51 protein-coding genes (1 of these 51 running past the window's edge) are annotated in these 56,922 nt (G+C 61.1%); 25 read left to right on the top strand and 26 right to left on the bottom strand.

What is annotated here, in order from left to right; genetic code table 11:
* Positions 1-104 precede the first annotated feature (104 nt).
* The 8 genes from rimP (at position 105) to ACIGHL_RS17815 (ending at position 9,416) form a co-directional block, all read left to right on the top strand.
* Complete coding sequence (gene rimP, locus ACIGHL_RS17850; protein ID WP_128120981.1) at positions 105-563, top strand: ribosome maturation factor RimP; 459 nt, start codon at positions 105-107, stop codon at positions 561-563.
* Positions 564-611: 48 nt separating this feature from the next.
* On the top strand, positions 612-2,093 hold the full coding sequence (nusA, locus tag ACIGHL_RS17845) for a transcription termination factor NusA (protein WP_046162830.1): 1,482 nt from the start codon (positions 612-614) through the stop codon (positions 2,091-2,093).
* A 28-nt stretch (positions 2,094-2,121) separates the two neighbouring features.
* Complete coding sequence (gene infB, locus ACIGHL_RS17840) at positions 2,122-4,620, top strand: translation initiation factor IF-2 (protein ID WP_128120982.1); 2,499 nt, start codon at positions 2,122-2,124, stop codon at positions 4,618-4,620.
* A gap of 117 nt (positions 4,621-4,737) precedes the next feature.
* Entirely contained in the window at positions 4,738-5,127 is a 390-nt protein-coding gene (gene rbfA, locus ACIGHL_RS17835) for a 30S ribosome-binding factor RbfA (RefSeq protein ID WP_019342081.1), read from the top strand.
* A 3-nt stretch (positions 5,128-5,130) separates the two neighbouring features.
* On the top strand, positions 5,131-6,048 hold the full coding sequence (gene truB, locus ACIGHL_RS17830; protein WP_128120983.1) for a tRNA pseudouridine(55) synthase TruB: 918 nt from the start codon (positions 5,131-5,133) through the stop codon (positions 6,046-6,048).
* A gap of 116 nt (positions 6,049-6,164) precedes the next feature.
* On the top strand, positions 6,165-6,434 hold the full coding sequence (rpsO, locus tag ACIGHL_RS17825; RefSeq protein WP_045429687.1) for a 30S ribosomal protein S15: 270 nt from the start codon (positions 6,165-6,167) through the stop codon (positions 6,432-6,434).
* A gap of 206 nt (positions 6,435-6,640) precedes the next feature.
* Positions 6,641-8,746, top strand: a complete 2,106-nt coding sequence (gene pnp / locus ACIGHL_RS17820) for a polyribonucleotide nucleotidyltransferase (protein WP_128120984.1) — start codon at positions 6,641-6,643, stop codon at positions 8,744-8,746.
* Between the two features lie 274 nt (positions 8,747-9,020).
* Entirely contained in the window at positions 9,021-9,416 is a 396-nt protein-coding gene (locus tag ACIGHL_RS17815) for a BON domain-containing protein (RefSeq protein ID WP_128120985.1), read from the top strand.
* Positions 9,417-9,470: 54 nt separating this feature from the next.
* On the opposite strand, the gene ACIGHL_RS17810 is transcribed toward ACIGHL_RS17815, so the two are convergent.
* From ACIGHL_RS17810 to dksA, 17 genes are all read right to left on the bottom strand, one after another.
* Entirely contained in the window at positions 9,471-9,776 is a 306-nt protein-coding gene (locus tag ACIGHL_RS17810) for a DUF2845 domain-containing protein (protein ID WP_128120986.1), read from the bottom strand.
* 13 nt (positions 9,777-9,789) lie between these two features.
* Positions 9,790-10,098 (bottom strand): DUF2845 domain-containing protein, encoded by a 309-nt coding sequence (locus ACIGHL_RS17805; protein WP_128120987.1) that lies wholly within the window; start codon positions 10,096-10,098, stop codon positions 9,790-9,792.
* Entirely contained in the window at positions 10,095-13,040 is a 2,946-nt protein-coding gene (locus ACIGHL_RS17800; RefSeq protein WP_128120988.1) for a DUF748 domain-containing protein, read from the bottom strand. Before ACIGHL_RS17800 ends, ACIGHL_RS17805 begins: the two co-directional genes overlap by 4 nt.
* An 82-nt stretch (positions 13,041-13,122) precedes the next feature.
* Entirely contained in the window at positions 13,123-14,139 is a 1,017-nt protein-coding gene (locus tag ACIGHL_RS17795) for a class I SAM-dependent rRNA methyltransferase (RefSeq protein ID WP_128120989.1), read from the bottom strand.
* A 75-nt stretch (positions 14,140-14,214) separates the two neighbouring features.
* Positions 14,215-15,393: an acetyl-CoA C-acetyltransferase gene (locus ACIGHL_RS17790; protein ID WP_128120990.1), complete on the bottom strand. Its 1,179-nt coding sequence runs from the start codon at positions 15,391-15,393 to the stop codon at positions 14,215-14,217.
* Positions 15,394-15,486: 93 nt separating this feature from the next.
* Positions 15,487-16,362: an oxygenase MpaB family protein gene (locus ACIGHL_RS17785; RefSeq protein WP_216706964.1), complete on the bottom strand. Its 876-nt coding sequence runs from the start codon at positions 16,360-16,362 to the stop codon at positions 15,487-15,489.
* Positions 16,363-16,519: 157 nt separating this feature from the next.
* On the bottom strand, positions 16,520-18,184 hold the full coding sequence (pgi, locus tag ACIGHL_RS17780; RefSeq protein WP_128120991.1) for a glucose-6-phosphate isomerase: 1,665 nt from the start codon (positions 18,182-18,184) through the stop codon (positions 16,520-16,522).
* 333 nt (positions 18,185-18,517) lie between these two features.
* Positions 18,518-18,898 (bottom strand): aspartate 1-decarboxylase, encoded by a 381-nt coding sequence (gene panD / locus ACIGHL_RS17775; protein ID WP_019342093.1) that lies wholly within the window; start codon positions 18,896-18,898, stop codon positions 18,518-18,520.
* A 102-nt stretch (positions 18,899-19,000) separates the two neighbouring features.
* Positions 19,001-19,864 carry a pantoate--beta-alanine ligase gene (gene panC, locus ACIGHL_RS17770; RefSeq protein ID WP_128120992.1) on the bottom strand — a complete coding sequence of 288 codons (864 nt, stop codon included), beginning with the start codon at positions 19,862-19,864 and terminating at the stop codon, positions 19,001-19,003.
* On the bottom strand, positions 19,861-20,661 hold the full coding sequence (gene panB / locus ACIGHL_RS17765) for a 3-methyl-2-oxobutanoate hydroxymethyltransferase (RefSeq protein WP_128120993.1): 801 nt from the start codon (positions 20,659-20,661) through the stop codon (positions 19,861-19,863). Before panB ends, panC begins: the two co-directional genes overlap by 4 nt.
* Positions 20,662-20,822: 161 nt before the next feature.
* Positions 20,823-21,317 (bottom strand): 2-amino-4-hydroxy-6-hydroxymethyldihydropteridine diphosphokinase, encoded by a 495-nt coding sequence (gene folK, locus ACIGHL_RS17760; protein WP_128120994.1) that lies wholly within the window; start codon positions 21,315-21,317, stop codon positions 20,823-20,825.
* A 1-nt stretch (position 21,318) separates the two neighbouring features.
* A complete protein-coding gene (locus ACIGHL_RS17755) occupies positions 21,319-22,716 on the bottom strand; it encodes a polynucleotide adenylyltransferase PcnB (RefSeq protein WP_128120995.1) in 1,398 nt (465 codons plus the stop codon).
* Positions 22,717-23,373: 657 nt separating this feature from the next.
* The gene (locus ACIGHL_RS17750) at positions 23,374-24,798 is read right to left on the bottom strand and encodes a sigma-54-dependent transcriptional regulator (RefSeq protein WP_128120996.1); all 1,425 of its coding nucleotides are present in this window, start codon (positions 24,796-24,798) and stop codon (positions 23,374-23,376) included.
* Between the two features lie 200 nt (positions 24,799-24,998).
* A complete protein-coding gene (locus ACIGHL_RS17745) occupies positions 24,999-27,953 on the bottom strand; it encodes a sensor histidine kinase (RefSeq protein WP_128120997.1) in 2,955 nt (984 codons plus the stop codon).
* On the bottom strand, positions 27,937-28,113 hold the full coding sequence (locus tag ACIGHL_RS17740; RefSeq protein ID WP_003095129.1) for a hypothetical protein: 177 nt from the start codon (positions 28,111-28,113) through the stop codon (positions 27,937-27,939). The genes ACIGHL_RS17745 and ACIGHL_RS17740 overlap by 17 nt, the downstream gene beginning before the upstream one ends.
* 120 nt (positions 28,114-28,233) lie before the next feature.
* Positions 28,234-29,124 carry a tRNA glutamyl-Q(34) synthetase GluQRS gene (gene gluQRS / locus ACIGHL_RS17735; RefSeq protein ID WP_128120998.1) on the bottom strand — a complete coding sequence of 297 codons (891 nt, stop codon included), beginning with the start codon at positions 29,122-29,124 and terminating at the stop codon, positions 28,234-28,236.
* 92 nt (positions 29,125-29,216) lie between these two features.
* A complete protein-coding gene (gene dksA, locus ACIGHL_RS17730; protein WP_019342101.1) occupies positions 29,217-29,660 on the bottom strand; it encodes an RNA polymerase-binding protein DksA in 444 nt (147 codons plus the stop codon).
* A gap of 192 nt (positions 29,661-29,852) precedes the next feature.
* Between dksA and ACIGHL_RS17725 the strand changes: the two genes are divergently transcribed.
* Positions 29,853-31,025, top strand: a complete 1,173-nt coding sequence (locus ACIGHL_RS17725; protein ID WP_128120999.1) for a pyridoxal phosphate-dependent aminotransferase — start codon at positions 29,853-29,855, stop codon at positions 31,023-31,025.
* Complete coding sequence (sfsA, locus tag ACIGHL_RS17720) at positions 31,025-31,732, top strand: DNA/RNA nuclease SfsA (protein WP_128121000.1); 708 nt, start codon at positions 31,025-31,027, stop codon at positions 31,730-31,732. Before ACIGHL_RS17725 ends, sfsA begins: the two co-directional genes overlap by 1 nt.
* A gap of 46 nt (positions 31,733-31,778) precedes the next feature.
* Here sfsA and ACIGHL_RS17715 read toward each other — a convergent pair whose 3' ends face one another.
* The 6 genes from ACIGHL_RS17715 to ACIGHL_RS17690 all read right to left on the bottom strand — a co-directional run bounded on the left by ACIGHL_RS17715 (position 31,779) and on the right by ACIGHL_RS17690 (position 38,661).
* The gene (locus ACIGHL_RS17715) at positions 31,779-33,098 is read right to left on the bottom strand and encodes a PQQ-dependent sugar dehydrogenase (protein WP_128121001.1); all 1,320 of its coding nucleotides are present in this window, start codon (positions 33,096-33,098) and stop codon (positions 31,779-31,781) included.
* Positions 33,099-33,130: 32 nt separating this feature from the next.
* Positions 33,131-33,658 (bottom strand): MgtC/SapB family protein, encoded by a 528-nt coding sequence (locus tag ACIGHL_RS17710; protein ID WP_128121002.1) that lies wholly within the window; start codon positions 33,656-33,658, stop codon positions 33,131-33,133.
* 64 nt (positions 33,659-33,722) lie between these two features.
* Complete coding sequence (locus tag ACIGHL_RS17705) at positions 33,723-34,745, bottom strand: DUF5924 family protein (RefSeq protein ID WP_128121003.1); 1,023 nt, start codon at positions 34,743-34,745, stop codon at positions 33,723-33,725.
* A 134-nt stretch (positions 34,746-34,879) separates the two neighbouring features.
* Positions 34,880-35,374, bottom strand: coding sequence for a DUF2726 domain-containing protein (locus tag ACIGHL_RS17700; protein ID WP_128121066.1), 495 nt, complete (start codon positions 35,372-35,374; stop codon positions 34,880-34,882).
* 1,278 nt (positions 35,375-36,652) lie between these two features.
* Positions 36,653-37,303, bottom strand: a complete 651-nt coding sequence (locus ACIGHL_RS17695; RefSeq protein WP_128121004.1) for a response regulator — start codon at positions 37,301-37,303, stop codon at positions 36,653-36,655.
* Positions 37,300-38,661: a PAS domain-containing sensor histidine kinase gene (locus ACIGHL_RS17690; protein ID WP_181690022.1), complete on the bottom strand. Its 1,362-nt coding sequence runs from the start codon at positions 38,659-38,661 to the stop codon at positions 37,300-37,302. The genes ACIGHL_RS17695 and ACIGHL_RS17690 overlap by 4 nt, the downstream gene beginning before the upstream one ends.
* Before the next feature lie 659 nt (positions 38,662-39,320).
* On the opposite strand from ACIGHL_RS17690, the gene ACIGHL_RS17685 reads away from it, so the two are divergent.
* The 11 genes from ACIGHL_RS17685 to ACIGHL_RS17635 all read left to right on the top strand — a co-directional run bounded on the left by ACIGHL_RS17685 (position 39,321) and on the right by ACIGHL_RS17635 (position 49,630).
* Positions 39,321-40,046, top strand: coding sequence for a methyl-accepting chemotaxis protein (locus tag ACIGHL_RS17685; protein WP_499176419.1), 726 nt, complete (start codon positions 39,321-39,323; stop codon positions 40,044-40,046).
* 21 nt (positions 40,047-40,067) lie between these two features.
* On the top strand, positions 40,068-40,433 hold the full coding sequence (locus ACIGHL_RS17680) for a response regulator (RefSeq protein ID WP_021205875.1): 366 nt from the start codon (positions 40,068-40,070) through the stop codon (positions 40,431-40,433).
* Between the two features lies 1 nt (position 40,434).
* Positions 40,435-40,758, top strand: coding sequence for an STAS domain-containing protein (locus ACIGHL_RS17675; protein ID WP_128121007.1), 324 nt, complete (start codon positions 40,435-40,437; stop codon positions 40,756-40,758).
* Between the two features lie 12 nt (positions 40,759-40,770).
* Positions 40,771-42,999: a chemotaxis protein CheA gene (locus tag ACIGHL_RS17670; RefSeq protein ID WP_128121008.1), complete on the top strand. Its 2,229-nt coding sequence runs from the start codon at positions 40,771-40,773 to the stop codon at positions 42,997-42,999.
* A 12-nt stretch (positions 43,000-43,011) separates the two neighbouring features.
* Positions 43,012-44,661, top strand: coding sequence for a methyl-accepting chemotaxis protein (locus tag ACIGHL_RS17665; RefSeq protein WP_128121009.1), 1,650 nt, complete (start codon positions 43,012-43,014; stop codon positions 44,659-44,661).
* Positions 44,662-44,671: 10 nt separating this feature from the next.
* Complete coding sequence (locus tag ACIGHL_RS17660) at positions 44,672-45,187, top strand: chemotaxis protein CheW (RefSeq protein WP_128121010.1); 516 nt, start codon at positions 44,672-44,674, stop codon at positions 45,185-45,187.
* A gap of 2 nt (positions 45,188-45,189) precedes the next feature.
* Positions 45,190-45,996, top strand: a complete 807-nt coding sequence (locus tag ACIGHL_RS17655) for a CheR family methyltransferase (RefSeq protein ID WP_128121011.1) — start codon at positions 45,190-45,192, stop codon at positions 45,994-45,996.
* Positions 45,993-46,472: a chemotaxis protein CheD gene (locus ACIGHL_RS17650; RefSeq protein ID WP_128121012.1), complete on the top strand. Its 480-nt coding sequence runs from the start codon at positions 45,993-45,995 to the stop codon at positions 46,470-46,472. The genes ACIGHL_RS17655 and ACIGHL_RS17650 overlap by 4 nt, the downstream gene beginning before the upstream one ends.
* Positions 46,469-47,524: a protein-glutamate methylesterase/protein-glutamine glutaminase gene (locus tag ACIGHL_RS17645; RefSeq protein WP_128121013.1), complete on the top strand. Its 1,056-nt coding sequence runs from the start codon at positions 46,469-46,471 to the stop codon at positions 47,522-47,524. The genes ACIGHL_RS17650 and ACIGHL_RS17645 overlap by 4 nt, the downstream gene beginning before the upstream one ends.
* A 109-nt stretch (positions 47,525-47,633) precedes the next feature.
* On the top strand, positions 47,634-48,584 hold the full coding sequence (locus ACIGHL_RS17640; RefSeq protein WP_128121014.1) for an alpha/beta fold hydrolase: 951 nt from the start codon (positions 47,634-47,636) through the stop codon (positions 48,582-48,584).
* 134 nt (positions 48,585-48,718) lie between these two features.
* On the top strand, positions 48,719-49,630 hold the full coding sequence (locus tag ACIGHL_RS17635) for an SDR family oxidoreductase (protein ID WP_128121015.1): 912 nt from the start codon (positions 48,719-48,721) through the stop codon (positions 49,628-49,630).
* Between the two features lie 75 nt (positions 49,631-49,705).
* On the opposite strand, the gene dauA is transcribed toward ACIGHL_RS17635, so the two are convergent.
* Positions 49,706-51,439, bottom strand: coding sequence for a C4-dicarboxylic acid transporter DauA (gene dauA, locus ACIGHL_RS17630; RefSeq protein WP_128121016.1), 1,734 nt, complete (start codon positions 51,437-51,439; stop codon positions 49,706-49,708).
* A gap of 194 nt (positions 51,440-51,633) precedes the next feature.
* Here dauA and ACIGHL_RS17625 point away from each other — a divergent pair, with 194 nt between their 5' ends.
* Complete coding sequence (locus ACIGHL_RS17625; protein ID WP_128121017.1) at positions 51,634-51,921, top strand: PA4642 family protein; 288 nt, start codon at positions 51,634-51,636, stop codon at positions 51,919-51,921.
* Positions 51,922-52,220: 299 nt separating this feature from the next.
* On the top strand, positions 52,221-53,726 hold the full coding sequence (gene mqo / locus ACIGHL_RS17620; protein WP_499176421.1) for a malate dehydrogenase (quinone): 1,506 nt from the start codon (positions 52,221-52,223) through the stop codon (positions 53,724-53,726).
* A 55-nt stretch (positions 53,727-53,781) separates the two neighbouring features.
* Here the strand turns inward: mqo and ACIGHL_RS17615 are convergent, their stop codons facing one another.
* Complete coding sequence (locus ACIGHL_RS17615; RefSeq protein ID WP_128121019.1) at positions 53,782-53,994, bottom strand: hypothetical protein; 213 nt, start codon at positions 53,992-53,994, stop codon at positions 53,782-53,784.
* A 162-nt stretch (positions 53,995-54,156) separates the two neighbouring features.
* On the opposite strand from ACIGHL_RS17615, the gene ACIGHL_RS17610 reads away from it, so the two are divergent.
* Positions 54,157-54,741 carry a YajG family lipoprotein gene (locus ACIGHL_RS17610; RefSeq protein WP_045429625.1) on the top strand — a complete coding sequence of 195 codons (585 nt, stop codon included), beginning with the start codon at positions 54,157-54,159 and terminating at the stop codon, positions 54,739-54,741.
* A 287-nt stretch (positions 54,742-55,028) separates the two neighbouring features.
* On the opposite strand, the gene ACIGHL_RS17605 is transcribed toward ACIGHL_RS17610, so the two are convergent.
* Positions 55,029-56,405 carry a DUF1329 domain-containing protein gene (locus ACIGHL_RS17605; RefSeq protein ID WP_128121020.1) on the bottom strand — a complete coding sequence of 459 codons (1,377 nt, stop codon included), beginning with the start codon at positions 56,403-56,405 and terminating at the stop codon, positions 55,029-55,031.
* A 429-nt stretch (positions 56,406-56,834) separates the two neighbouring features.
* Between ACIGHL_RS17605 and ACIGHL_RS17600 the strand changes: the two genes are divergently transcribed.
* Positions 56,835-56,922, top strand: partial view of a hypothetical protein gene (locus ACIGHL_RS17600; RefSeq protein ID WP_446697706.1) — the start only. Its footprint extends 191 nt past the window's final position; 88 of the gene's 279 nt are visible here — the first part of the coding sequence; it begins with the start codon at positions 56,835-56,837; the stop codon falls past the right edge of the window.

The following is a 56,922-nucleotide window of genomic DNA, read 5'->3' as shown; positions in this document are numbered from 1 at the left end:
GGCTTTTTATTAGCTTCAAGCCAGGTCGCCGGCATTTACAGGCGATCATCATGGATGGGCGTTTCGCCCATTTTTCATTTGTACGGCATGCACGAGGGACTTCGATGTCGAGCAAGCTAGAACAGTTGCAGGCCTTGTTGGCCCCAGTGGTAGAGGCCCTCGGCTATCAATGCTGGGGCATCGAATTCATTTCACAGGGCCGGCATTCTCTGTTGCGCGTCTATATCGATAAGCCCAACGGGATACTTGTCGATGACTGCGAAAAGGTTAGCCGTCAACTGAGTGGTGTGCTCGACGTTGAAGACCCGATCAGCTCCGATTACACACTTGAAGTGTCTTCACCTGGTATGGATCGGCCGCTGTTCACACTTGAGCAGTACAAGGCGCACGTCGGCGAACAGGTCAAAATAAAGCTGCGCTCGCCCTTCGAGGGTCGGCGCAATTTCCAAGGTCTTTTGCGCGGGATCGAGGCACAGGATGTGGTGGTGCTGGTCGACGATCACGAATATCTGCTGCCAATCGATATGATCGACAAGGCCAACATAATTCCCCGTTTTGAGTGAATCGCGGATCCCGCGGACCCCAATGGATTGCGATAGGCGAGGCGTACGATGAGCAAAGAAGTACTGCTGGTTGTGGAGTCGGTATCCAACGAAAAAGGCGTACCGGCCAGTGTGATCTTCGAAGCGTTGGAGCTGGCTCTGGCCACTGCTACCAAGAAGCGCTTCGAAGATGAAGTTGACCTGCGGGTCGAGATTAATCGGCAGAACGGTAGCTATGAAACCTTCCGCCGCTGGACAGTGGTTGAGGAAGAGGATTTCGACGATCCGGCCCATCAGCTGACCACTGACATGAAGCAGGCACAAGAAGCCAACGCCAAGGTTGGTGATGTGCTCGAAGAAAAGATCGACTCCATTGAGTTTGGTCGGATCGCGGCTCAGACCGCCAAGCAAGTCATCGTGCAGAAAGTCCGCGAGGCTGAGCGCGCCCAGGTCGTCGAAGCTTATCGCGATCGGCTCGGCGAGATCATTTCCGGCACTGTGAAGAAAGTGACCCGTGACAGCGTGATCGTTGATCTGGGTAACAATGCCGAAGCACTGCTGGCTCGGGAAGATATCATCGCTCGCGAAACCTTCCGCGTTGGTGCCCGAGTGCGTGCGCTGCTCAAAGAAATTCGCACCGAGAACCGCGGGCCGCAGTTGATTCTTTCGCGTACGGCGCCGCAGATGCTCATCGAGCTTTTCCGCATTGAAGTGCCAGAAATTGCGGAAGGCCTGATCGAGGTGATGGCCGCTTCACGTGATCCGGGCTCTCGCGCCAAGATCGCAGTGCGCTCGAAAGACAAGCGGATCGATCCGCAGGGCGCCTGTATTGGTATGCGCGGTTCGCGCGTACAGGCCGTCTCTGGGGAAATTGGCGGTGAGCGTGTCGACATCGTGCTGTGGGACGAGAACCCTGCGCAATTCGTCATCAATGCAATGGCCCCGGCTGAAGTGGCTGCCATCATCGTCGACGAAGATGCGCACGCCATGGATATCGCGGTTGGCGAAGACAACTTGGCTCAAGCCATCGGTCGTGGTGGTCAGAACGTTCGCCTCGCCAGTCAATTGACCGGCTGGACGCTGAATGTAATGACCGAGGCTGACATCCAGAGCAAGCAGCAAGAAGAAACCGGCGACATTCTGCGTAACTTCATCGAAGAGCTGGACGTCGATGAAGAGCTGGCACAAGTACTGGTCGAGGAAGGTTTCACTTCGCTCGAAGAGATCGCCTACGTTCCAATGGAGGAAATGCTCGGCATTGAAGGCTTCGACGAAGATATCGTCAATGAGCTGAGAACCCGCGCTAAAGATCGTTTACTGACTAAAGCGATCGCAACGGAAGAAAAACTGGCAGACGCCCAGCCAGCCGAGGATTTGCTCGCGTTGGAAGGCATGGACAAGACACTGGCGGTCGAGTTGGCAATGCGAGGTGTTATCACCCGCGAAGACCTGGCCGAGCAGTCGATTGACGACCTGCTCGACATAGACGGCATAGATCAAGAGCGTGCCGGCAAGCTGATCATGGCCGCCCGAGCCCATTGGTTCGAGTAAGTAATTAGCGGCCTGAGGAGAGAGATGCATGACGCAAGTCACGGTGAAAGAACTGGCCCAGGTGGTCGACACACCGGTCGAGCGACTGCTACAGCAGATGCGTGAGGCAGGACTGTCGCACACCAGCGCCGAGCAAGTAGTGACCGATAACGAAAAGCAAGCCCTGTTGGCGCACCTCAAGAGCAGCCATGGGGCCAAAGTGGCCGAGCCAAGCAAGATTACCTTGCAGCGCAAGACCACGACCAAGTTGAAAGTGAGTAACAGCAAGACCATCAGCGTTGAAGTGCGCAAGAAGAAAACCTTCGTCAAGCGCAGCCCTGATGAGATCGAAGCTGAGAAGCAGCGCGAGCTCGAAGAGCAGCGCGCCGCCGAGGAAGCTGCTCGTCAAAAGGCGGCAGAAGAAGCACGGCAGCGGGCCGAGGAAGAAGCGCGCCGTCAGGCTGAGTCTTCCAAGACTGGAACGCCAGTAGCTCCAGCTGCAGAACCGGTCGCAGCTGTAGCAGCTGAACCCGCCCCGGTCGCGCCCGTCGCTCCTCCGGTCGATGAGCGCAAGAAGGATGAGCCGCGTCGTCCCGATAAGGCTCGTAGTGAAGACGACGAGCGTCGTGATCGCAAGCAGGCTCAACATCGTCCTTCGTTGAAAGCAAAGGCGCCGCTGTCGCGTACTGCGCGTAGTGGCGAAGACGACGCTGACGGCTTCCGTCGCGGTGGGCGTGGCAAATCGAAGCTGAAGAAGCGCAACGCGCATGGCTTCCAGAGCCCGACCGGCCCGGTCATTCGTGAAGTCGCCATTGGTGAAACCATCACTGTTGGCGATTTGGCGCAGCAGATGTCGGTCAAGGCCGCCGAAGTCATCAAGTTCATGTTCAAGATGGGCACCCCGGTGACCATCAATCAGGTGCTTGATCAGGAAACCGCACAGCTGATCGCAGAAGAGCTCGGCCACAAGGTCAAGCTGGTCAGCGACAACGCGCTTGAAGAGCAGCTGGCTGAGCTGTTGAAATTCGAAGGTGAGGCGATTACACGTGCTCCGGTTGTGACCGTTATGGGTCACGTCGACCACGGTAAGACGTCGCTGCTCGACTACATTCGTCGCGCCAAGGTGGCTGCTGGCGAAGCGGGCGGTATCACGCAGCACATCGGTGCCTACCATGTGGAAACGGATCGCGGCATGGTCACCTTCCTTGACACCCCTGGCCACGCCGCGTTTACCGCAATGCGTGCCCGTGGTGCTCAGGCTACCGATATCGTCATCCTGGTAGTCGCGGCCGACGATGGCGTGATGCCGCAGACCATTGAGGCTGTGCAGCACGCCAGCGCTGCAGGTGTCCCGCTGGTCGTTGCAGTGAACAAGATCGATAAGCCGGGGGCTGATCTGGACCGCATCCGGAGCGAGCTGTCAGCGCACGGCGTTACTTCCGAAGAGTGGGGCGGCGACACCCCGTTCGTATCGGTATCCGCGAAAATGGGTACCGGCGTTGACGACCTGCTCGAAGCGGTGTTGCTGCAAGCTGAGGTTCTCGAACTCAAGGCAACTCCGTCCGCCCCAGGGCGCGGCGTTGTGGTTGAATCGCGTCTCGATAAGGGGCGTGGACCGGTGGCAACGGTCCTGGTTCAGGATGGCACCTTGCGTCAAGGCGACATGGTGTTGGTTGGCTCCAATTACGGTCGCATCCGCGCCATGCTTGACGAGAATGGCAAGTCGATCAAAGAAGCCGGGCCGTCGATCCCTGTCGAGATTCTCGGCCTCGATGGTACGCCGGACGCGGGCGACGAGCTCAGCGTGCTGACTGACGAGAAGAAGGCGCGGGAAGTGGCCTTGTTCCGTCAGGGTAAGTTCCGCGAAGTGAAGCTGGCCCGTGCGCATGCCGGTAAGCTGGAAAATATCTTTGAGAACATGGGGCAGGAAGAGAAGAAGACGCTGAACATCGTCCTCAAATCCGACGTCCGCGGTTCGCTGGAAGCGCTACAGGGCTCGCTCAGTGGTTTGGGTAACGATGAGGTGCAGGTGCGCGTCATCGGCGGCGGTGTCGGTGGTATCACCGAGAGCGATGCCAACCTTGCGCTGGCTTCCAACGCCGTGCTGTTCGGCTTCAACGTGCGTGCCGACGCCGGTGCGCGCAAGATCGTCGAACAGGAAGGTCTGGATCTGCGTTACTACAACGTTATCTACGACATCATAGAAGACGTCAAAAAGGCCCTGACCGGCATGCTGGGCAGCGATGTTCGCGAGAACATTCTCGGTATCGCAGAGGTTCGGGACGTGTTCCGCTCCCCGAAGTTTGGTGCCGTGGCTGGTTGCATGGTCATCGAAGGCATGGTGCACCGCAATCGCCCGATCCGCGTCCTGCGCGACGATGTGGTCATCTTCGAAGGCGAGCTGGAATCCCTGCGTCGCTTCAAGGACGACGTTGCGGAAGTGCGTGCCGGCATGGAGTGCGGTATCGCGGTGAAGAGTTATAACGACGTCAAAGCTGGCGACAAGATCGAAGTGTTCGAGAAAGTCGAAGTGGCGCGTTCGCTCTAACAGCAGCTGTTAGGCAAATCGGCGGCAAGCTTTCAGGAGAGATCCGGGAAGCTTGCCGTTTGCCTTTGCAGCACGACGTTTTTTTAGGTTAGCAGCTTGCTGCTCAAGGCAGATTTTATGGCCAAAGAATTCAGCCGTACCCAGCGTATTGGCGATCAGATGCAGCGCGAGTTGGCGCAGCTCATCCAGCGTGAAGTTAAGGATCCCCGTCTGGGTCTGATAACCATCACGGCAGTCGAGGTCAGTCGTGACCTGTCCCATGCCAAGATTTTCATCACGGTCATGGGCAAGGATGACGATGAAGATGCGGTCAAGGGTAATCTCCGGATTCTCAACGATGCTAGCGGTTTCCTGCGAATGCAGCTGGGCAAGGCGATGAAGCTTCGGACCGTGCCCCAGTTGCATTTCAACTATGACGCCAGCGTGCGTCGTGGCGTCGAATTGACGTCGCTCATCGAGCGAGCGGTAGCGGAAGACCGCAAGCACAGCGACGATCTTGGAGAGTAAGGTTTGGCCCAGGTAAAACGCATCCGCCGCGCCGTCAGCGGCATGATTCTTCTCGATAAACCTCGTGGTTTCACTTCGAACGCCGCCTTGCAGAAGGTTCGCTGGTTGCTCAACGCCGAGAAGGCCGGGCATACCGGTAGTCTCGATCCGTTGGCGACTGGCGTGCTGCCGTTGTGTTTTGGTGAGGCGACCAAGTTTTCGCAGTATCTGCTCGACGCTGACAAGGGCTACGAAACTGTCGCTCAGCTGGGCGTTACGACGACTACCGCTGACGCCGAGGGTGAGGTGATCGAGCGCAAGCCGGTCGCCGTCAGCCAAGCGCAGCTAGAGGCGCTTTTGCCGCAGTTTCGCGGTAATCTGCAGCAAGTGCCGCCGATGTATTCGGCACTCAAACGCGATGGCCAGCCGCTGTATAAGCTGGCGCGAGCTGGAGAGGTAGTGGAGCGCGAGCCGCGTTCTGTTACCATTGCGCGCTTGGATTTGCTGTCGCTTGAAGATGACCGTGCGCGATTGGCGGTTGCCTGTAGCAAAGGTACCTATATCCGGACGTTGGTCGAGGATATCGGGCATGCGCTGGGTTGTGGTGCGCACGTCGCCGAACTGCGTAGAACTCAAGCTGGGCCATTCGATCTCAGCCAGACGGTCAGTCTTGAAGAGCTGGAGCGGGTTCACGCCGAAGGCGGGGCAGAGGCAGTAGACGCTTTCCTGAAACCGGTCGATAGCGGTCTTGAACACTGGCCGCTGCTGCAGTTTTCCGAGCACAGCTCCTTTTATTGGCTGCATGGTCAGCCGGTACGTGCGCCGGAGGCGCCGAAGTTCGGCATGGTGCGAGTGCAGGATCACAATGGGCGCTTCATCGGTATCGGTGAGGTGAGCGAAGACGGGCGTATTGCGCCGCGTCGACTGGTTCGGTCGGAATGACCGATTCGTGGTGCACCGTGACGGTGTGCTACGTACGAGGATGGCTGTTGGCAGGCACGGTCACACCTCTTTTAAAACACGGGTTTATCCCGGCCTGTTCATAGAAGGAGCCCATCATGGCACTTAGCGTTGAAGAAAAAGCTCAGATCGTTAGCGAGTACCAGCAAGCTGAAGGTGATACCGGTTCGCCGGAAGTGCAGGTTGCCCTGCTGACCACCAACATCAACAAGCTGCAAGGTCACTTCAAGGCCAACGGCAAAGATCACCACTCGCGTCGTGGTCTGATCCGTATGGTTAACCAGCGTCGTAAGCTGCTGGATTACCTGAAGGGCAAGGACACTACTCGTTACAGCACCCTGATCGGTCGTCTGGGTCTGCGTCGCTAAGCGATGCTTGTGCGAAGCTGAATGCCAAAGCTGGAAGTGGGGTTTTCCCTGCTTCCAGCTTTTGCCTTTCAGAAGAGCGCGTTTCGGACAGCGGGAGGGACGACTCCCACCACTGCCCAAAGATTTGAGTGACAGATCCCGCGCGAGGCCATGCCCGCGGGAATGTGAGAACGTTTCCCCCAAGGCAACATAGAGAAGGAACCACCGTGAACCCGGTAATCAAGAAATTTCAATTCGGTCAATCGACCGTAACTCTCGAGACTGGCCGTATCGCCCGTCAAGCCAGCGGCGCCGTACTGGTCACCGTTGATGACGACGTGACCGTGCTGGTTGCCGTCACTGGCGCTAAAACTGCAGACCCGAGCAAGGGCTTTTTCCCGCTCTCGGTTCACTACCAAGAAAAAACCTACGCGGCCGGCAAGATTCCCGGCGGTTTCTTCAAGCGTGAAGCGCGTCCTTCCGAAAAGGAAACCCTGACCTCGCGCCTGATCGACCGACCGATCCGTCCGCTGTTTCCCGAAGGCTTCCAGAACGAAGTCCAGGTGATCTGTACTGTCGTTTCGACCAGCAAGAAGACTGATCCGGACATCGCTGCGATGATCGGTACTTCGGCTGCGCTGGCGATTTCCGGCATTCCGTTCAACGGTCCGATCGGCGCTGCTCGCGTCGCCTTCCACCCGGAAACCGGCTACCTGCTGAATCCGACCTACGAGCAGCTCAAGGCCTCGAGCCTGGATATGGTCGTTGCCGGTACCAAAGATGCCGTACTGATGGTCGAGTCGGAAGCCAAAGAGCTGACCGAAGACCAGATGCTGGGCGCGGTGCTCTTTGCCCACGACGAGTTCCAGGCCGTAGTGCAGGCCGTTACCGAGTTGGCAGCCGAAGCGGGCAAGCCGACCTGGGATTGGCAGCCAAAGGCTGAAAATACTCAGCTGCTCAATGCCATTCGCAGCGAATTCGGCGAGGCGATCTCGCAGGCGTACACCATCACCATCAAGCAGGACCGCTACGCGCGCCTGGGTGAGCTGAAAGATCAGGTCGTTGCCAAGTTCTCTGGTGAGGAAGGCCAGCCGTCCGCCGGCGAAGTCAAAGAAGCCTTCGGTGAAATCGAATACCGCACCGTTCGCGAGAACATCGTAAACGGCAAGCCGCGTATCGATGGTCGTGACACCCGCACTGTGCGCGGTCTGAACATCGAAGTCGGAGTACTCGACAAGACCCACGGCTCGGCACTGTTCACCCGTGGCGAAACCCAGGCGCTGGTCGTGGCCACCCTCGGCACTGCCCGTGACGCGCAGCTGCTGGACACCCTTGAAGGCGAGAAGAAAGATCCCTTCATGCTGCACTACAACTTCCCTCCGTACTCGGTGGGCGAGTGTGGCCGCATGGGCGCTACCGGTCGCCGTGAAATCGGTCACGGCCGTCTGGCTCGCCGTTCGGTCGCGGCCATGCTGCCGAGCGCTGATGAGTTCCCGTACACCATTCGCGTGGTTTCGGAGATCACTGAGTCCAACGGTTCCAGCTCCATGGCCTCGGTCTGCGGTGCTTCGCTCGCGCTGATGGACGCCGGTGTGCCGATGAAGGCTCCGGTGGCCGGTATCGCCATGGGTCTGGTGAAGGAAGGCGAAAAGTTCGCGGTTCTGACCGACATTCTGGGTGACGAAGATCACCTGGGTGACATGGACTTCAAGGTGGCCGGTACCGCTAAGGGCGTGACCGCGCTGCAGATGGATATCAAGATCCAGGGCATCACCGAAGAGATCATGGAGATCGCGCTGGGTCAGGCGCTTGAAGCGCGTCTGAACATTCTTGGCCAGATGAACCAGGTCATCGGTCAGTCGCGTACCGAGCTGTCGGCCAACGCGCCGACCATGATTGCGATGAAGATCGACCAAGACAAGATCCGCGACGTTATCGGCAAGGGTGGCGCGACCATTCGCAGCATCTGCGAAGAGACCAAAGCCTCGATCGACATCGAAGACGACGGTTCGATCAAGATCTTCGGCGAAACCAAGGAGGCAGCAGAGGCTGCCAAGCAGCGCGTTCTCGGGATCACCGCTGAGGCCGAGATCGGCAAGATCTACGTTGGCAAGGTTGAGCGAATCGTCGATTTCGGTGCCTTCGTCAACATCTTGCCGGGCAAGGATGGCCTGGTGCATATCTCAATGCTGAGCGATCAGCGCGTCGAGAAGGTTACCGATGTGCTCAAGGAAGGCCAGGAAGTGAAGGTTCTGGTGCTGGACGTCGACAACCGCGGCCGTATTAAGCTGTCGATCAAGGATGTGGCTGCTGCCGAAGCATCCGGCGCATAAAGCATCCCAGTGACAAGAAGAGCCCCTCGGGGCTCTTTTTTTTTGCGGTGGCGAAATGCCGCTCAAAAGGTTGCTCGCATTGAGCGTATTGCAGTCTGCACGCTTCGCTTGATCGAAACATGCAGAGTGCTAGTGGCAGAGCGGCACTACTAAGTCTTATGTGATTGAATATTAAGGGTATTTATAAAATTGAAGCTTGGCACGTAGCTTGCGGTCTATTAGGTGAATCTGCGGAGACATACCGCAGTCACTATGAGAAACAGGAGTGCCACTCATGAACAAGATCCAGACCTCTATTACTGCTGCCACCATTGCGACTGCCTTGAGCTTGCCCCTGGCAGGGGCTGCGTTCGCCGACACCACGCCTGTATTTGACGAGGCCCAACCAATGATGTTGGCTGCCAGCGACACTATGGACGCCGCTGAGCACACCGCAGACGAAGCGGGCGAGGCGATGTCTGACACCTGGATCACCACCAAAGTTAAATCTGCTCTGCTTGCTGGCGACTCGACTCCAGGCATGGAGATTGAAGTCGAAACCAACAACGGCGTGGTTTCGCTGTCAGGTACTGTGGCCACCGAAGCACAGCGTGAGATGGCGATCGACAAGGCCAAGACGATCGAAGGCGTCAAAGACGTTTCTGCAGACGGTCTGAAAGCGGTCGACTAACGGGTCAGGTAACACTGGAACCCGCTGCTTGCAGCGGGTTTCTTTTTTTGCCGGTCAGCCTCGTTCGCTATCGATGTTGCTGAGGCGGTTACCCTCGAAGCGCAGAAAATGGTACATGCCATTAGTGGGGCCATAGGTCCACTCTTCAATTTGCACCTCCTGACGAAAACCGTATTCGTCGACCAGCTCCTTATACCCGGTCGGTGCACGGCTGGTGGGCTCACCGCACTTGGCTTGTACTTCGGCTGTCGAGGCTCGCAGGCTTACCAGGTTGCTTCCGCAACGAAAGGTCGAGGAGGCCTGGGCATGTAGCGTACAGAACGTGATGGTAAGCGCAGCCAGTACGGCACTTTTTTGCATGGTGACTCCCTGATCAATTAGCTCGGCTGGTTTCGATCCGTACCAGTCGGTTTCCCTCGAATGTGAGGATGTTGAATACCCCATTGTCGGGGCCGTATACCCATTCCTCGCGCATCATTTCCCGGCGTTGGTTTGGGCCCAGTGTGTAGCCCACCAGATCACGCTGAACAGGTTGGCCACATTTACGCTCGACCTCAAAGGTGCGGTCGCCTGTGTTGATCAGGTTGCTTCCACAGCGGAGGGTGTCTGCGCCGGCTATTGAACTCGCCAAGCTGGCCGCGAACAGGACGACCACCTTCCAATGACGCCCGATTGTTCTCATTCCGCCTCCAGATGCAGCACCGTTGGGACGCCACCGTCCTGGACAGTCTGGGTGATGCCGGTATCGAGCAGGTACACCCTGTCCGCAGCCAGCCCTGCGTTGTCTACCAGATAGTCCTTGATGCTGGCGGCCCGTGCACGGCTCAGGCGCCGCAGGAGTGCCGTGCTGGTTTCACGGCTGCTTAGAATCGCTTGCCGAAGCTGCCGCGTGCGGGCTTCAGGGTCGAGACTTTGCCACTCGGCGGGTGGTTGTTGCTGCAGGCGGCTGCGATAGATTCCTTCCAACATGGCGGCCTTTTCTTCTTCACCGATTTCGAGCATGGATGGATCGGCGGGAACGGTATCACCACGTCGCTGCAAAACTTTATACCAGGTCTGCTGATATTCACGCTCGAGCCACTGTTCGGCGAGCAGTGCGCCATCAACTGCCGGAGCACTCATGCCTTCGACCTCCAGGCGGAGTACGGGGCGCTCTTTCAGTGCGCTGGCCAGCGTGTCGAGCTTACTGCGCGCTCTGCTGTCCAGTTCGCTACTACCGGGCGGGAATAGAATCTGGCTAAGATCCGCCTGTTCACGACCGACGAGTCCTCCAAGGAATTTGAAGGGTGACTTGGCTGCCCGTACTACCAGATTGCGTAACGTCTGCCAGATGATGGGCACCACGTCGAACTGCGGATTCTTGAGATCTCCCTGTACGGGAATCTTGAGCGCAATGGTGCCGCTACTGTCTTTCAATAGCGCCACCGCAAGGCGCACCGGCAGATCTACGGCCTGCTCGCTGTCGACTTTCTCGCCCAGCTGCAGCTCTTCCAGCACCACTTCGTTTTCAGCGTTCAGCTGCCCTTGTTGAATACGGTAATGCAAATCCAGGTTGAGCCGTCCCTTGCGAATGCGATAGCCCGCGAACTTGGCCGAATAGGGTGAGAGCGTGGTCAGCTCGACCTGCCTGAAGCGGGTGGTGATGTCGAGGCTCTGGAGCGGCTCGAAAGGCGTCAGGCTGCCCTCGATGCTCACGGGTGCGTAACGATCAACTTTGCCCTCTATATCAACGCTGGCAGCATTGTGCTGACGATTATCGAGGGTGCCGATGCTACCGCCGAGATCTTGGATGGCAGTGATGAAGGGCGGGCGCAGACTGAGGTCGGCGAAGTTGGCTGAGCCTTCAGCTATCTGAATACCGCCAATCCGCAACGCGAAGGGCACGTCTGGCTCGTCTGGGGAGGCAGGTGCTTCGGAGGGCGGAGTCTCTTGGCTGGGCGAAGCTGAGGGCTTGTCTACCAGCAGGTCATTGATGTTGGTCGTCAGGTCCGGGTTGATAATGAAGCGTGCATAGGGCTGGTTCAGGTCGATCTTTTCGATCTGCAGCGCGTTCGGATAGCTATAGTCCAGACCGCTGACTTGCAACGACTGCCATTTCACCAAGTCACGGTCCTGGATCGTGTCGAGCGTATGAAGCTGGGTAATCTCGGCGGAACCGCCTATATGAAATGCTAGCGGCTCGACGCCCGTCAGCTCGACCGCAAGCTGGCTCGCCAGCAGTCCGCTGCGTAACTCCAAGTGAACGAACGGCGACAAATAGGGCTGCGCCAAGCGCAAGTCGATGCCTGCCAGCGTGACGTCGAAGCTCCCCTGCATTGGGGTCAATGTCAGCTGGCCTTCGGCAAGTAGCGAACCTTGTTTACCGACCTCGGTGGTCAGCTTGAGCTCCATTGGAGCTGTGCCGCGGCTGTCGAAGTTACGCACGTCCAGATCGAGGGGCCCGAGTTCCAGTTCGACGTTCGGCTCAGGAACCTTATCAGCCAGATGCAGCTGATAGTTACGCAGTTCAGCGTCACGTAGAACTATCCGCCAAGGCTGATCAGATGTATCACCTTTCTGCGTTGGCTGAGGCTCGTCCTGCGCCGGTCGCTCCTCTGTGTCGGCTGGCTGCGGTTGCGGTTCCGCCTTGCTGGCAAGCAAGCGCTGCCAATTGAGTTGGCCGTCAGGCTCACGAATCAGCCAGCTCTCCAGTGCCTGGCTGCGCAGCTGGCCAAGGGTGAGTTGTCGTTTCGGCAAGTCCAAGGAAGCTTGGGCGATCTCTGCCTGTTCCAAACGGAGTAGAGGCTGGCCTTGGAGGCTATCGATACTCAGCGATGCCAGAGTAGCGCTCGCGTCGCTCAATTGAAGTGAAGTGCCCTTGCTGAGGTCGAGCTGGTACTCGGTCTTTAGGCTCAGCTGCCCTTCGTTAAGGGCGAGCGGTGCCATGTCGCGGACATAGGGCCAGAAGGTATTAAGTGCCAGCCCATTTATTTCAAGCTGGCCGGTGGACGTGACGGGGGAGAGGTTGAGCTGACCTTTCCATTTGATGCGTGATCCGTCCGGGCCTCTGGCAACTAGGACGGCATCCGCGGCGTCGTCCGAGCGGGTCGCAAAGTTGAGGAGCTCAAAGTCCAGCGAGTCGAGCAGGAAGTCGATCGGCTCCTGCGTTCGCTGATCAGCGAAATGCACCCGTCCGCCGGCCAGTTGCAGGCGATCGATGCGCAGGGCAAGGGGCTCTTTATCCTCTGCGGGCGTATCTTCTTTGCTGGGCAGCTCGAACAGCTCGGCCAGGTTCAGCTTGCCGTCAATATCAAACAGAACTTCGGCGTTCGGCCCGATGAGCTCGATATCCGAAAAGTGCAGGGAGCGGCTCCACAGGCTGTCCCAATCGAGGTCAACGAATAACCGCTCGAACGCCAGTTGCTCGGCATCGGGCTCGCCCATGTGCAGGTTGTGGAGTTTCAAGTTCAAGGTGAACGGATTGAACTCGATCCGCTCAAGACGAGCCGGTACCGTCGCGTATTTTGCCAGCTGTTGGTTGACGACACGCTCCGCCACTCCGGGCAGGATCAGAAAACCGAGCAGGCAATAAAGGATCAGGGCGGTCATCACGCCGATGAGCGCGTGCTTCATTCCGTTGGGCATGCGGACCTACTTTCCAGGCGATGAACTGCCTTGGAGTATGGCATGGCACGCGGGTTCCTCCTGCGCGCGCGGGCGCGTTACCTCACAACTGGAGCATCAGCACCTTGAGCGGCGGTTTGCCGTCCGTTGAAGGGAAGTCGGCGGCCGGCGGCAGTACTTGGCAGTCCTGAGCCGGCCGACCAGCCTTGGTTGCGCAGCGCAGGACCTGATCTCGCCAGTCGTCGAGATCGACCTTTGCCAGGTTGTTGCAGCAGATGAGGACGCCGTTCTCGGCGGTCGCGAGTAGTGCAGGTTTGAGCAGGCTCTGGTAGTCGCGCAGCAGGTCGACGGTTCCGAACGCGCTCTTCGACCAGGCGGGAGGATCGAGCAACACCAGATCGAACTGCTTCGGTGACAGACGCGGGTAGTCTGGCAGTGGACGGTTGCGTCGCTGCGGGATCGGCATGTCGGCGAGCTGACGGATCGCGGGAAAGTAATCCGATTGAATGAACTGCATCGGGGCCAGCTCGGGATTCAGCGCGCCGTTCTCGCGGCCGACCGCGAGGTTGCTTTCGGCGAAGTCCAGATTGCAAACCTCACGAGCGCCGCCAGCGGCAGCGCAAAGACCGACCCCGCAGGTGTAGGCGAAGAGGTTAAGCACAGACTTGCCGGCACTGTTGGCCTTGACCCAGCCGCGCACATTGCGCAAGTCCAGGAACAGCAGCGGGTCCTGGCCGCTATGGCGTGCACGGACGCGGTAGTTCAGGCCCCACTCGTGACCGATCACGTCCTCCAGTGCTGAAGGTGCTGCGCGATATACCGGATCGTTGCGGTCGATACGCGAGTTGCCTTGGGAGCGATCGTTGTAGACGAGTGCCAAGGGCAGGTCGAGATCGGTGCATATCTGCTCATGCAGGGTCAGCAGGGCGTCACGTTCAAGCGGCTGATGGAAGCTTTGTACCAGGAGCAGCGGGCCGTAACGGTCGACGGTGAGCCCTGGTGAGCCCTCCTGACTGCCGTGGAACAACCGATAGCAGTCGGTGGCCTGATGGTGCAGTTCGGAGAGCAGTGCTTCGCGATTGTGGTAGGCGGCGCGCAGCGCCTGTTCGAGAGAGCGCATGCGCGGCGACTCGGAAAAGAGGGCCGCGCAGTTTATCGGAAATTGCCGGCAATGGGCCGGCAGGCTGCCTGTCGGTCAGCGTTCGATTGCCAGCGCGACGCCCTGACCGCCGCCGATGCAGAGCGTCGCCAGTCCTTTATGGACGTCGCGGCGGATCATCTCATGCAATAGGGTCACCAGGATGCGGCAGCCCGACGCACCAATCGGGTGGCCGATGGCGATAGCGCCGCCGTTGACGTTGACCTTCTGCTGATCCCAGCCCAGCTCTTGGCCGACCGATAGCGCTTGTGCCGCAAAGGCTTCGTTGGCTTCGATCAGGTCCAGCTCATCGAGCGTCCAGCCGGCCTTTTCCAGGCAGCGGCGCGTGGCCGATACCGGGCCGATGCCCATGATCGCTGGATCGACGCCAGCGTTGGCATAGCTGGCGATGCGAGCCAGCACTGCCAGGCCAAGCGCCTTGGCCTTCTCGGCGCTCATCAGCAACACGGCTGCGGCCCCGTCGTTGAGGCTGGAGGCGTTACCGGCCGTTACGCTGCCGTCCTTCCTGAACGCTGGTTTGAGTTTGGCCAGGCTCTCTGCCGTGGTGCCCGCCCGTGGCTGCTCGTCTGTATCGAAAACCAGCGGCTCGCCCTTGCGCTGCGGAATCTCGACCGGGGTAATCTCGTCGCGCAGACGCCCAGCTTCGATGGCGGCAATTGCCTTTTGCTGTGAGGAGGCAGCGAATGCATCCTGCGCTTCGCGCGTGACGCCGTACTTTTCCACCAGATTTTCGGCTGTGATGCCCATGTGGTAGTCGTTGAACGCGTCCCAAAGGCCGTCCTGAATCATGCTGTCGACCAGCTTGCCGTGGCCCATGCGCAAGCCCGTGCGTGCGGCGGGCATGACGTACGGCGCCAGGCTCATGTTTTCCATGCCGCCGGCAATCACCACTTCGGCGTCGCCACAGCGGATCGCCTGTGCCGCCAGGTGCAGCGCTTTAAGGCCGGAGCCGCAGACTTTGTTCAGGGTCATCGCCGGTACTGCATGGGGCAGCCCTGCGTTCATGGCCGCCTGTCTCGCCGGGTTCTGCCCCGCACCAGCAGTCAGAACCTGGCCGAAGATGACTTCATCGACCTCGGCGGCATCGATTCCGGTCTGCTTGAGAAGTTGACGAATCACCGCGGCGCCCAGGTCGACGGCAGGGATGTTGGCCAGCGCGCCCTGAAAGCTGCCGACAGCAGTGCGAGTGGCGGCGACGATGACGACGTCTTGCATGATCTTGAACCTCAAGAAGGTGCGGGCTCCCGCGGGGCGCTCATGTTGGCACAGGCCTGAAGGCGGCTCCAGGTGCGGAACCTGCCGGTCACGCTAGCGTATGGGCAGGCCCATACGGCGTCGCGCTCGGTGTACCGAACCGCTGCGCACGGCCCAGCGCAAAACCGGTGCGGTTCGCCGGACAGCGATGCGGATCAGCTGTCTCTCGCGTTCGGTCTGTTGCAGATCAAGCATGCCGCTAGCCCAGTGAGGCAGCAGGTCGACGCCGGCGCGCATCATCAGCGCGCCGAAGGGTTTGGCGAGGCGACTCGGGGCGGGCGCCTCGAACAGGATGCGCACGACTTCCCGTGAACGCTCATCGCAGCGCAGCTCTGGGCGGACCGCCTCGAAGTAATCTTCCACTTCCTGTCGCGAGCGCGGCACATTGCGAGCGCCGAGCGCTTCGGCAATCCGCGCCACCTCGGTGTAGTAGCGGTCCTGTTCCTGACCTGGCAACGCCGGGTTGAGGTAACGCAGGTGCGCCTTGAGAAAGCTGCTGACTTCGGCGACATGCACCCAGGTCAGCAGGTCCGGGTCGTACGCGGCGTACGGGCGGCCGTCGGGTGCGTGGCCGGTAACCTTCAGGTGAATGGCTCGGACCCGTTCAATCAACCGCTGCGCATCGGCCTGGCTACCAAAGGTGGTCGCCGAGATGAACTGGCCGGTGCGACGCAGTCGGCCGAGCAGATCGTCGCGGAAATTCGAGTGATCCCAGACGCCGGCGAGCGCAAGCGGATGCAGGGCTTGGAGCAGCAGTGCAGAAATGCCGCCGATTAGCATCGAGGTAAAGTCGCCGTGCACGCGCCAGCAGACCGAATCCGGGCCGAACAGACCGGGGTCGCCTGGTGGGTTTTCGTAGTCGACACCGCCGATGGCCAGCCCGGTGAGGCTGAGCACCTGCGATTCGATATGACGGCGGATCATTTCCAAAAGGGCGACATCTGGCTGGGCTGGAAGTCGAATCTTACTCGATGTCCAGGCGTTACCCAGGCCCAGTCGATCAGCGTGGTGCCGAAGGCGTATCTGTGAAGCAGCGGAGGAAGGAGCACCGGACAGCGGTCAAGCGCTGTCCGGTGTTGCACATCGATCAGCCGCGATGGCGGCCGCGGAAGAAGTCGATCAACCCCTGGGTCGAGGCGTCTTCGGCGGGTTGCGCATCGAAGCTGGTCATCTGGCCGTAGACGGCTTTGCCCAGGTCCTTGCCGAGCTCCACGCCCCACTGGTCGAAGGAGTTGATTCCCCAGATCACGCCCTGGACAAACACCTTGTGCTCATAGAGCGCGATCAGCGCACCGAGGCGGCCAGGGCTGATGGTTTCCATGACCACAGTATTGCTTGGCCGGTTACCCGGAATGACCTTGTGCGGCGCCAGGCGTTCGACTTCGGCTTCGCTCATGCCTTTTGCTCGCAGCTCGGCTTCGGCCTCTTCGCGCGTCTTGCCGCGCATCAGCGCCTGGCTCTGTGACAGGCAGTTGGCGTAGAGCCACTCATGGTGATCGGCAACCGGATTGTGACTGACCACTGGCACGATGAAATCTGCCGGAATCAGCGGCGTGCCCTGGTGCAGCAGCTGGTGGTAAGCGTGCTGGCCATTGGCGCCGACGCCGCCCCAAATCACCGGTCCGGTGGTGCAGGACACTGGGGTGCCGTCCTGACGCACGCTCTTGCCGTTGGATTCCATGTCCATCTGCTGCAGGTGTTTGACGAAGTTGCGCAGATAGTGGTCATAGGGCAGGAAGGCGTAGCTCTGCGCGTCCCAGAAGTTGTGATACCAGATGCCCAACATCGCCAGCAGAATCGGCATGTTGCTTTCGAACGGCTCGTTGAGGAAGTGCTGGTCCATGCTGTACGCGCCGGAGAGCAAGTCCTTGAAGTTGGACATGCCGATGGCCAGTGCGATCGGCAGACCGATGGCCGACCATAGCGAGTAGCGGCCGCCAACCCAGTCCCACATCGGGAAGATATTCTTCTCGCGGATACCGAACTCAACGGCGGCTTTCTTGTTGCTTGTGACAGCGATGAAATGCCGGTAGAGCTTTTCTTCGGTGCCGCCTTTGCCTAGGTACCAAGTGCGTGCAGCTTGGGCGTTCTTCAGCGTTTCGAGGGTGCCGAAGGTCTTGCTGGAAATGATGAACAGCGTCGTCTCGACGTTCAGTTTGGCGGTCACCTCGCGGAACTCGCTACCGTCGATATTCGCCAGGTAATGAGTGCGCACGCCGTGCTGAGTAAAGGGCAGGAGCGCTTCGGAGACCAGCTGTGGACCGAGGAAGGATCCGCCGATGCCGATGTTGACCACGTCGGTGATGGTCTTGTCGCTGAAGCCGCGCCAAAGGTTGTTATGAATACGGGTGACGATGTCAGTCATCTGCGCCAGGGCGGCATGCACGTCACGCATGATGTTCTGCCCGTCGACCATCACCGATTCGCCCATGGGTCGTCGCAACGCGGTGTGCAGCACCGGACGATTCTCTGAGCCGTTGATTCGCTCGCCTTCGAACATGGCGCGAGCCGCTTGCTCGACGCCAGCCTCGCGGGCCAGGTTCACCAGCAGAGCGCGAGTCTCGGGGGTGATCAGGTTCTTCGAATAATCGAGAAACAGGCCGCAACAGGATACCGACAGGTCATCGAAGCGCGTCGGATCGGCCTTGAATGCCTCGCGCATGCTGAAGTTTTGCATGGTCAGGCGGTGTTCTTTCAAAGCCTTCCAGGATGGCAGGCCGGTGGCATCGAGAGGGTGCTGGTAGTAACTCATGGTTGTGCGGCTTCCTTTGCTTTGGCGGACTGTCTGCGGCTCTGCGATTCGTTCGGACAGTCATTCGATCATGCTGGCACGCTGGCATTCGTCCTGAATGTGACAGGCGCGTTCCGCTGCGGCTGGACCGCAACGGCGGCGGCGCATCCTGCACCGTCGAGACTGGTCTGACTGGCAAAAACGCGCGGCGTTCCGAAGCGTTGCGCACAGGGTACGGATAGCGGCCAGAACAGGGCGACCATTGCAGATTTCCGCCGCCAGGGGAAACCCTTTGCACACAAAAAAGCCCGCGTCACGCTTGGCGATGCGGGCTTTCGAACAACCGATGGTAAATCAGGCGACCTGAACTGGAATCGCGTTGCTGGTGTGACTGAGATCCCCATCAGCGCCCATATAGAGAACGTGTGGTTTGAAGCTGGCCAGTTCGGCTTCGCTGTAGTGGGCGTAGGCACAGATAATCACCCGATGACCAACGCCAGCCTTGTGTGCGGCGGCGCCGTTGACGGAAATGATCTTCGAGCCTTCTTCGCCACGGATGGCATAGGTCGTGAAGCGCTCGCCGTTGTCGACGTTGTAGATCTGGATCTGCTCGTATTCGCGGATGCCGGCGAGGTCCAGCCAGTCACCGTCGATGGCGCAGGAGCCTTCGTAATCCAGCACCGAATGGGTCACCTGGGCGCGGTGCAGTTTAGCCTTGAGCATGATGGCGTGCATGGCGGGGTCCTCCGGAGGCGCAAGCGGCGCAGAGTGTGCCCGAACCCTCAGGCCGGTTCAAGACCGAGGGCCGAGCTGGGTTATGCCGATGATCGGCCGTTATCAGTCCACTGGCGGAGTGATGTCGACCAACAGGTTATCCAGCAACCGAGTCTTACCCAGGAACGCTGCGGCGAGGATCACAACTTCGTGGCTGTCTGGCTTGACCGGTTGCAGGTCCGCGGCGTTGCGGATCTCCAAGTAGTCGGGCCGCAAGCCGGCAGCCTGCAGTGCCTGATGGCCGGATTCGAGCAGCGCGGGGTAGTCACGTTCTCCGTTGCGCAGGGCGTCCGCCAGCTGTTGCAGCGTACGGTGAAGTACGGGCGCGGTTGCGCGCTCGTCGGCGCTGAGGTAACCGTTGCGCGAAGACAGTGCGAGGCCGTCGTCAGCCCGCACGATGGGTTCGCCAATGATCTGCACGGGCATGTTCAGGTCGCGGACCATGGTGCGGATAACCGCCAGTTGCTGGAAATCCTTCTGGCCGAAGACCGCAAGGTCCGGCAGCACCATGTTAAACAGCTTGCTCACCACGGTCGAAACGCCGTCGAAGTGCCCTGGGCGGCTGCCGCCACAGAGTCCCTCGGACACGCCCGGTACCCGAACGATGGTCTGCAGCGCCTGGCCGTGCGGGTACATTTCCTCGACGCTGGGCGCGAACAGCAAGTGGCAGCCGGCCTCGAACAGCTTGTCCTGATCGGCCGCGAGCGTACGTGGGTAGCTGGCGAGGTCTTCGTTGGGGCCGAACTGCAGCGGATTGACGAAGATGCTGGCAACCACGAAGTCGGCACGCTGGCCGGCCTTCTTGACCAGTGCGATATGGCCGGCATGCAGGTTGCCCATGGTCGGCACGAAGCCGATGCGCTTGCCTTCGCCCCGGGCGCGGGCCACCGCGGCGCGCAGATCAGCAATGGTTTTCACCACGTTCATGCGGAGAACCCATGTTCGGCTGCAGGAAACTCAACGGACTTGACCGCCTGGACGTAAGCGGCAATGGCCGTCGGTATATCGCCATGCTCACGCATGAAGTTCTTGACGAACTTTGGCGCTCGGCCGGTCAGCGACAGGCCAAGCATGTCGTGCAGAACCAGTACCTGGCCGTCCGTGTCGCTGCCCGCACCGATACCGATTACCGGAACCGTAACCGCCTGTGTGATCCGCGCAGCCAGCTCGCTCGGGACACATTCGAGCAGCAGCATGACCGCGCCAGCATCCTCAAGCGCCTTGGCGTCGGCAATCATCTGTTGTGCCTGCGCTTCTTCGCGCCCCTGCACCTTGTACCCCCCGAAGATGTTGACCGCCTGAGGGGTGAGGCCCATGTGTGCGCAAACCGGGATCCCGCGCTCGGCCAGCAGGCGAATGGACTCGGCCAGCCAGGCCGCGCCCTCGACCTTGACCATGTGGGCGCCGGCCTTCATCAAGGTCGATGAGTTGTTCAGCGTCTGCTCGACGGTCGCGTTGGCCATGAACGGCAGATCAGCGACGATCATGGCGCCGCGGTTGCCGCGTTTGACACAGGCCGTGTGGTACGCCATCTCGTCAACCGATACCGGCAGCGTGCTGTCGTGACCTTGCAAGACCATGCCCAGGGAGTCGCCGATCAGCAGCATCTCGACACCAGCCTCGCAGGCTGTCTTGGCGAAGGTTGCGTCATAGCAGGTCAGCATGACGATCTTCTCGCCTTTTTGCTTGAGGCCTTGCAGGGTGGTCAGGGTTACGTCTGGCATGAAAGCCGTCCTCCTAAAGCCTCTCGGGGATCACGGTTGCAGGCGGAGCGTCAGGGTTGCCCCGTTTCGATGCATGCCGGCAGAGGGCGCTTATAGTCCTGATGGCGGGGAGCTAAGTCAATCGCGAGTGTTACCCGCAGGTTACATCTGTTACCCAGTGGTTACAGCGGGTCGCCGAGCCGCTCGAGGCCTTCAAATGGGCAGGCAGCGAGCAACTCATTAAGCGTGCGGCCATCGGCGAGCTTGAGTTCGGCGGGGGCAATCTCGGCCAGCGGGTAGAGCACAAAGGCCCGCGCATGCATGTGGTAATGCGGAACCGTCAGGCGGGGCTCGCTGATCAGCCGATTACCGAACAGCAGAATATCGAGATCCAGTGTGCGAGGCCCCCAGCGCTCGGCTTTGCGCTCACGACCTTGAGCGAGCTCGATCGCTTGCAGCGCGCCAAGCAGAGCAAGCGGTGACAGCGAAGTATCCAGTGCCGCCACGGCATTGTTGTATCGGGGCTGGTCAGCAGGACCGAGCGGGTCGCTGAGATAAAGCGAGGAGACGACTGCCAACTGCGAGTCGGGAATGCTTGTCAAAGCGTCCAGGGCACCGCGCAGCTGCCGGCGCGGCTCGGCCAGATTGCTGCCGAGGCCGATGTACACACGTTCCATATCAGTCCGCTGATGCCGGTGCGCTTTCGTTCGGGCCCCGCTTGCGGCGGTTACTTCGCCGACGTTTGCGCGGCGCACCGTTACCCTCGTCTTTGCTGCTGAGGCCGCGGATCATGTTACGGCGATCACTGTCGCTGGCTTCCTGGTAGTCGGTCCACCATTCGCCAAGACCATCGGTTTCCTCGCCGGCGCTCTCTCGCAACAGCAGGAAGTCGTAGCCGGCGCGGAAGCGTGGATTCTCCAGTAGCTGGTCTGCACGACGTCCTTGTCGGCGTGGCAAGCGTTCCTGCATGTCCCAGATCTCGCGCATGGGCATGGTGAAACGCTTGGGAATGGCCGTGCGCTGGCACTGTTCCCATATGAGGTCATGTGCGGCTTCCTGCATCGCCGGTATTGGCGGTAGGCCGCGCGCCTGGACCTCGGCAACGCGCGCCGGCAAGGCAGGCCAGAGCAGGGCCGCAAACAGGAATGCCGGGGTGACGGGCTTGCCTTGGGCGATGCGCAGGTCGGTATTGGTCAGGGCGTTGCGGATCAGCGTCCCGGCATACTCAGGGTTGTCTTCCAGCGCATCGGCGCTGGCCGGGAATAGCGGTGCGAACAGGTCGTACTCAAGCAGCAAATCGAAGGTGCGTTCGGCTTTGCCGCTAAGGAATAGCTTGATGATCTCGTCGAACAGGCGCGCAGACGGCACGTCGTTCAACAGGTCGGCCAGGTCGGCAATAGGCTCCGCGCTATGCTTTTCGATCTCGAAGTCGAGCTTGGCGGCGAAGCGGACCGCTCTCAGCATGCGTACCGGATCTTCCTGGTACCGCTGCTCTGGGTCGCCAATCAGGCGGATCAGCCTGTTGCGAATGTCGTGAACCCCGTGGGTGTGGTCGAGGATCCGCTCGCTGGAAGGATCGTAATACAGAGCGTTAATGGTGAAATCGCGTCGCTGCGCATCGTCTTCTAGGGTGCCATAGATGTTGTCACGCAGAATCCGCCCGCTCTCGTTGCGCGAAGCCAGGTGGTTGGGTTCATCATCGTCTTCTTCGGGATGATTGGCGCGGAAGGTTGCGACCTCGATGATCTCGCGGCCGAAGTGCACGTGAACCAGCTTGAAGCGACGACCGATAACGCGTGCATTACGAAACTCGGCGCGCACCTGCTCGGGCGTGGCACTGGTAGCCACGTCGTAGTCCTTTGGCTCCAGATCGAGCAGCAGGTCGCGGACGCATCCACCCACGACATACGCCTCGTAGCCGGCATGCTGGAGCCGCTCGACGACACTGACGGCGTGCCGGCTGAGATCGTTGCGGTGCAGCGAATGCTGCCGGCTGGACAGTATTTCGGGGGTGCGACGAGGATGCGGGAGTCGGCGCAGGGGAAGACGAAAAGACTGGAACAGCTTTTTCAGCATGAGAGGCACTGTGTGGCGAAATGACAAGGTGGCGACGTGAATAGCCACGAAACAGGCGTGGATTCTAGCACCGGGAGCAGGGATGGTGAACGAAGCGCAGAGAGGTGTCAAAACCCGGCCGAGGCCGGAAAGCACTAGGGGGAGCCGAAGCTCCCCCTTTAAATGATGTCGCGTGCTTTGTTGTTATTAGTATTTCGGGCGTGTTGTTTTTGTTTGCGTCACCCGTTCCCTTCAGCTATCGCATCCAGGAATCGCTCCTACGTTGGGAGCAAAGAGCAAACGGATTTCTTTGGTCGCTGATTTACCATCGATCATTCGATCCAACCAGTTCAGGCGCTGCTTATGCAGTTTTTGTTGTTCTCAGCCTGGTCGCGGGGCAAAACCCCATTTGGCATTTCCTCTCCAAAAGAATCAGTTAGCTACGCCTCTGCCTTATTGTCTTTATTTTGCTAGAGCCGGTACGTCTTGTTCTTATTGTGGGTCTGCTTGTTATTGTTGTTGTGCCAGATATAAAGCATTCGCCGTGCCAGTTTTTGAAAACGCTTTTAAATCAACGGTTTGAGGATTCTGTTGCTGCGGATGGTCCAAATGTCGGCAGGTGTTCGTTACCGATGAACCCGCATTTTGTTACGTCTAGGTAGTGACGGTAACAGCGCACTACCCAGCTGCGGTCGATTTGCGCCGCGGGATGCCCAGCCGCTGACGACGCTCCCAAAGGCACTTGCGGCTGATGCCCAGCTTGCGTGCCAGTTCGGTCTCAGTCATGTGGTCCTGGTGCTCAAGTACGAAATGCTGAAAGTAGTCTTCCAGCGACAGATCCTCGGTCGGCTCGTTGCTTGTGGAAACAGCGGAACCTAGCAGGGCGCCGGGTTCATCAAAATCCTCGTCGAGGGGGTCGAGCTCGATGTCGATACCCAGCAGCTCAGCACTGATTTCCTCGCTCTCACTGAGAATCGCCGCCCGCTCGATGGCATTCTCCAGTTCGCGCACGTTCCCCGGCCAGGTGTATTGCCGTACGGCCTGCTCGGCCTCTCGGGAGAAGTGCAACCCCTCGGTTGCCATGCGCGCACTCTGGCGCGCCAGGAAGGCTTTGGCGATTTCCAGCACGTCGGCGCCGCGCTCGCGTAGGGGGGGCAGTTTCAGGGCGATGACATGCAGCCGGTAGTAGAGGTCCTCACGAAATTGCCCATTCTTGGCCAACGTTTTCAGGTCACGGTGGGTCGCGGCGACCAGGCGCACATCGACTTTTTGCGACTGGGTAGAGCCTACCCGCCGGATCTCGCCTTCCTGCAGTACGCGTAACAGCCGCGCCTGTGCTTCCAGAGGCAGCTCACCGATTTCGTCTAGGAACAGTGTGCCGCCATCTGCGGCCTCGACCAAGCCGGCGCGGCCGGCGCTGGCGCCAGTAAAGGCCCCTTTCTCGTGACCGAAGAGTTCGGATTCGATCAGGGTTTCCGGAATGGCGGCGCAGTTGACTGAAATCATCGGCGCCTTGGCGCGACGGGAGAGGTTATGCAGGGCGCGGGCAACAAGCTCTTTACCCGTACCCGATTCGCCTTGGATCAGTACATTGGAGTCGGTCGGGGCGACCTTGCGGATCTTGCCGAACAAATCCTGCATCGGGCCGCAGCGTCCGATAATGCCAATCTCACCATTGATCGAGTCGTCTGCCTTTGCGCCAGCAACGGGCGTGGCGCTGCGCGACGCCTCAGTCGGCGCCGAGGTGGCCTGCTGCCGATCATGAAGAATACGCGCCACGGTTTGCAGCATCTCGTCGTGGTCAAAGGGCTTGGCGATGTAGTCCACTGCCCCCATTTTCATCGAGTCCACTGCCGAGCGTAGGCTGGCGTAGCTGGTCATGATGAGCACGGGGGTGCCTTCGGCCAGCTTGATCAGTTCGGTGCCGGGCGTGCCTGGCAGACGCAGATCGCTGACGATGAGATCAAAGGAGGGAATGCTGAAGCGCTCTTGTGCCTCCTGCACCGAGCCGGCTTCACTCACCTCGTACTGGTTGCGCTCGAGCAGTCGGCGCAGGGCGGAGCGGATAATGGTTTCGTCTTCGACGATCAGAATATGGGACATCAGTACTCTCTCGACGGTCTGAAGGCGGCTACACGGTGGTGGGAGCGGCGCCTAAGAGGGCTCGTTCCCGAACCTGTGCTAGTTGCCGCGCTGCGGCTTGGTGCGGGGTGCCAGTGTCATCTTCATCCAGGACGCGGTGGGGCCAGCTATACGCTGGGCCGCCCATGGTCGAGACCTGGCAGAAAACGGCCGATGCCTCGTCATTCACCGGAATCTGCGGCCTCGACATGACGCGGCAAAGTAATGCGGAAACGCGTGCCGCGTTTGGTTTCCGGGTCGGTCGGGCTGTCAATATTGATCTGTCCATAATGCTCTTCCACGATCGAATAGACCAGTGCGAGGCCCAGCCCTGTCCCTTCACCTGGATCCTTGGTGGTGAAGAACGGCTCGAAAAGCCGATCCTGAATCGCCTGCGGAATGCCGCTGCCTTCGTCTTCGACGATGAGGTAGACGGTCTGTTCGGACACTTCGCTGCGTACTCGGATCGCGCCGCCGGGCTCCGACGCGTCGCGGGCGTTGGACAGCAGGTTGATCAGCACCTGAGCGAGGCGCTGCGGGTCGCCTTCTGCCAGATGATCCGGGTCGCAGAGGTTGAAGAATCTCACCTCGGTTCCCCTCCGGTTGAGTGAGAGCAGGGCAATCGCATCTTGCGCCACCTCGGCCAGGCTCACGGGGTACCGGTCCTGTTGTCTTCCGCCGGCATGGGCGAAGCTCATCAGTGATTGGACGATGCGTGAGACGCGTTTGGTCTGCTCGACGATCTGGTTGCTGATCTCGATGATCTCGCGGTCTGCCTCGCGCTCCTCGCGCAGATTCTGTGCCAGGCAGGCGATGCCGGTGATCGGGTTGCCAATTTCGTGAGCGACCCCCGCCGCCAACCGACCAATGCTGGCCAGGCGTTCGGAGTGAACGAGGCGGTCCTCCAGCTGTTGGGTTTCGGTGAGGTCTTCGACCAGCAGTACCAGACCGCTACTGCCGGGCGCCAGCGGCTCGGCGATCGCGGCCTTGTGCAGGTTCAGGCAGCGGCTATGGCCGTCCAGCTGCAAGCGTTGTTTATGCAGGTGCTCCTCGCGCTGCCGAGTAAAATCGCTTAGCAGGCTCTGCCAGGGCTCGGCGATGGTCGACAGACGAGAGCCCACCACCTGCAGTGCGGGAATTTCGGTGAGCTCTTCCAGAGCTTTGTTCCACATCAGGATTTCCTGGTCCTTGGCCAGCGAGCAGACGCCCATCGGCAGCTCCTGCAGGGTCTGCCGGTGGTAACGGCGCAGGGCATCGAGTTCGGCAGCCAGGCCGGTAAGGCGTGAGTGATAGTCCTCCAGGCGACTCTCGATAAAATGGATGTCTTCGGTCACATAGCTGTCTGCACCGTTCTTGTAGGAGAGAAAATTCTCCACGATGTCCTGGGCGACGCTCGGCCCCATCAGGCCGGACAGGTTTGCCTCGATGCGATCGCGTAGCCGGCGCAATGCATAAGGGCGATGCTCATCGAAGGGCAGTTGAAGATCCCGCAGCGCCTGTTCCACCTCCCGCTGCGCAGTCTTGGCGCCCAGCGGCTTGGCGAGCTGAGTGGCGAATTCCTGCGGCGAGGCGGCTGCCAGCTCACGACGTTGAGGTCGGCGCACGTTTTCCACCGCGCAGGCTTCTGCAGCGGCCTGCTCCTCGGCGCTGGTCTCGGTGAACAGCGAGAACAGCGAAAACGCCAGCACGTTGACCGCCAGCGAGGCGATTGCCGCCAGGTGCCAGCTGGTGTCGTCCAGCACGTAGACCACGTTGAGCAGAGGGATGTAGAAGCCATCGAGGTTGCCGACCAGCGGCAGCAGCATGGTCACAACCCAGACTGCAATACCGGCGAGCAGCCCAACGATGTAGCCACGACGGTTGGCGGTCGGCCAATAGAGCACAGAAAGCACGCCGGGCAGGAACTGCAGGGTCGCCACAAAGGCGACGATGCCCAGGTTTGACAGGTCCTGCTCGGCGCCCAGCATCAGATAAAAGCCGTAGCCGGCCATGATGATGGCGAGGATCAGGCTGCGCCGGGTCCATTTCAACCAGCGATAGATGTTGCCCTCGGTAGGGGGTTGGTAAAGCGGTAACACGAGATGGTTGAGTGCCATACCCGACAGGGCCAGGGTGCTGACAATGATCAGACCGCTCGACGCTGAAAGTCCGCCGACGAAGGCCAGCAGCGTCAATGCCTCGCTCTGCGCCGTAATACCGAGGCCGAGGGTGAAATATTCGGGGTTGGTGCTGACGCCAAGTTTGAGCCCGGCCCATAGAATCAGCGGCACGGCCAGGCTCATCAGCAGCAGATACAGCGGCAGGCCCCAGCTGGCGCTGACCAGCGCGCGCGGGTTGAGGTTTTCGGTAAAGGTCATGTGATACATGTGCGGCATGACAATCGCCGATGCGAAGAACACCAGCAGCAGGGTGCGCCATGGCCCTTCCTGCAGCGGCGTATGCAACGCCTGCAAGGCCGACTGGTTCTGCAGTAGCCAGATTTCCAGCTGATGCGGCCCACCGAACACGACAAACAGCGCGTACAAACCGATGGCGCCGAAGGTCAACAGCTTGACCACCGATTCGAACGCGATGGCGAAGACCAGCCCTTCGTGCTTCTCCCGTGTGGCGATATGCCGGGCGCCGAAGAGAATGGTGAAGAGCATGATCATCACGCAATAACCCAGCGCGACCCGTTCCTGCAGGGGTTCAAGGGTGAGAATCCCGATGGCATCGGCGACTGCCTGAATCTGCAAGGCGAGCAGCGGCAGCATGCCAATCAGCATGACCACCGTGGTCAGCGCGCCGCTCCAGGTGCTGCGGAAACGGAAGGCGAACAGATCCGCCAGTGAAGCCAGCTGGTAGGTTCGGGTGATACGTAGTATCGGATAGAGCAGGACCGGCGCCAGCAGAAACGCGCCGCACACGCCCAGGTAGGTGGCGAGGAACCCGTACCCATACTGATAGGCCAGACCCACCGTGCCATAAAACGCCCAGGCACTGGCGTAGACGCCGAGGGACAGGGTGTAGGTGAGCGGGTGTCGAATGACCCAGCGCGGGATCAGTCCTCGCTCGCTGATCCAGGCCACCCCGAACAGCACCAGCAGATAGGCGACACTGATCAGAATCAGGTGGCTGAGGCTAAAGCTCGTCTGCATCGCGTTGACTCTGAAGGATGAAGGTCACCACGATGAGGATCAGCCACAACAGATAAGGCCGGTACCACGCGCCGTTGGGGTCAATCCACCAGTCCATGATTGCAGGGGAAAACAGATAGATCCCCACCACCAGGAGCAGCACCAGTCGGTAGATGTACATGCTGGAACTCGTGTCGAAAGTAGGCGGATGGTAAAGGAAGCGGCAAGCGGCAAGCCACAGGCTGGCGGAAAAGAGTGTCGCGCGTCGGTTTTACCCATATTAAGAGGCACAGATGCCGCCTCAGCGAAGCTGCGACTCGGCCAGGGTTCGACAGCGCGGGATGCGCTCGGCATTCCAGTGGCCTGTCGCCCAAGTCAGCACCTCGGCGGGCAGTGCGTCGTTCAGCTCGCCCGGCGTGGATTGGCCGAGCGCGCGCAGCGCACGCAGTAACAGCGGTGTGGCTTCAGCCGGTTGCAACGGCGGTGAGCGGTAACGTTTTCCCAATTTATGGCCATCGGGCTGAATGATCAGAGGGACGTGCAGGTAGCGCGGGTGTGGCAGGCCAAGCAGGTCCTGCAGAAAGAGTTGCCGCGGGGTCGAGTCGAGCAGGTCGGCACCGCGGACGACGTCGGTCACGCCCTGCCAGGCATCATCGAGCACCACCGCCAGCTGATAAGCAATCAGCCCGTCTCTGCGGCGGATCACGAAGTCGCCCACTTCGCGGGCCAAGTCCTGGCTGTACTGGCCCTGGACGCGATCGCTGAAACTGTAGTTCCGATCCGGCACGCGCAGGCGGATGGCGGCGTCAGTGGTGTCGCGGGCGGCTTCACGGCAGAAACCCGGGTAGAGTCCGGCGAACGCCTGCAATTGCTTGCGCGAGCAGGTGCAGGCATAGGCATGGCCGTCCTGCCTGAGGTGATCGATCACCTCGTTATAGACGTCAAGCCGTTCGCTTTGGCGGACCATCTGCCCGTCCCACTGGAAACCGTAGGCTTCCAATGCCTGCAGAATCGAGGTCTGCGCCCCCGGCATTTCTCGCGGCGGATCGAGGTTTTCCATGCGCAACAGCCAACGGCCGCCAACGGCACGGGCATCGAGATAGGAGGCGAGGGCGGCGATCAACGAGCCGAAGTGCAGATAGCCGCTGGGTGTCGGCGCGAAGCGACCTATATAGGAAGAGGGTACGGACATGGGCCGGCTCGGGTAAGAGGCGTCGAGGCGGGGTGAAGCAAAGGCGCGGGAGGCCGAAAATGAAGCGGGGCGCCGTAGCGCCCCGTTCGGGATCAGGAACCGATCTGCTTTTCCTTGATCTCCGCCAGCGTCTTGCAGTCGATGCACAGCGTAGCGGTCGGACGGGCTTCCAGACGGCGAATGCCGATCTCGACGCCGCACGAATCACACCAGCCATACTCATTGTCTTCGATCAGCTGCAGCGTCTCGTCGATCTTCTTGATCAACTTGCGCTCGCGATCACGGGCGCGTAGTTCCAGGCTGAATTCTTCTTCCTGGCTGGCGCGATCGGCCGGATCGGGGAAGTTGGCCGCTTCGTCCTGCATGTGATGCACGGTACGGTCGACTTCCTCCATCAGCTCCAGCTTCCACTTATTGAGGATGCCGGTGAAATGAGCGCGCATGTTGTCGCTCATGTATTCCTCGCCTTTGGACTCCTTATAGGGAACGAAGGCGCGGATCAGTTGGTTGCTGGGTGTCGTTTTAGTAATGGGCATGGATGAACGCCTCTCGCTATGTCCATTGCGCAGGATAGTGAATCCCTCTGCCGGCCCGTGCCGGCCCTGCGGCTGCAAGCGGGCGAACTTACCAGATCGTATCGGGGTGCGCTACTCCCGAATATCACGGTGGCTGCGGTGTCAGAGGGACCTTCGGTAGAATTCACGTTTTGTACTCGTTAGGAAGGTCAGATGACCTCGTCATATAGCGCGCGTAGCCGTGCAATCGAACCCTTTCACGTCATGGCATTGCTGGCCCGGGCCAACCAATTGCAGGCGTCTGGACATGATGTCATTCACCTGGAGATCGGGGAGCCGGACTTCACCACCGCCGAGCCCATTGTCGCGGCCGGTCAGGCTGCCCTCGCGGCTGGTCATACCCGCTACACCGCTGCCCGAGGGCTGCCGCAGCTGCGCGAGGCGATTGCCGGTTTCTACAAGCAGCGCTATCAACTGTCTATTGACCCCGAACGCGTGCTGATTACTCCCGGCGGGTCCGGTGCGCTGCTGCTGGCCAGCAGTTTGCTGGTCGACCCGGGCAAGCATTGGCTGTTGGCCGACCCGGGGTATCCCTGCAACCGGCACTTTCTGCGCCTGATCGAAGGTGCCGCGCAACTAGTGCCGGTCGGTCCGGATGTGCGTTATCAGCTGACGGCCGATCTGGTCGAGCGTTACTGGGACAAGGACAGCGTGGGCGCCCTGGTGGCTTCGCCGGCCAATCCCACCGGTACCTTGCTGACACGGGACGATCTGGCGGGCCTGTCCGCTGCGTTGAAAAGCCGCGGCGGGCATCTGGTGGTGGACGAGATCTACCACGGCCTTACCTATGGCACCGATGCGGCCAGTGTGTTGGAAGTCGACGACTCGGCATTCGTGCTCAACAGCTTCTCCAAGTATTTCGGCATGACCGGTTGGCGCCTCGGCTGGCTGGTGGCGCCACCTCAGGCTGTCAGCGAACTGGAAAAGCTGGCGCAGAACCTCTACATCAGTGCGCCCACCATGGCCCAGCATGCCGCCCTGGCCTGCTTCGAGCCGGCCACCCTGGAAATCCTCGAAGCGCGTCGCGGCGAATTTGCCAAGCGCCGTGATTTTCTGCTGCCCGCATTGCGCGAGTTGGGCTTCGGCATTGCGGTGGAGCCGGAAGGGGCTTTCTATCTCTACGCCGACATCAGCGCCATCGGCGGTGACGCTTACACGTTCTGCCAGCACATGCTGGAAACCGAGTTTGTCGCCATTACGCCGGGGTTGGATTTCGGGCGGCACCAGGCCGGTCACCATGTGCGTTTCGCCTATACGCAGAATCTGCCCCGGCTGGAGCTGGCGGTCGAGCGCATTGCGCGTGGCCTGCAGAGCTGGAAAGGCTGATGCAGTTCACAACGCCTCTGGAACAGGGTCGGCTGGTTCGGCGCTACAAGCGATTCCTCGCCGATGTCATTACCGACGCCGGCGAGCACCTGTGCATCCACTGTCCGAATACCGGCTCGATGCTCAATTGCATGGGTGAGGGCGCGCGCGTCTGGTTTCAGCGCAACAGCGATCCCAAGCGCAAGCTGCCGGGCACCTGGGAACTGGTTGAAACCCCGCAAGGGCGGCTGGCCTGCGTCAACACGGCACGGGCCAATCGACTGGTCGAAGAGGCGCTGCTGGCCGGAGTGATTGGGGAATTGAGCGGCTTCACCGTGCTCAAGCGTGAGGTGGCCTACGGTATTGAGAACAGCCGCGTGGATTTCCGCCTGGACTATCCCGCAGGCCCCGCGTTCGTTGAAGTCAAAAGCGTGACCCTGGGCTTCGCTGATACGGCTGTTGCGGCCTTTCCCGATGCGGTGACGGACCGTGGCGCTCGCCATTTGCGCGAACTGGCGGTGCTGGCCCGTCAGGGCGTACGGGCGGTACAACTGTATTGCGTCAACCTTACTGGAGTCGAGGCCGTGCGCCCTGCTGGCGAGATCGACCCGCGCTATGCCGCCGCGCTGCGGGATGCGGTGGAGGCGGGCGTCGAAGTGCTGGCCTATGGCGTCGAACTGTCGCCGAAAGAGATTCGGTTGGTGCGTCCCTTGCCGGTCATTCTGTAAGCAGACCTGTAGCGACCGGTTGGGGCCCGGTCGCGATCCTCTCCATTCACCGGCCGCTGGGTGTCACGCGCCAGATCACGTTACCGACGTCATCGGCCACCAATAGCGCGCCGGCCTTGTCCACTGCGACACCCACCGGGCGACCCATGGCCTGCTCATCCTCGTTGAGAAAGCCGGTCAGCACGTCTTCGGCTGTGCCGTTCGGCTCGCCATCCTTGAAGGGCACGAAAACCACTTTGTAGCCACTGCGTGGCTTGCGGTTCCAGGAGCCATGCTGGCCGATGAACGCGCCGTGACGGTAGCGCTCGGGCAGCAGCGAGCCGTCGTAGAAGGCCAGCCCGAGCGACGCCGTGTGTGCGCCAAGCGCGTAGTCGGGCACGATGGCTTTGGCTACCAGATCCGGCCGTTGCGGCTTCACGCGCTCGTCGACGTGCTGACCGTAATAGCTGTAGGGCCAGCCGTAGAAGCCACCGTCCTGTACAGAAGTCATGTAGTCCGGCACCAGGTCGCTGCCGATTTCGTCGCGCTCGTTGACGGTGGTCCATAGCTCGCCGCTGTCTGGTTGCCAGGCCAAACCATTGGGGTTGCGCAGGCCCGAGGCGAACAACCGCATCGTCTTATCGTGCGGGTCAATCTCAAGAATGGCCGCGCGGTTCTCCTCGGCCTCCATGCCGTTTTCACCTACGTTGCTGTTGGAGCCGCTGGTGACGTACAGCCGTGATCCATCGGGGCTGGCGATGACGTTCTTGGTCCAATGGTGGTTGATCGGCCCGGCTGGAAGATCGACCACTTTCTCACCCGCCGAGTCGATCCTGGTCGCACCTTGCTTGTAGGGGAAGCGCACCAGTGCATCGGTGTTGGCGACGTACAGCTGATCGCCAATGAGTGCCATGCCGAAGGGAGAGTTCAACCCTTCGAGGAATACCGAGCGGTCCTCCAGCGTGCCATCGCCATCACTGTCACGCAGCAGCGTGATGCGGTTGGCGCTCTTGCCGCCGGAGCCCGCCCGCGCCATGACCTTCTTCATGATCCAGCCACGTAGGCCTTGGCCGCCCTCCGGTTTGGCTGGCGCATTGCTTTCGGCCACGAGCACGTCGCCATTGGGCAGCACGTAGAGCCAACGCGGGTGATCGAGGTCGCCGGCGAACGCCTGAACCTGTAGACCGGGAGCTGCTTGCGGCGAGCGATCCGCGGGCCACCCGGTGGCTTCGGCGATGTTGACGGTCGGGATCAGCGACTTGTCCGGCTCGGGTAGCGCCGGGGCCGGGCCGTAGCCCGCTTCGACCGGCAGTGTTGCAGTGTCGCCGCATCCGGCCAGGCCAAGCATAAGCGCCCCGGTTGTCAGGTAAGCGTAACGGCTAGGCATGGTCTACTCCTGTGTGATGATCGCAGCTGGAGTCATGGGGCATTGTCCTGATCACGCCCCCTCTTGTTGGTACTGGCCGATCGATGCGCTGCATGTTGTTCCAGGCGAGGCATCAGCAGAAAGATGACCAATGCGAAGGCCGTTGTCATCACTGCGGTGGACTCATGACCCAGCCCCGTGGCGACGCCGATGGCCGCGGTCAGCCAGATTCCTGCCGCCGTGGTAAGGCCTTTGACGTCCTCCACCGAACTGCCCTTGAGAATAGTGCCGGCGCCCAGAAAGCCAATGCCGGTGATGATGCCTTGCATGACCCTAGACAAGTCTTCGATCGGCATCCCCGCTTCCAGTGGCACTAGAACGAAGAGCGCAGCACCCAGCGATACCAGCATATGGGTGCGCAGGCCGGCGGCCTTGCCCTTGTATTCACGTTCGTAGCCGAGCACGCCACCCAAAAACGCGGCCAGGACGAGCCGTACGGAGACGCGAATCGCATGCTCGAAGTCGGGGATGTCGGAAAACTCCGAGGCGACGGTGCGGGTCAAGATGTCCCACCATTCCATGCATTCCTCCCTTGGGCTTTAGCGGACGTGCTCTTCCGTTCGAGTACCGCCTGGTTTCAGCGGTTCATTCCACGACCTCGAAGCGCAGCATGCCGATCATCTGTCCTGCCTCGGTCATCACCCGCACGCGCCACTTACCTTCGGCCTGGTTTGGAAAGTTGCGCTTGTGGGTCCAGGCACGATAGCCGGCCTCCCGGCCACCGCTGATGTCCAGCGGGATGCGGTCGACCCGCTTACCGTTGTGCGTCCATTCATGGTAGATGCGTTCTTTCAGGCCGCGTGGCGCATTGATTGCGGTAAATGCGTAGAGGCCATTGCTGTGCAGCTGTTGGTTGGAAATTTCACGCAGACGATTGCCAGGCTTGCGCGAGGCATCATCGAGGGTCGTGGTCACGGCGACATCCGTCAGCCAGAGCGTTGCCGGCGGCACCCAGGTGCGTCCCACCCAACCGGCCAGACCGACCACGGCAGCGAGCGCCAGCACCCCCAGCACGCTTCTCCAGTTCCACGAAGCAAACAAGCCGCTGAGGCTCGGCAGTGCGAGTACCACGGCGATGCCCAATGCCCAGAGGTAACTTTGCGGTGTCGACAGGTGAAAGATGATTGGTAGCGCAGTGAGTAGAACGGCAAACAATGTCAGCGCATGAAATGCCAGATAGACCCAGCGTCGCGGCGCGAGCCACTTGTAATAGAGCGGATCGACCAGCGAGACCAGCGCTGCCACGCCCAGCATCACGGTGAACGCAGCCTGGCCACTGTTCCAGGTCGTGGTGATGAAAAAGAACGGGATGATGAAGAACAGGCTTTCCTGGTGGACCATTTGCGTCACATAGCGCAGCAAAGGCGGCGGCACCTTCCAGCCGAAGCGGCGTTCCAGACCGGCGCGTAGGCTTTTCTCCAACATCAGCCAGAGCCAGCTGAACAGCATCAAGGCGGCGATGACCTTGGCCAGCCCGGCGTGGCGCTCGACCAGCACAAAACTGGCCAGGCCCGAACAGAAACCAAAGAGTGCAACCGTGCCGGGGTAGCGGCGAATCAGCCGCGAGGCCAGATCGAACAGGCTCAAAAAGAGTGTCTTCAACGACATGACGACTTCACAGTGAGGGGTGTCTCCGATTGATACGAGGCAGACGCCGAACGAGCGAGGGGCTCATCGTTGTTCTGTAGGCAGGCTATTGTGCTTGAGTTCCCGGGCTGCCGTTCAGGCATCGCAGCGGCTGATTATGCCGAGCCGTGTGAGATGGGAGGGATTGCCTGATCAATGGCCGCACACAAGCGATCATAGGCGCGGGCGGTCTCCGGTGTCAGGCGGATCAGTGGTAGATCGATGGTCTGGCAGAGCTCATCGACGAACGCGTTGGACTCGTCAGGCTGCTCCATTTCGATGGCACAACAGGGCGTCAACGTCTGCGGATCGCACAATAGGAAATCGAACCGTGCCGCGGAGATGCGGTTGACCGCCTGATACCAGGGCGCACGCCGCGGAACCGCTGTGACTTCGACCACATCGGCGACACGCACCTTGCATAAGATCAGGAAGCGCTCACCTACGGCCTGCTGCAACAGGGCCAGTAATTCCTGCTCGCTCGGCTGAAAAAACGGCTCTTGCAGCCGGTAGGGCATGCGCAGCGCTGGGTGGTTGTACTGACGCTGCTTGATAAAAAAGACCAGCGCAAAGCAGACGAATGCCACCAGCACCAGAGCCAGGAAACTCATCATCGAGCGGCCTCCGGCACTGACAGAGGCGAGCCTGCAGAAACGAGCCATGACGGCATAAAAAACTCCGGTACGACGAATGTAGCTATTGGAGGAGGCGACCCCGGTGAAGTTCGTTCACCAGTCAGCGATGCGAGCGCCGCCTTGGAACGCTCGCAAATAGTTATCCCATATATCTGTTAAGTGTTCTGTGGATAACCTTGGGGCCAACAGCGCAGCGCCACAAGCCGCGCCGCTTTCCGTCACCTGGTCAACTTTTGATCAGGTCGCCACTACAGGTGAAAACACACAGCTAAACGGCTTTTGCAATCTCCAAGCAGGCCCATTCGTGGGTGTTCGTCCGTATGCATAACGTGAGGTTGGGAGTTATCCCCGATTGCTGTGGAGAGTGCTGTGGATAAAGGATGGTGAACCCTGCCGAAACGCCGCCGCACCTGGGCTGTAGCTGATCGGTTGTTTTTCATACAGCGGTATGGCAAACAATAGCTCACTGCCAGGGGAGGGGCATTGCCCGGCGTGTCGCAGAGCTGGGGTGCAGTTCGTTCAGCAAGGGGAGCAGCGGTTGCTGTGATCGCGTTGCTGGAATGCGCCGGGACACTGCGCGCTCGTTCAGGCCCTGTTGCGCGGTTCCGAAACTCCGTCCGCTGCGGCTGGTGCGTGATGCCGTCCATTGGAAAATACAGCCAGTGATACTGGTGCGGCGAAACGTGTCCGGCGGGCGCCAGGACTCCCTACGGCAAAAACCTCAGCAGCGCTCGCCAATGCAGACACCATTGATCCCTAAGGCGTAGTTGGCAAACAAGCTCTGGATCATCTCAAGACTGGGCATGGGCGGCTCCTCGTTATTGAAAACAAGCCTAGTCGCTTCCCGACGGCATGCCCTTTAGCTTTTGTTGATCGCTTCGATAGACCTGGTGACAAACTTATCCCCTTAGTCTGTGCAAGCTTCTGTGCATAACCTATTAGTGACCTTCGCAAACAGGCGCTATCACTGGCGTTGCGGGCGCTGATCAAGAACTGATCAGCTAACGCCTGAGTAGCGTTAAGTGGTTGTTACGCGGAATATTTTGCTTGACAGCGACTGCCTGGTGAGAGCTGGGAGCGCAGCCGTTTATTGTCCAGTATTACTGTGGGGCTCTCTGTGGATAACGTGGGGAAACGAAGCGCCAGGGCGCGCTACGACTGGTGTGTAGCTGGCTGGTCGTAAAATGAACAGCTGTGGCCGGGCTGACGCTCTGATTGGAAGTCATGGTGAGTGGCGCGGGGCCGACAAGCCTTTCAGTCATCGGTACTGACAAGACCTTTGCGCAGCGCATACAGCACCAGTGAGGGCACATCCCGCAGTTTGAGACGATCCATGATCTGCGCCCGGTGCGCATCCACCGTCTTCACGCTCAGGCCCAGGCCGCTGGCGATATCACGCGTCGAAACGCCGCGCACGATCAGCCGCAGGATTTCGATCTGGCGTGGCGTCAGCGACGGAGCGCCAGGCTGCTCGCGCTGGCCGCCTTCGATCACTGCCGACTGGATGACTGTCTGCGCGATACCGGGGCTGAGGTACGACTCGTTGCGCGACAGCGCCCTCAATGCCAGCTCCAGCTCCTGCGCGGCGGCGTCCTTGAGCAGGTAACCGCTGGCACCCAGGCGCAGCGCCTGCAGGACGTAGTCGGGCGTCGTGTGCATCGACAGAATCAGGAACTGCACATTGGGGAATTCGGTGCGCCACTGACGCAGGGCATCCAGGCCGCTCATGTGTTTCATGCTGATATCCAGCAGCAGGATGTCAGGCTTGAGTTGGGTGAGAATTCCGTGGACCTCGCTACCGTCGGCTCCTTCGGCCACCACCTCGTATCCTGGCTGGTCCTGTACCAGTGCCCGTAGGCCTGCTCTGACCAGTCCATGATCGTCAATCAGTGCTACCCGTTTCATGCATCTACTCCGTGGTGCGGGGATGGGGCTGCTATCGGCAAGCTTACGGTTACCCGTGTGCCGACCCCGCTGAGGCTTGCTATGTTCAGTTCTCCGCTCAATGCAGCGACGCGCTCTTCCATGCTGGTCAGGCCCAGACTTTGAGCGCGTGCACGAGCCGCTCGAAAGTCGAAGCCTACGCCGTCATCAATGACTTCGACCTGAAGAAGATTGACCGTACGGCGGATATGGACCTCCACGCGGCTGGCATGGGCATGGCGGGCGACGTTGTTCACCGCTTCCTGGACGATGCGGAACGCAACCAGCGCGATGTCAGGAGATAGGCCGACCGTTTCGCCATCAAGCTTAAGCGACCAGCGGGTATGTGCAGCTTCGAGGAAACGCGACAGGTGCCAGTGCACGGCAGCCTGCAGACCGAGCGTCTCGAGTTGCAGCGGATGCAGCGCCAGCGACAGGCTGCGCACCTTGGCCAGCGCTTCGTCGGCCGCGTCGCTGAGCTGGGCGGCGAGCCTGGCCAACACCGGTTCATGCGCCAGCGACCCGCACAGCCGTTGCAGGTGCAGCTTGAGGGCAGTGAGTTGCTGGCCGATGTCATCGTGCAGGTCACGTGCGAGCTGGCGGCGCTGGCTCTCCTGGACCTCCATCAGCCGCTGCGACAGATGTTGGAGGCGCTGGTTGGCCTGCTCCAGCTCGCGCTGCATCCGCTCCGACTCGCTGATGTCACGCAGCAACAGGAGCACGTCGTGGTATCCGTCGTTTTCCAGTAGCAGCTCGCTTACTTCGGCCTGGAACGGGGCGCCGTCGGCGCGCAGCAGGGTGACGTGTCGAAAGCACAGCGGGCTGATCACGCCACACTGCAGGCGGTCTAGCCGCTCGGCTTCGCGTGCTCGTAGGTCTGGGGCAACGTAGGGCTGCCATTCGCCTGTGACCGATGGCGCCTCGCCTGACGGATCGAACAGGCTGCCGGCCGCCGCATTGCAAAAGCGGACCTGTCCGCTGCGAATGATCACCACGCCATCAGGCAGGCTGGCGACCATCCGTTCGTAAATTCGCGGCGGATAGGTGCCGGTCGGCTCGGCTGGCGGCGATGGGGCGAGGTGCGCGGCGCGGGCGATTGCGCCTTTGCTGACGGCTGACTGTTGCGCCTGCATCGAGCGGAGCATGACCTGGATCGCCAGCCACACCAGCGCGGACGACAGCAGCACCGCCAGCAGGCTCCAGCCGATGGGCATCGATGGCCATGCCCCGACCCAGAGTCCGCATAGGAGCATGAGCCCCGCATGCAGCGCGGCGATCGCCCAGGGCATCCAGCGCAACAGTGAGTGGGACGAACCCAGGCGATCTGCAATGTTTGACACACGCTCCGTCATCTAAGAACCGTTACCTGCGGTTGGTGGGTGCCGCTGCGTGCGGCACCGCCAGGGGTAGCTGTTTCCGCGCGAGCGCTCTATCCAGCCTAGTCCGCGCACCGGCCCTCGCAACCTTGCAGCTCGATGGATGACGCGGAGGCGGCCGATGCTGCCCCGGCAGCGGCCGGGAAAACTTTAGGGCGTTGACACCTTAGGACACCCTACAGCCGCCTAGGGTTTTGCCTGATATCGCGGTCTCCGCTGGCTCCCTATCGTGCCGACCATTCGACTCTGTCTCGCGAGGCCGTACCGTGTTTGCCTACCCCGTACTCTGGATTGGAATCGCCACCGGGCTCGCCGGTCTTGCCCTGGGCTCGTTCTGGATCGTCGGTGCGGGCAGCGCCATTTGCGTCGCCGCTGCGGTGTTCCTGAAACCTCGCGCCTCGCGTGGGCCGGCCACCCCCGAACCAGTCACCGCGCCGCCGGTTGCCGTACCGGCCGTCGAGCCGTTGCTCAACGCCGTGTTGCCGACCTGGGACAAGAACCTAGGACAGGTGCGCGACATCCAGCAAAACAGCGTGCGGCAGTTGTTCGAGCACTTCGCTGGATTGTCGGCTCGCCTCAGCCAGACCCTGAGCAATTCGGACAATGTGATCGGCGGCGATGGCATGGCCAGCAGCCTGCGGCAGGCGCAGAACCGCCTCAATGAAGTGACCTCGGCGTTCCACGCCGCCAGCGGCCGCAAGGCCGAACTGCTGGGCACCATTGCCGACCTCAACGGCTACGCGGCTGAGCTGCAATCGATGGCCAAGCACGTGCAGGACATTGCCAGCCAGACCAACCTGCTCGCGCTCAACGCCGCCATTGAGGCGGCCCGGGCCGGAGACTATGGCCGCGGCTTCTCGGTGGTCGCCGACGAGGTGCGCAAGCTGTCGACGCTGTCGGCCGAGACCGGCCAGCAGATGGGCAACAAGGTCAGCGAAATCAACCAGGCGATCCGCGCCACTGTCACCGCGGCAGACGAACTGACCATCAGCGAGCGCGACAACCTGAGCTACCTCGACAGCGTGGCGGGTGACGTCATGCAGGGGCTGGGGCAGAGCCTCAATGAACTCTCGGTCACCTCGTTGCAGCTGCAGCAGGAAACCCGCGTCACCCAGGGAACCATCGAGGAGATCGTGGTCAGCCTGCAGTTTCAGGACCGAACTGACCAGATGCTCGACCACCTGCAGCACGACATGCAGCGTCTCGACCAGGCAGTGCGTGCCGGCGACAACAGCGTGAACGACCCGCAGCGCTGGCTGCGCGAGCTGCACCAGCATTTCACCACCGATGAGGAGCGCCACGGCAAGACCCGTAGCAAAAGCGCTGCCGACGACGTGACCTTTTTCTGATTCAACAAGGAGCATCACCACATGGCCAAGACCATTCTCATCGTCGACGACTCGCTCTCCATGCGCCAGCTGGTGAAGATGACCCTCACCGGCGCGGGTCATCAGGTCATTGAGGCCGTTGATGGCAAGGACGCGCTGACCAAGCTCAACGGGCAGAAGATCAACCTGATCATCAGTGACGTGAACATGCCGAACCTCGATGGCATCGGCCTGGTGAAGGCGGTCAAGGCCAATGCGGCCTACCGCTTCACGCCCATCGTCATGCTCACCACCGAAAGCGAGCAGGGCAAGAAGGCCGAGGGCCAGGCCGCCGGTGCCAAGGCCTGGATCGTCAAGCCGTTCCAGCCGCAGCAACTGCTGACAGCTGTCGACAAGCTGGTCGGCTGACATGCTCGAACTCACTTACGACCGCAGCGTGGAGCCGGCCCGGCTTCGCCTGTCCGGCAGCCTGACCATATACGAAGTCGGCGAGGCGCATGCGACCTTGCTGGGCATGCTGGCGAAGCCTGAGGCGCGCCCCTGCCTGCTCGACCTCGAGGCGCTCGAAGAAATCGACACCGCCGGTGCGCAGCTGCTGCTCGCGACCCAGCGTCATTTCGAGGCGGCCGGCGGCAGTTTGAAGGTGCAGGGGCCTGCTGCGGCGGTGGTCGAGGTGCTCGAGCTGTTGCGCCTGGACACCCTGTATCCCGACGTTCTACTGGCCCATCGCTAAAAGGAGATCGTGATGCTTGATGGCGAACAATGGAGCCAGCTGCTGCTGAGCTTTGTCGAGGAGGCCCGCGATCTGGCCAAGCAGGCCGAAGAGTACCTGCTGCTGCTTGACGAGTGCCCCACCGATGAACAGTCGATCAACGGGCTGTTCCGCGCAATGCACACGCTCAAGGGCTCGGCTGGGCTGTTTTCGCTCGCGCCGCTGGTTGGCTTTACCCATCACCTGGAAAACCTGCTCATGGCGGTACGTGACGGTGCGCAGAGCCTGTCGCCAGAACTGATCTCGCTGATGCTGCGCTGCCTGGATGAAATCAGCGCGATGATCGAGCTGATCGATACCGACAAGGGCGAGCTGCTGGTCGACGACAGCCGCCACCAGCCGCTGCTTGCCGAGCTCGCCAGCTGCATCAACGCTGCGCCCCAGGCGCCGCAAATCCCAGTCGTCATGCTGCCCGAGGACGGCTGCAACAGTCGTGGGCAGCTGGAACGCTGCGCCAGTTGCGACGCCGATGGCGCCTGGCACATCTCGTTGCGCTTTCACGCCGATCTGCTGCGAAACGGCTTCGAACCCAGTTCGTTCGTCCGCTTTCTGAGCCGCCTGGGCGACATCCTGCATCTACAGACAATCAGTGAATCGTTGCCCTCGCTGGCCGAACTGCAGCCGGAGACCTGTTACCTCGGCCTCGAAATCGCGCTGTGCACGCCGGCCAGCAAGGGCGAGATCGAGGAAGTTTTCGAATTCATCGAGGACTTCTGCACCCTGCGCATCCTGCCGCCGACCAGCGAGCTGGAAGACTACCTGCAGCTGATCCACGATTTGCCAGAAACGGACGCGCAGATTGGCCGGATCCTGGTCGCCAGTGGCCTGTTGACCGAGCGAGAATTGGAAGAAGGCCTGGCCCTGCAGGCCGCGGAAACGGTCGAGGTCAAGCCGCCGCTGGGCACGGTGCTGGTGAACGAAGGCATCGTCGGCCCCCAGGCGGTGAATGCGGCCCTGGCCAAGCAACAGGTTGCCCGTGAAAAGCGCAGCCAGGAAAACAGCCAGATCCGTGTGGCTGCAAACAAGCTGGACGAACTGATCAACCTGGTTGGTGAGCTGGTCATCAGCGCGGCCGGTGCACAGCTGCGTGCGCGCTCGCATGGCGATGCCAATTGCATCGAGAGCACCCAGACCGTCAACCAGCACGTCGAGCTGATCCGTGAAGCCGCACTGAAGCTACGCATGATCGAGATCGGCGACACCTTCAACCGCTTCCAGCGCGTGGTGCGCGATGTCAGCCAGCAACTGGGCAAGGACATTCGTCTGGATATCCGTGGCGCGGACACCGAGCTCGACAAGGCGGTCATCGACAAGCTGGCCGACCCCCTGACGCACCTGGTGCGCAACGCCATCGACCACGGTATCGAGTCAGCAGAAGGCCGCGTCGCCGCGGGTAAACCGGTCGAAGGCCACCTGCGGCTGAACGCCTATCACGAGTCGGGCATGATCGTGATCGAAGTGGCCGACGACGGGCGCGGGCTCAACACTGCACGTATCCGCGAAAAAGCCATTGCCCGTGGGCTGATCGACGCCCAGGCGAACCTGCCCGAGGCCGATATCCAGGCACTCATATTCGCCGCCGGGTTCTCCACCGCCGAAAGCGTGTCCGACCTGTCCGGCCGCGGCGTGGGGCTGGATGTGGTGCGCAGCGCTATCGATGCCTTGCGCGGCACCATAGAGATCGATTCCCGTGAAGGCCTGGGCTGCACCTTCCGCATCCGCCTGCCGCTGACGCTGGCGATCATCGATGGTTTCCTCGTCAGCCTTGGCGATGACTATTTCGTGATCCCGCTGGACATGGTCACCGAATGTCTGGAGATGGACGCCGAGCAACTCAGTTCAGGCGCTTACGGCTACCTCAATCTGCGCGGCAAGCCGCTGCCCTGTCTGTCCCTGGCCGCCCACTTCAACCTGGCGGAAAGTCACGCCAAACGCCGCAACATCATTGTCGTCAGCCAGGGCCGGCAACAGGCCGGGCTGATCGTCGATCACCTTCACGGTGAACTGCAAACCGTCATCAAGCCGCTCGGGCAGCTGTTCCAGCACCTGCAGGGCATTGGTGGCTCCACCATCCTGGGAACCGGGCAAGTAGCCCTGATCCTGGATATCCCCAGCCTGTTCCGTTACCTGCAAAACCACGTCGACGCGAATCCTGCTGCCCAGCGCATCAGCCAATCCCGCCAGGACCTCGCAGGCCAGTAAGGAGAAACAACCATGAACGTATTCGGTAACTTCAAGATAGGGACGCGCTTGATTGCGGGTTTCCTGATAGTGGTGGCACTGACCATTACCGTTGGCATGCTGGGTATACGTAACCTCGAGCACGTCAACGAGCTGTCGGACCAGATGTATGAGCGCGAGATGATCGCGTTGAACAATATCCAGTCGGCCAATGTGCAGCTGATCTATGTGGGACGTAGTCTGCGTTCGAGCCTGCTGGCCACCAGCCTGGAGGAGCGTGACTCTTCCATCAAACGGACCCGCGAGGCGATCAGCAAGATGTATGAGTACATCGAGCTCACCCGCACCAGCTTCGTGACGCCCGAAGGCCTCGCCCAGTTCGAGTCGCTCAGCGAGCCGATTGCCGCCTACGTGCAGACCGTCGAGCAGGCCCTAAAGCTGCGCGAAGCCTCCAGCGAGGTGCGCCCGGCCGACGAGCTGACCGTCATGCTGCCGCAACTGCGTGAGACCGGAAACAAGGCCGACGATCTGCTGACCGCCCTGGTTGAGCGCAAAGTCGCCAATGCCAAGCAAGCCAATGAAGATATCACGAGCATCTATCTTAGCTCGCGGACCCAGATGATTGGCTTGGTGATCATCGCGGCCGTGCTGGGCTTCGGCATCGGCATTCTGGTCACACGCAGCATTACCCGGCCGCTCAACCGCGCCGTGTCGGTTGCCGATGCGCTCGCGGCTGGCGACCTCAGTGTGCAGGTGGAGGTGAACAGCAAGGACGAGACGGGCCAGTTGCTCAACGCCATGAAGAACATGGCCGAGCGGCTGCGTAGCGTGATGGGCGATGTGCGCAGCGCTGCCGATTCCCTGTCCTCGGCTTCGGAGGAAGTCAGTGCCACCTCGCAATCGCTCAGTCAGGCGGCTAGCGAGCAGGCGGCGGGTGTCGAGCAGACCACCGCGTCGGTGGAGCAGATGTCTGCATCCATCGCGCAGAACACCGAAAGCGCCAAGATCACCGACAGCATTGCCGGCAAGGCCGCCAATGACGCCGTAGCCGGTGGCCGGGCAGTGCGCGATATGGTCGTTGCGATGAAGCAGATCGCGGACAAGATCGGCATCATCGATGACATCGCTTACCAGACGAACCTGCTGGCGCTCAACGCGGCCATCGAGGCGGCGCGAGCGGGCGATCATGGCAAGGGGTTCGCTGTGGTGGCGGCTGAAGTTCGCAAGCTGGCCGAGCGCAGCCAGGTGGCGGCCCAGGAAATCGGCGGCGTGGCCGGCAGCAGCGTGCAACTGGCCGAGCAGGCCGGTCGCCTGCTCGACGATATCGTGCCGAACATCCAGCGGACTTCGGACCTGGTGCAGGAAATCACTGCGGCATCCCAGGAGCAGAGCACCGGCGCGGGCCAGATCAATATCGCCATGGGGCAGATGAACCAGATCACCCAGCAAAACGCCTCGGCGTCCGAAGAGCTCGCTGCCACCTCCGAGGAGATGAACGCCCAGGCCTCGCAACTGCTGGAGCTGATCGGCTTCTTCCGTCTCGATGCGCGCGATGGGGTCGCTCAGGGGCTCGGTCGTCAGCCACAGGCATCCAGCGTCAAGCCCAGCGGCAACCGCTCGGTGCGCAGCATCCGCAAGCCGACCGCCATGGCTGATGACAGTCAGTTCGTCAGCTTCACATAAGGGGGCGCAGATGAATTTTCCACAGGTAAGCGGTGCCGCCAGCACCGCGACGGCTGACATTCAGCACCTGTCGTTCCGGGTGCGCCAGGCACGCTACGCGTTGCCGATCGAGCTGGTACGCGAAATCATCGAGTACGGGCAGATCACCGGCGTGCCGATGATGCCGGCGTGCATCCACGGCGTGATCAACCTGCGCGGCAATGTGGTGCCGGTGCTGGACCTGGCCGCACGCTTCGGTATGGAGCGCACGGTGCCGAGCAAGCGGACCTGCATTGTGATCATCGAGCTGGACCTGAACGACGTGCTGCAGCGCATCGGCCTGGTGGTCGATGCGGTCGACGCCGTGCTGGATATCCAGGCTGCCGATGTCGAGCCCGCGCCAGGGTTCGGCGCTGGGATTCGCACGGAGTTCATTGCTGGCATGGCGCGCGACGAGCGGGGCTTCACCATCATTCTGGACGTGCGCAAGGTGTTGTCGCTGGACGACATCCTGCAGATCAGCCAGGCGATGGCGCAGGCGAGCTGAGCATGCCGACGTCGAGCCTGCCGGTGCTGGGCGAGCAGGAGTTCCGGTTCCTGCAGCAGCTGATGGCCGAGGCGTCGGGTATTCATCTGAGCGACAGCAAGCGGCCGTTGGTGGCCGGCCGCCTGATGCGCAGGTTGCGGGCCCTGAACCTGAGCAGCTACCGCGACTACCTGTTGCTGCTCAAGGATCCGACGAAGCAGGCCGAGCAACGCCTGGTGATCGACCTGCTGACCACCAATGAAACCTACTTCTTTCGTGAGCCGCAGCATTTCCAGTTCCTGGCCCGCTGGCTGGACGGCCGGCGCGGACCGTTGCGCATCTGGAGCGCCGCCTGTTCGTCTGGTGAAGAACCCTACACCCTGGGCATGGTGCTGGCCGAGCATGGGCCGGCCGAGTGGTCGATCCTTGGCAGCGACCTCAGCCGCACGGTGCTGGAAAAGGCCGAGGCTGCGATCTATCCGCTGGACGAGTCGAGCAACTTTCCGCCTGGCTGGCTCAAGCGCCACTGCCTGCGCGGTATCGGTGAGCACGAGGGCGCCTTTCGCCTCGGTCAGGACTTGCGGGAGCGGGTGCGCTTTCGCGAACTGAACCTGATGCGGCCGTTGCCTGAAGACATCGGCCGCTTCGATGTGATCTTCCTGCGCAACGTGCTCATTTATTTCAGCGCCGAGGACAAGCGAGCCATCGTTGCCCGCCTGATCGAACGCCTGCGCGTCGGCGGTTTGCTGTTCATCGGCCATGCGGAAAGCCTGCATGGCTTCGGACTGCCGCTGCGCAGCGTCGCTTCTTCGGTATTCGAGCGCCTATGACCGCGCCTCGTTTTCTCATGCCTGGTGAGTACCTGTTCGGTCCGCTTCAGGAGCCGGTGGCCACGCTGCTTGGCTCGTGTGTCGCCGTTACCCTGTGGCATCCGCGGTGTCGCCTGCTTGCCGTAAGCCATTTCGTCGTGCCCCGCAGCGCCTCCGACCAAGATGACACGCGCACCGGCGAAGCGGTGTTCGCGCGGCTGCAGCGCGACATGGTTCGCCACTGCACCGCGCCGGAGGAATACCGCAAAGGGCTCTATGGCGGCGGCACCTGCTTGCAGCCAGGCCGGCGCAACAGCCTGCAGATCGGGCTGATGAATATCGCGTTCGCCCGTGAGCAGTTCGCCTTGCTCGGTTGGCGCGTCGACGATGAGCAGCTCGGTGGCTTGGGTTATCGACGATTGACGGTCGATGGCCGAGACGGACGCCTGAGCTGTCAGTCGTTCACCACGGCCAACCTGCTGGAGGGCACCGCATGATCAAGGTGTTTATCGTCGATGACTCAGCACTGGTGCGGCAGGTCTTGTCGGCCTGTCTGGAAAGCCATCCGAATATCGAGGTGATTGGGCAGGCGGCCGATCCACTGTTCGCGCTGGAGAAGATGCAGCGCAACTGGCCCGATGTGCTGGTGCTCGACGTCGAAATGCCGCGCATGGACGGCATCACCTTTCTGCGCAAGCTGATGGCCGAGCGGCCGACACCGACCATCATCTGTTCGACCCTGACCGAGGCGGGCGCGGCCATCACGCTCGAAGCGTTTGCAGCGGGCGCCGTTGGCGTTTTCACCAAGGCGCGACTCGGACTCAAAGACAGTCTGCTGCAGCTCTCCAGCGATCTGATTAAACAGATCCAGCAGGCCGCCGCGACCCGTCCACGGGCTGTGGCTGCACGCACCGCGACGGTAGCGGCACCGGCGCGCCCGGCGGAGCCGACCAGGAGCGCCCTGACCACCACCGACAGGGTCGTTGCTCTGGGTACGTCCACTGGCGGCACCCAGGCGCTGGAACTGGTGCTCAAACAGCTGCGTGTCGACTCGCCTGGCATCGTGATCGTCCAGCACATGCCGGAAAAATTCACCGCCGCCTTTGCTCAGCGTCTCGACAGCCTCTGCCAGATTGAAGTGCGCGAGGCCCGCCATCTGGATCGCGTGCGCTCTGGGCTGGCGCTGGTGGCACCCGGCGGCAAGCACATGCAACTGAAACGCAGCGGCGCGCAGTATTTCGTCGAGGTGCTCGACGGGCCTCCGGTCAACCGGCACAAGCCGTCAGTGGACGTGCTGTTTCGCTCTGTCGCCCGACATGCCGGGCATAACGCGCTGGGTGTGATCATGACCGGCATGGGCGACGACGGCGCCCGTGGACTGCTGGCCATGCGCGAAGCCGGCGCCCGCACAGTGGCCCAGGACGAAGCCAGCTGCGTCGTTTTCGGAATGCCCAAGGAGGCCTTGCAGCTGGGTGCGGCGCAGTGCACCGAGTCGCTGGAAAACTTGCCTCGCCTGATCACCGAATATGCACGCGCACCGCTTGCATGACGGCGGTTGCGCTTGGCGGGTACGCCGCTGTGTGAATTAGAGGCTCGCTTTGCTGCGTGACGGGACTCCGCCTAAGATCACGGACGCTTCTGCACACAAGGACAACAAGGTGAAGATCGTTCTGCAACTGGTGACTGCTCTAGTCGTACTGCTCTTCCTGATCATTGCGGTGCTGGTGGCGCTCAGCTGGGCGCCGCCACGACCGGTCGAAAGCCTGACCGAACGCTGGGCGCCGGAGCCGTCCGGATTCGTCGAGGTGTCCGGCATGCAGGTGCATGTTCGTGACGAGGGGCGACGTGAGGATCCCGTTCCGATGGTGCTGCTGCACGGCACCTCGGCGAGCCTGCATACCTGGGAAGCGGTGGTCGACGAACTGAAGCAGCAGCGGCGGGTGATCAGCCTCGACCTGCCGGGGTTCGGTTTGACCGGCCCCTTTCCCGACGGCGACTACCGCATGCGCCATTACGTCGACTTCCTCTCGACATTCCTGGACAGGCTGAACGTGGAGCGAGCAGTGCTCATCGGCAACAGCTTTGGTGGCCAGCTCGCCTGGGAAATGGCGCTGGACCAGCCCGGGCGTGTAGAGCGACTGGTACTGATCGATGCGGCAGGTTACCCGCGCCAATCGACCTCAGTACCGATCGGTTTCAAGCTTGCCAGCATTCCGGGTTTGGCGCCGCTGATGGCCAACATCCTCCCGCGGCGGTTGGTCGAGTCGAGCACGCGCAGCGTCTATGGCGATCCAGGCAAAGTGACGCCGGAGCTGGTTGATCGCTACTACGAGCTGACCCTGCGTGAAGGCAATCGTGAGGCGCTGCGCGAACGGTTCAAGCAGGTGCCGGCAGTCGACAATTCCAAGCGGATCGCATCGATCCAGACGCCGACGCTGATCATCTGGGGCGGGCGCGACGGGTTGATTCCGCCGCTCAATGCGCGCCGCTTCAAGGACGACATCGCTGGCAGCGAGTTGGTCATGTTCGAGGACCTCGGACATGTGCCGCAGGAGGAGGCCCCGTCGCGAGTCGCCGCGGCCATCCGGGCGTTCCTGCCGCAGCCCTGATGCTGCCACATCATCCCGCAGCCTTATGTTCGGGCATTCATTCGCGGTCGTTTGATTGTGGACAGCAGTGGCCTCGCCGACACTCGTCAGAGACTTTGCAACGCATCCAACAATAATCCGCTGGAGGAATTTCCATGAGTGAAGCCATTCGCTTCGAAGACAAGGTGGTCATCGTGACCGGTGCCGGTGGTGGACTCGGCCGCGCACATGCGCTGCTGTTCGCCCGCCACGGCGCCAAGGTGGTGGTCAACGACCTCGGCGGCAGTGCCCAAGGCGAGGGCGCCAACGCCTCGGCAGCCGATCGCGTCGTCGAGGAAATCCGCCAGGCCGGCGGCACTGCGGTGGCCAATCATGACTCGGTGACCGACGGCGACAAAATCGTCCAGCACGCGCTGGACAGCTTCGGCCGAATCGATGTGGTGGTGAACAATGCCGGCATCCTGCGCGACAAAACCTTTCACAAGATGGAAGACGCCGACTGGGATCTGGTCTATCGGGTGCACGTCGAGGGCGCCTACAAGGTGACCCGCGCCGCCTGGCCACACATGCGAGAGCAAGGTTACGGCCGAGTGATCTTCACCGCCTCGACCTCCGGTATCTACGGCAACTTCGGTCAGTCCAACTACGGCATGGCCAAGCTGGGTTTGTACGGGCTGACGCGCACACTGGCCCTGGAAGGGCGCAAGAACAATATTCTGGTCAACGCCATCGCGCCGACCGGCGGCACGCGCATGACCGAGGGGCTGATCCCGCCGCAGGTTTTCGAGCAGCTCAAGCCCGAGCTGGTCAGCCCGCTGGTGGTCTTTCTCGCCAGCGAGCAATGCCAGGAAACCTCCGGCCTGTTCGAGGTCGGCGGTGGCTGGATGGGCAAGGTGCGCTGGGAGCGGAGCCTGGGTGCCGGTTTCGATCCGAAGGCCGGCTTTGATGCCGAGGACGTTGCCGCTCATTGGCAGCAGATCTGCAATTTCGACAACGCGGCGCATCCGGCCGACAACATGGAAGCGTTGAAGGAAATGATGGCGAACCTGCAGAAGTACGCCGGTTAAGCTGCTGGCCGCTGCGGTCGCTTGAGCTGCAGAAACGCGTGGCACGCTTCTGCAGCTCAATAAGCTTTTCTCGTATCAGGCGGCTGGTCCGGTTGCTGCCGGCGCCGGTAACAGGCGCAAGGCTTTTGCCCGAGCCTGGATCAGATTGCGCACGTAGTACAGCTGCCCTTCAAGCGGGTGAATGCCGGCGCGGCGCAGCTTGAGCCGTAACCGGACATTGCTGCCGGACAGAATCAACGCGATGCCTTGCTTGCGGTAGTCCAGTAGAACGTTTTCCAGCGCTGCCAGGGCGGTCATGTCCATCATCGGCACGCCGCTGATGTCGACGATGACGATTTTCACGTCTGGATTGAATCGCCGCAGCACGCTCAATGCCTTTTCGGCGGCGCCGAAGAACAGCGGGCCACGAATCGCATAGGCAGCGACGTGTTCGGGCAGGTCTCGGAGGACGGGGTTTTGCCCAAGATTCAGGCGGGTGGTGTCGGTCAGCTCGCTCATGCGTTTGATGAACAGCCCTGCCGCGAGCAATAGCCCCACGCCCACCGCCAGCACCATGTCGAACAGGACGGTCAGGCTCAGGCAGGTCAGTAGTACCAACACATCGCTGCGTGGTGCTATTCGCAGTGTCTTGAAGACATGCGGCGCTTCGCTCATGTTCCAGGCCACCATTAGCAGCAGCGCCGCCAGGGCGGCCATCGGCAGATAGCTGAACAGCGGTGCCAGCCAGAGGATCGCCACCAGCACCACACCTGCGTGAATGATCGCCGCCAGTGGTGAGAACGCGCCGGCGCGTACGTTGGTGGCGGTACGCGCAATGGCGGCGGTCGCCGTGATGCCGCCGAACAGCGGGGCGACCAGGTTGCCGATGCCTTGACCCAGCAGCTCGGCGTTCGGGTCGTGGTTGCCGCCGGCCATGCCATCGGCGACCACCGCACAGAGCAGGGATTCGATGGCGCCGAGCATGGCAATGGCGAACGCCGGCGCCAACAGTTGGTGAAACAGCTCGAAGCTCAGCACCAGCGGTTGACCGTCAGGGCCGGGCAACAGCCATGGCCAGGCGAAATCCGGGAGGAATGGTGGAATGCCGGGATGCACCACATCCCCGACTACATAGCTGAAGCGCTCACCAAGCGTGGCGACGGTAAGGCCGGCCGATTCCAGCGCCATTGCGACGAGTGCACCAATGACGAGGGCAACCAGATGGCCTGGCACTTTGGGCACCAGCCGCGGCCAGACGATCAAGACGCCCAGGCACAGCAGGCCAACAAGTGCGTCACCCAACTGCGCGCTGGGCAGGGCGCGCACCAGCAAGCTGAGCTGTTCCGCATAATGCTGCGGCTGCTCGGTCAACGTCAGCCCGAATATGTCCTTGAGCTGGAGGGTCGCGATGACGATGCCGATGCCTGCAGTGAAACCAAGCGTGACGGGGTAGGGCACAAAGGCGATCAACCTACCGGCACGCAACAGCCCGAGCGCGATCAGGATCAACCCGGCGAGCATGGTGCAGAGCAGCAACCCGCCGAGGCCGAATTGCTGGGTAATCGGCAGGAGGATGACGACGAAGGCTGCGGTAGGACCGGACACGTTGAACCGCGAGCCTCCGGTCAAGGCGATCAAGGGTGCAGCAACCAGCACCGTATACAGACCGTGCTGCGGCGCAACACCTACCGCTATCGCCAACGCCATGGCCAAGGGGATGGCGATAATGCCCACCGTCAAGCCGGCCGTGATGTCGCCGCGCAGTGCCGGCACTCCGTAGCCGGAACGCAGGGTTTGACGCCAGGCAGCGAACAACGGCGGAAGCTTCATTCCAGACACTCCATGTGCGCAAAGCGCCAGTATAAGCACTGGCTATACCGCCGGGCCTGCAAGAACGCAACATCGCGGTTAAATCGAAGATTTTCGTGTACGACCTTTGTCTTATCGGCCTTTGGCGCGTTGAGTGCACCGGTCGTGCAGAGTAAACTGCCGCCCCCGAAAGGCCCCGTCGAACCGGAGAAACCATGCGTAAAGACAAGAAGAAGGTGATCGGCGAGGAAGTCAGCGACGAGTCGATCAAATTGTTTCTCGAGCCGGAACCGGCTGACGACACGCCGCCTTCGTTGCACAAGCTGATCAAGGCATATCGCGGTTTGCGGGTCGATGATTTCGAGCGTTTTCTCGGATTCTTTGTCCAAGCCGGGTATGACCTGAATGCGAAGGATGCCAAGGGGCAGGACTTCGTAGCGTTGATCGCGGATCAGCGTCAGGCCGAGCCCTATATCGAGCTGATCGAGGCCGCGCGCGGCTGAGCTCGTCTGTAACCGTCGAGCTTCAAGCATGACCTGGCTGAGCAATTGGCAGCCGCAATAGATTTTCTCGCTGCACGCGTCCCGTAGAGCCCAGGCTTGTCGCCCCGCTCCGGGAAGCAGACGCGCGAGAGGGAGGAGGCCAAAAGCCGCTCTCCCGACAGCGGGTAGGGGCTTTCGAGTTCTCCTGCCTTCGGGCACAAGCCCGAGCAGCGGTATAGAAACCTCCTCCGTTTCTAGCCGCCAGGCTGGTGGTTCTACACGATCGCGTACTGCGGTCGTGACAGTTTAATGCTGTGATTCTGGAGAACGCGTTAATGACGCAACACGATAGCGAAGCCGTGGATTTGGTGCTGGTGGGAGCCGGCATCATGAGTGCGACTCTGGCAGTACTGCTCAAGGAACTCGATCCCAACATCAGGCTGGAGATTGTCGAACTGCAGGAATCCGGGGCCGTCGAAAGTTCGAATCCCTGGAACAACGCCGGCACCGGCCACGCCGGTCTCTGTGAGTTGAACTACACGCCGGACAGCAAAGACGGCTCGATCGACATCAAGAAAGCCGTCACCATCAATACCCAATTCGAAGTGTCGAAGCAGTTCTGGGCCTACCTAACGGGCCGTGAAGGCTTCGGTAGCCCGCGCGACTTCCTCAATGCGGTGCCGCATCTGAGCTTCGTGCGGGGCACCAAGAACATCGACTACCTCAAGCGCCGCTTCAATGCGCTGAAAACCCATCACGCCTTCGAAGACATGGTCTACAGCGAAGATCGCGCGACCATGGAAGAGTGGATGCCACTGATGATGCCGGGCCGTCCGCTGGACGAGCCGATCGCCGCGACCCGCGCGATGAACGGCACGGACGTCAACTTCGGCGAGCTGACCCGGCAGATGCTGCAGTACCTGGCCGCCAAGCCCGGCGTAAAAATGTCCTACTTCCAAAAAGTCACCGGCCTGGCTCGCGACGGCAAGGGCTGGCGCGTTGAGGTCAAGAACACCCGTGACGGTGGCGGTCGTGAGATCAAAGCCGGCTTCGTCTTCCTCGGTGCCGGCGGCGCAGCGCTGCCGCTGCTGCAGATGTCCGATATCGAAGAAGGTAAGGGTTACGGCGGCTTCCCGGTCAGTGGCCAGTGGCTGCGGTGCGACAATCCGGAGATCGTCAAGCAGCATCAGGCCAAGGTCTATAGCCTGGCCGCAGTAGGCGCACCGCCCATGTCGGTTCCGCATCTGGATACCCGTGTCGTGGATGGCAAGAAGTCTCTGCTGTTCGGGCCGTACGCCGGCTTCACTACCAAGTTCCTCAAACACGGCTCGCCGCTTGATCTGCCGATGTCGATCCGTCCGGCCAACCTCAAGCCGATGCTGGCCGTGGCGCGGGACAACATGGACCTGACGCGCTACCTGATCAAGGAAGTTCGGCAGTCGATGGGCGACCGTCTTGAAACCCTGCGCGGCTTCTACCCTGAAGCCAAGGCAGAAGACTGGCGCCTGGAAGTGGCTGGGCAGCGGGTACAGATCATCAAGAAGGACCCGAAGAAGGGTGGCATCCTGCAGTTCGGCACCGAGTTGGTGTCGGCCAAGGATGGTTCGATCGCCGCACTGCTAGGCGCGTCTCCGGGTGCCTCGGTTACCGTTTCGATCATGCTTGACCTGATCGAGCGTTGCTTCCCCGAGCAGGCGAGGAGCGAAGCCTGGATCGGTAAGCTCGCCGAAATATTCCCGGCGCGGGAGAAGGTTCTCGAAGCCGATGCAGCGGTCTATCGCGAGGTCGTTTCCAGAGTCGACAAGCATCTGGGGCTGGCCGACTAGCTAACAAGACACGCTGTAAGCAAGCCGCGCTGCCGTTAAGGGCTGCGCGGCTTTTTTATGCGTGCGGGATGGGGCCGGAACGCTGCTGTAGACCTGCTTGAGGCAATGGCTTGCCGATCCAGCCGAGACGAATTTCCGCTATCTCGACCCAGCGTTCACCCTGAGGGCGCTCATTGGCCGTCAGCAGCATGCGGCAGCGATCCTGGTCGTCCAGCAGGGCGTAGTGACGCGGTGGGCGTTGTCGGAACAGGGTTTTGAATAAAGACATGACCAGGCGCTCGTAGGGCTGCTCGCCGTTATCGCACCCTGAGGTTACGGTTGCATGAATGGAACGTGGCCGGCCTGCAGGCGGTCTTTAGGGCATCACTGTCAGGCGGTTGCGGTGCTGGTTATACTGCGCGCCATCCATCCCTAACCTGGAGTAAGCAGTATGCTGAAACGCCTGTTGTTCAGCCTCGCCGCCGCGTCAGCACTGGTGCTCGCCGGTTGTGCCCACAGTCCTCAACAGCTCGACCCCAATCCGAAACTCACCGATACCATCAATCCCGTCGGCCAAGGTCAACCGGTAGCTGTGCGTGTGGTTGACGGTCGCCCCTCTGCAACCTTGGGTACCCGTGGCGGCCTGTATCCGGAGACCAGTGCGGTGATCGTGCCGAAAGAAAAAGTCATTCCCAAGCTGCAGGCCCAGGCCGAAGCGGCGGTCCGGTTGCTGGGGTTCACTCCGTCGGCCAACGCCTACAACGCGCCGCAACTGACCCTGACCCTAGCTGAACTGAAGTACCAATCGCCGAAGGAAGGCCTGTACGTTACCGAGGCTACCATTGGTGCGACCTTCCGCGTCGAGGTGCAGAACGGCGGTCGCCGCTATACCGGCCGCTACGGTGCTTCTTTGAACCAGCGCTTCGGTATGGCACCGAATGAGCAGACCAACACCAAGCTGGTAACCGAGGTGTTGAGCGATGCGCTGACCCGCACCTTCCGCGACCAGAATATTGGTCAGGTGCTGGCGCAGTGAGCCGCAACTAGCCCAGACGGTCATTTGCGACAGAATAGAACCCCGCCCTTTGGCGGGGTTTTTGTTTCGCTGACGCTCTGCCGGAGAGCGGTGCGCTTTATGCTTGTTGGCCACACACGCAGTAAACCGAGCGGGGAGCGACACCCAGCGAGGTGCCCGACGCGTGCAGCTGCCTGAGTAGTCGCGAGCATCGCCTCATGTAAACCAATCCGAGCGACTGCGCGCCTGTCGAAGGCTGAAAAAAAAACGCCCCGAACTTGTGGGGGCGTTTGTCTCAGCGGTGTGGCTTAGCGTACGCCGGAGTTACGCAGCGCGGCCGGGGTGTACTGGTTGGAGTTGGCCTTGTAGTTGTATACGTAGGGGTTCTTTTCCTCGTTCTTCATGCCCATCACCAGGTAGCGACCGGAGACCAGGTCATACAGCGTCTCCATGGCGTACAACGGGACCTGGTCGTTGTAGATGTATTCAGCATGCGCCTCGGCAACGCGCCAAAGCGTATCGCGGCCGTCGTAGTGGTCGATCACTGCGGCCTGCCAGGTGTCCTCGTCGATGAAGAAGGTACGCTTGGCATAGATGTGACGCTCGCCGGGCTTCAGCGTCGCCTCGACTTCCCACACACGGTGTAGCTCATAGCGGGTCAGGTCCTGATTGATGTGACCGGCCTTGATGATGTCGTCGTACTTGAGCTGCGGTGAGTCCAGACGGTAGGCGTTGTAGGGGATGTACATTTCCTTCTTGCCCACCAGCTTCCAGTCATAGCGGTCCGGTGCGCCGTTGAACATATCCAGGTTATCGGAGGTGCGCAGCCCGTCGGAGGCGGTGCCCGGGCCGTCGTAAGCCACCTGTGGGGCGCGGCGTACGCGGCGCTGACCGGCGTTGTAGATCCACGCCATGCGCGGCTCTTTAACCTGGTCAAGGGTTTCGTGCACCAGCAGCACGTTGCCGGCCAGGCGTGAAGGCTCGGTCACCTGTTGCTTGAAGTAGAACAGCACGTTGCCATGTTTCTCGGCGTTGTAGTCGGTCAGGGTGTCGGTGTAGACGACTTCGTCGACGAACTTGACCAGGCTGTAGCTACCATTCACTTGCGGTGTGGCCTGCGCCACGGTGCGGCGGGCAGAGCCGCCGCGGTAGCGAGTGATGTGGTTCCAGATCACTTCAAGGCCGTCTTGAGGAATCGGAAAGGCGACAGCGGTATCGAAGTTTTCCAGCCCGTTGCCGCCTCGGACCAGCTTGGTCTGGGTCGCGTTCTTCTGGGCAGCGTCATAGATTCGCTGAGGTACGGCAGCGCTGCGGTGGGTTTCGAAGACCGGCAGGCGATAGGTGTCGGGGTAGCGCTTGAGCATGGCGATCTGGCCAGGGCTCAGGTTGTCCTTGTACTGCTCGAAGTTCTGCGCGGTGATGGTGAACTTCGGCTTGTCGTTCGGGTAGGGATCGCTGACGAAGCCATCCTCTCCGACTGCCGCTGCATCGGCTGCCAAACCGCCGGTCCAGGCAGGAATGGTGCCGGCCGCGTTGCCGGCTTTCTCGGCACCCATCGGCGTCAGGCTGCTACCCAGCTTGGCCGCTTCGGATTCGGATACCGCAGCCATGGCTCCGCTTGCCAGCACAGCGCTTGCCAGCAAAGAGAGTGTGAGGGCCCCCGTCTTAAACCTGTTCTTATTCATTGTTTGGTCCTGTTGATTCTCGGTAACTGATTCACTGCAAGCGAAGCCGTAAGCGCGGCGCTTGCAGGTGGCGACTTCCACAAAGGAGGTGGCGGGCCGAAGGCCCGGTACATCACGTCAGAGACGCAGTGATCACAAGTTGCCGTTTGCCCGACTCCGCGGCAGTCCCGTCTGGTTGCTCAAGCCAGGCGCACGCTCTATTTCGGTTGTTCGAGGCGAGATGAGGGTGAAGCTGGAAGGGACTATAAGTCAACAATCGAGACGGGACCTATCTGCATAAATGGCGCAAATACCCGGCAAATTGCCATCGCTTAGTTGTGTTCCGTTCTGTCGGAAATTGGCTGAGCCGGCAATGTCGTTTCGGTAGACTCCGCTGCCCTCAGTTCGGCCGCCCAGGCCTGTATATTCTCGGCCCAACGGAGAATGCGGTTGTTGCTTGATTTTGCTTATTCGGCGCTGGCGAGGGTCGCGCCTCTGGTCAACTTACTGGCCTTGCTGATCGCGCTCTGCGGTGCCT

The sequence above is a fragment of the Pseudomonas sp. NPDC077451 genome (assembly GCF_044543345.1).
Taxonomy (GTDB): Bacteria; Pseudomonadota; Gammaproteobacteria; order Pseudomonadales; family Pseudomonadaceae; genus Stutzerimonas.
The sequence above is the reverse complement of the archived record's forward strand: the minus strand, read 5'-3'. Positions and strand labels throughout refer to the sequence as shown.

Excerpts from the sequence above, each read along its gene's own strand:
- rimP (WP_128120981.1), top strand. The coding sequence starts at position 105 with ATGTCGAGCAAGCTAGAACAGTTGCAGGCCTTGTTGGCCCCAGTGGTA.
- nusA (WP_046162830.1), top strand. The coding sequence starts at position 612 with ATGAGCAAAGAAGTACTGCTGGTTGTGGAGTCGGTATCCAACGAAAAA.
- infB (WP_128120982.1), top strand. The coding sequence starts at position 2,122 with ATGACGCAAGTCACGGTGAAAGAACTGGCCCAGGTGGTCGACACACCG.
- rbfA (WP_019342081.1), top strand. The coding sequence starts at position 4,738 with ATGGCCAAAGAATTCAGCCGTACCCAGCGTATTGGCGATCAGATGCAG.
- rpsO (WP_045429687.1), top strand. The coding sequence starts at position 6,165 with ATGGCACTTAGCGTTGAAGAAAAAGCTCAGATCGTTAGCGAGTACCAG.
- ACIGHL_RS17815 (WP_128120985.1), top strand. The coding sequence starts at position 9,021 with ATGAACAAGATCCAGACCTCTATTACTGCTGCCACCATTGCGACTGCC.
- ACIGHL_RS17810 (WP_128120986.1), bottom strand. The coding sequence starts at position 9,776 with ATGCAAAAAAGTGCCGTACTGGCTGCGCTTACCATCACGTTCTGTACG.
- ACIGHL_RS17805 (WP_128120987.1), bottom strand. The coding sequence starts at position 10,098 with ATGAGAACAATCGGGCGTCATTGGAAGGTGGTCGTCCTGTTCGCGGCC.
- ACIGHL_RS17800 (WP_128120988.1), bottom strand. The coding sequence starts at position 13,040 with ATGCCCAACGGAATGAAGCACGCGCTCATCGGCGTGATGACCGCCCTG.
- ACIGHL_RS17795 (WP_128120989.1), bottom strand. The coding sequence starts at position 14,139 with ATGCGCTCTCTCGAACAGGCGCTGCGCGCCGCCTACCACAATCGCGAA.
- ACIGHL_RS17790 (WP_128120990.1), bottom strand. The coding sequence starts at position 15,393 with ATGCAAGACGTCGTCATCGTCGCCGCCACTCGCACTGCTGTCGGCAGC.
- pgi (WP_128120991.1), bottom strand. The coding sequence starts at position 18,184 with ATGAGTTACTACCAGCACCCTCTCGATGCCACCGGCCTGCCATCCTGG.
- panD (WP_019342093.1), bottom strand. The coding sequence starts at position 18,898 with ATGCACGCCATCATGCTCAAGGCTAAACTGCACCGCGCCCAGGTGACC.
- panC (WP_128120992.1), bottom strand. The coding sequence starts at position 19,864 with ATGAACGTGGTGAAAACCATTGCTGATCTGCGCGCCGCGGTGGCCCGC.
- panB (WP_128120993.1), bottom strand. The coding sequence starts at position 20,661 with ATGCCAGACGTAACCCTGACCACCCTGCAAGGCCTCAAGCAAAAAGGC.
- folK (WP_128120994.1), bottom strand. The coding sequence starts at position 21,317 with ATGGAACGTGTGTACATCGGCCTCGGCAGCAATCTGGCCGAGCCGCGC.
- ACIGHL_RS17755 (WP_128120995.1), bottom strand. The coding sequence starts at position 22,716 with ATGCTGAAAAAGCTGTTCCAGTCTTTTCGTCTTCCCCTGCGCCGACTC.
- ACIGHL_RS17750 (WP_128120996.1), bottom strand. The coding sequence starts at position 24,798 with ATGTCCCATATTCTGATCGTCGAAGACGAAACCATTATCCGCTCCGCC.
- ACIGHL_RS17745 (WP_128120997.1), bottom strand. The coding sequence starts at position 27,953 with ATGCAGACGAGCTTTAGCCTCAGCCACCTGATTCTGATCAGTGTCGCC.
- ACIGHL_RS17740 (WP_003095129.1), bottom strand. The coding sequence starts at position 28,113 with ATGTACATCTACCGACTGGTGCTGCTCCTGGTGGTGGGGATCTATCTG.
- gluQRS (WP_128120998.1), bottom strand. The coding sequence starts at position 29,124 with ATGTCCGTACCCTCTTCCTATATAGGTCGCTTCGCGCCGACACCCAGC.
- dksA (WP_019342101.1), bottom strand. The coding sequence starts at position 29,660 with ATGCCCATTACTAAAACGACACCCAGCAACCAACTGATCCGCGCCTTC.
- ACIGHL_RS17725 (WP_128120999.1), top strand. The coding sequence starts at position 29,853 with ATGACCTCGTCATATAGCGCGCGTAGCCGTGCAATCGAACCCTTTCAC.
- sfsA (WP_128121000.1), top strand. The coding sequence starts at position 31,025 with ATGCAGTTCACAACGCCTCTGGAACAGGGTCGGCTGGTTCGGCGCTAC.
- ACIGHL_RS17715 (WP_128121001.1), bottom strand. The coding sequence starts at position 33,098 with ATGCCTAGCCGTTACGCTTACCTGACAACCGGGGCGCTTATGCTTGGC.
- ACIGHL_RS17710 (WP_128121002.1), bottom strand. The coding sequence starts at position 33,658 with ATGGAATGGTGGGACATCTTGACCCGCACCGTCGCCTCGGAGTTTTCC.
- ACIGHL_RS17705 (WP_128121003.1), bottom strand. The coding sequence starts at position 34,745 with ATGTCGTTGAAGACACTCTTTTTGAGCCTGTTCGATCTGGCCTCGCGG.
- ACIGHL_RS17700 (WP_128121066.1), bottom strand. The coding sequence starts at position 35,374 with ATGAGTTTCCTGGCTCTGGTGCTGGTGGCATTCGTCTGCTTTGCGCTG.
- ACIGHL_RS17695 (WP_128121004.1), bottom strand. The coding sequence starts at position 37,303 with ATGAAACGGGTAGCACTGATTGACGATCATGGACTGGTCAGAGCAGGC.
- ACIGHL_RS17685 (WP_499176419.1), top strand. The coding sequence starts at position 39,321 with ATGGCCAGCAGCCTGCGGCAGGCGCAGAACCGCCTCAATGAAGTGACC.
- ACIGHL_RS17680 (WP_021205875.1), top strand. The coding sequence starts at position 40,068 with ATGGCCAAGACCATTCTCATCGTCGACGACTCGCTCTCCATGCGCCAG.
- ACIGHL_RS17675 (WP_128121007.1), top strand. The coding sequence starts at position 40,435 with ATGCTCGAACTCACTTACGACCGCAGCGTGGAGCCGGCCCGGCTTCGC.
- ACIGHL_RS17670 (WP_128121008.1), top strand. The coding sequence starts at position 40,771 with ATGCTTGATGGCGAACAATGGAGCCAGCTGCTGCTGAGCTTTGTCGAG.
- ACIGHL_RS17665 (WP_128121009.1), top strand. The coding sequence starts at position 43,012 with ATGAACGTATTCGGTAACTTCAAGATAGGGACGCGCTTGATTGCGGGT.
- ACIGHL_RS17660 (WP_128121010.1), top strand. The coding sequence starts at position 44,672 with ATGAATTTTCCACAGGTAAGCGGTGCCGCCAGCACCGCGACGGCTGAC.
- ACIGHL_RS17655 (WP_128121011.1), top strand. The coding sequence starts at position 45,190 with ATGCCGACGTCGAGCCTGCCGGTGCTGGGCGAGCAGGAGTTCCGGTTC.
- ACIGHL_RS17650 (WP_128121012.1), top strand. The coding sequence starts at position 45,993 with ATGACCGCGCCTCGTTTTCTCATGCCTGGTGAGTACCTGTTCGGTCCG.
- ACIGHL_RS17645 (WP_128121013.1), top strand. The coding sequence starts at position 46,469 with ATGATCAAGGTGTTTATCGTCGATGACTCAGCACTGGTGCGGCAGGTC.
- ACIGHL_RS17635 (WP_128121015.1), top strand. The coding sequence starts at position 48,719 with ATGAGTGAAGCCATTCGCTTCGAAGACAAGGTGGTCATCGTGACCGGT.
- dauA (WP_128121016.1), bottom strand. The coding sequence starts at position 51,439 with ATGAAGCTTCCGCCGTTGTTCGCTGCCTGGCGTCAAACCCTGCGTTCC.
- ACIGHL_RS17625 (WP_128121017.1), top strand. The coding sequence starts at position 51,634 with ATGCGTAAAGACAAGAAGAAGGTGATCGGCGAGGAAGTCAGCGACGAG.
- ACIGHL_RS17615 (WP_128121019.1), bottom strand. The coding sequence starts at position 53,994 with ATGTCTTTATTCAAAACCCTGTTCCGACAACGCCCACCGCGTCACTAC.
- ACIGHL_RS17610 (WP_045429625.1), top strand. The coding sequence starts at position 54,157 with ATGCTGAAACGCCTGTTGTTCAGCCTCGCCGCCGCGTCAGCACTGGTG.
- ACIGHL_RS17605 (WP_128121020.1), bottom strand. The coding sequence starts at position 56,405 with ATGAATAAGAACAGGTTTAAGACGGGGGCCCTCACACTCTCTTTGCTG.